The 57,671-nt window shown below is 34.5% G+C and carries 52 protein-coding genes (1 of these 52 cut by a window edge); 18 read left to right on the top strand and 34 right to left on the bottom strand.

Annotated elements, in window-relative coordinates; genetic code table 11:
* Positions 1–209 precede the first annotated feature (209 nt).
* From EG358_RS19375 to EG358_RS19310, 15 genes are all read right to left on the bottom strand, one after another.
* Positions 210–680, bottom strand: coding sequence for a hypothetical protein (locus tag EG358_RS19375; protein WP_076560452.1), 471 nt, complete (start codon positions 678–680; stop codon positions 210–212).
* 63 nt (positions 681–743) lie between these two features.
* Positions 744–1,277, bottom strand: coding sequence for a hypothetical protein (locus EG358_RS19370; protein ID WP_228421343.1), 534 nt, complete (start codon positions 1,275–1,277; stop codon positions 744–746).
* Positions 1,278–1,279: 2 nt separating this feature from the next.
* The gene (locus tag EG358_RS19365; protein ID WP_076560448.1) at positions 1,280–3,994 is read right to left on the bottom strand and encodes a hypothetical protein; all 2,715 of its coding nucleotides are present in this window, start codon (positions 3,992–3,994) and stop codon (positions 1,280–1,282) included.
* The gene (locus EG358_RS19360; RefSeq protein WP_076560446.1) at positions 3,987–4,787 is read right to left on the bottom strand and encodes a WxL protein host-binding domain-containing protein; all 801 of its coding nucleotides are present in this window, start codon (positions 4,785–4,787) and stop codon (positions 3,987–3,989) included. The genes EG358_RS19365 and EG358_RS19360 overlap by 8 nt, the downstream gene beginning before the upstream one ends.
* Before the next feature lie 94 nt (positions 4,788–4,881).
* Entirely contained in the window at positions 4,882–5,460 is a 579-nt protein-coding gene (locus tag EG358_RS19355; RefSeq protein ID WP_076560444.1) for a hypothetical protein, read from the bottom strand.
* 244 nt (positions 5,461–5,704) lie between these two features.
* A complete protein-coding gene (locus EG358_RS19350; RefSeq protein WP_076560442.1) occupies positions 5,705–6,217 on the bottom strand; it encodes a phospholipase domain-containing protein in 513 nt (170 codons plus the stop codon).
* A 250-nt stretch (positions 6,218–6,467) separates the two neighbouring features.
* On the bottom strand, positions 6,468–8,072 hold the full coding sequence (locus EG358_RS19345; protein WP_076560440.1) for a BamA/TamA family outer membrane protein: 1,605 nt from the start codon (positions 8,070–8,072) through the stop codon (positions 6,468–6,470).
* Between the two features lie 136 nt (positions 8,073–8,208).
* A complete protein-coding gene (locus EG358_RS19340; RefSeq protein WP_076560438.1) occupies positions 8,209–9,003 on the bottom strand; it encodes an SDR family oxidoreductase in 795 nt (264 codons plus the stop codon).
* Complete coding sequence (locus EG358_RS19335; RefSeq protein WP_083677032.1) at positions 9,004–9,666, bottom strand: hypothetical protein; 663 nt, start codon at positions 9,664–9,666, stop codon at positions 9,004–9,006.
* Between the two features lie 256 nt (positions 9,667–9,922).
* The gene (locus EG358_RS20105; protein WP_407919825.1) at positions 9,923–10,093 is read right to left on the bottom strand and encodes a bacteriocin-like protein; all 171 of its coding nucleotides are present in this window, start codon (positions 10,091–10,093) and stop codon (positions 9,923–9,925) included.
* A 111-nt stretch (positions 10,094–10,204) separates the two neighbouring features.
* Positions 10,205–10,699: a hypothetical protein gene (locus tag EG358_RS19330; protein WP_076560437.1), complete on the bottom strand. Its 495-nt coding sequence runs from the start codon at positions 10,697–10,699 to the stop codon at positions 10,205–10,207.
* Positions 10,700–10,704: 5 nt separating this feature from the next.
* A complete protein-coding gene (locus EG358_RS19325) occupies positions 10,705–11,928 on the bottom strand; it encodes a 3-phosphoshikimate 1-carboxyvinyltransferase (RefSeq protein ID WP_076560435.1) in 1,224 nt (407 codons plus the stop codon).
* Positions 11,929–11,938: 10 nt separating this feature from the next.
* The gene (locus EG358_RS19320; RefSeq protein WP_143748610.1) at positions 11,939–12,385 is read right to left on the bottom strand and encodes a hypothetical protein; all 447 of its coding nucleotides are present in this window, start codon (positions 12,383–12,385) and stop codon (positions 11,939–11,941) included.
* 4 nt (positions 12,386–12,389) lie between these two features.
* A complete protein-coding gene (locus tag EG358_RS19315) occupies positions 12,390–12,716 on the bottom strand; it encodes a nucleotide pyrophosphohydrolase (RefSeq protein ID WP_076560431.1) in 327 nt (108 codons plus the stop codon).
* An 84-nt stretch (positions 12,717–12,800) separates the two neighbouring features.
* The gene (locus EG358_RS19310; protein ID WP_076560429.1) at positions 12,801–14,204 is read right to left on the bottom strand and encodes a hypothetical protein; all 1,404 of its coding nucleotides are present in this window, start codon (positions 14,202–14,204) and stop codon (positions 12,801–12,803) included.
* A 273-nt stretch (positions 14,205–14,477) separates the two neighbouring features.
* Between EG358_RS19310 and EG358_RS19305 the strand changes: the two genes are divergently transcribed.
* The 7 genes from EG358_RS19305 (at position 14,478) to guaB (ending at position 20,764) form a co-directional block, all read left to right on the top strand.
* Positions 14,478–14,729 carry a type B 50S ribosomal protein L31 gene (locus EG358_RS19305; protein ID WP_076560427.1) on the top strand — a complete coding sequence of 84 codons (252 nt, stop codon included), beginning with the start codon at positions 14,478–14,480 and terminating at the stop codon, positions 14,727–14,729.
* A 183-nt stretch (positions 14,730–14,912) separates the two neighbouring features.
* Positions 14,913–16,073 (top strand): GlmU family protein, encoded by a 1,161-nt coding sequence (locus tag EG358_RS19300; RefSeq protein WP_076560425.1) that lies wholly within the window; start codon positions 14,913–14,915, stop codon positions 16,071–16,073.
* A 97-nt stretch (positions 16,074–16,170) separates the two neighbouring features.
* Entirely contained in the window at positions 16,171–16,680 is a 510-nt protein-coding gene (locus tag EG358_RS19295) for an RNA polymerase sigma factor (protein WP_076560422.1), read from the top strand.
* Positions 16,655–17,323, top strand: a complete 669-nt coding sequence (locus EG358_RS19290; protein WP_228421341.1) for a hypothetical protein — start codon at positions 16,655–16,657, stop codon at positions 17,321–17,323. Before EG358_RS19295 ends, EG358_RS19290 begins: the two co-directional genes overlap by 26 nt.
* A gap of 54 nt (positions 17,324–17,377) precedes the next feature.
* Entirely contained in the window at positions 17,378–18,643 is a 1,266-nt protein-coding gene (locus tag EG358_RS19285) for a DUF4252 domain-containing protein (protein ID WP_076560420.1), read from the top strand.
* A gap of 11 nt (positions 18,644–18,654) precedes the next feature.
* On the top strand, positions 18,655–19,155 hold the full coding sequence (locus EG358_RS19280) for a DUF4252 domain-containing protein (RefSeq protein WP_076560418.1): 501 nt from the start codon (positions 18,655–18,657) through the stop codon (positions 19,153–19,155).
* A gap of 148 nt (positions 19,156–19,303) precedes the next feature.
* The gene (gene guaB / locus EG358_RS19275) at positions 19,304–20,764 is read left to right on the top strand and encodes an IMP dehydrogenase (protein ID WP_076560415.1); all 1,461 of its coding nucleotides are present in this window, start codon (positions 19,304–19,306) and stop codon (positions 20,762–20,764) included.
* A gap of 770 nt (positions 20,765–21,534) precedes the next feature.
* Here the strand turns inward: guaB and EG358_RS19270 are convergent.
* Positions 21,535–22,605: a DUF4407 domain-containing protein gene (locus EG358_RS19270; RefSeq protein ID WP_076560412.1), complete on the bottom strand. Its 1,071-nt coding sequence runs from the start codon at positions 22,603–22,605 to the stop codon at positions 21,535–21,537.
* A 211-nt stretch (positions 22,606–22,816) separates the two neighbouring features.
* On the opposite strand from EG358_RS19270, the gene EG358_RS19265 reads away from it, so the two are divergent.
* Together EG358_RS19265 and EG358_RS19260 are read left to right on the top strand one after the other, a co-directional pair.
* Positions 22,817–24,706, top strand: a complete 1,890-nt coding sequence (locus EG358_RS19265) for a zinc-dependent metalloprotease (RefSeq protein WP_076560410.1) — start codon at positions 22,817–22,819, stop codon at positions 24,704–24,706.
* Positions 24,707–24,761: 55 nt separating this feature from the next.
* On the top strand, positions 24,762–25,211 hold the full coding sequence (locus EG358_RS19260; protein WP_123890163.1) for a lipocalin family protein: 450 nt from the start codon (positions 24,762–24,764) through the stop codon (positions 25,209–25,211).
* Here EG358_RS19260 and ruvC read toward each other — a convergent pair whose 3' ends face one another.
* The 3 genes from ruvC to EG358_RS19250 are packed head-to-tail and all read right to left on the bottom strand — an operon-like array spanning position 25,212 to position 26,334.
* Positions 25,212–25,766 carry a crossover junction endodeoxyribonuclease RuvC gene (ruvC, locus tag EG358_RS19255; RefSeq protein WP_174565093.1) on the bottom strand — a complete coding sequence of 185 codons (555 nt, stop codon included), beginning with the start codon at positions 25,764–25,766 and terminating at the stop codon, positions 25,212–25,214.
* 41 nt (positions 25,767–25,807) lie between these two features.
* Entirely contained in the window at positions 25,808–25,933 is a 126-nt protein-coding gene (locus EG358_RS19925) for a hypothetical protein (RefSeq protein WP_262512331.1), read from the bottom strand.
* Positions 25,934–25,968: 35 nt separating this feature from the next.
* A complete protein-coding gene (locus tag EG358_RS19250) occupies positions 25,969–26,334 on the bottom strand; it encodes a 2'-5' RNA ligase family protein (RefSeq protein ID WP_228421339.1) in 366 nt (121 codons plus the stop codon).
* A 90-nt stretch (positions 26,335–26,424) separates the two neighbouring features.
* Here EG358_RS19250 and EG358_RS19245 point away from each other — a divergent pair, with 90 nt between their 5' ends.
* Genes EG358_RS19245 through EG358_RS19235 form a run of 3 tightly spaced genes read left to right on the top strand, consistent with a single transcriptional unit; the run spans position 26,425 to position 28,074 of the window.
* Entirely contained in the window at positions 26,425–26,748 is a 324-nt protein-coding gene (locus tag EG358_RS19245) for a PadR family transcriptional regulator (RefSeq protein WP_076560404.1), read from the top strand.
* 4 nt (positions 26,749–26,752) lie between these two features.
* Positions 26,753–27,373 carry a hypothetical protein gene (locus tag EG358_RS19240; protein ID WP_123890161.1) on the top strand — a complete coding sequence of 207 codons (621 nt, stop codon included), beginning with the start codon at positions 26,753–26,755 and terminating at the stop codon, positions 27,371–27,373.
* Positions 27,370–28,074, top strand: coding sequence for a hypothetical protein (locus EG358_RS19235; RefSeq protein WP_076560400.1), 705 nt, complete (start codon positions 27,370–27,372; stop codon positions 28,072–28,074). Before EG358_RS19240 ends, EG358_RS19235 begins: the two co-directional genes overlap by 4 nt.
* Here the strand turns inward: EG358_RS19235 and EG358_RS19230 are convergent.
* Positions 28,071–29,156, bottom strand: a complete 1,086-nt coding sequence (locus EG358_RS19230; protein WP_076560398.1) for a serine hydrolase domain-containing protein — start codon at positions 29,154–29,156, stop codon at positions 28,071–28,073. The two genes, EG358_RS19235 and EG358_RS19230, sit on opposite strands and share 4 nt — an antisense overlap.
* A 230-nt stretch (positions 29,157–29,386) precedes the next feature.
* On the opposite strand from EG358_RS19230, the gene EG358_RS19225 reads away from it, so the two are divergent.
* Positions 29,387–30,325: a LamG-like jellyroll fold domain-containing protein gene (locus tag EG358_RS19225; RefSeq protein WP_076560396.1), complete on the top strand. Its 939-nt coding sequence runs from the start codon at positions 29,387–29,389 to the stop codon at positions 30,323–30,325.
* A gap of 59 nt (positions 30,326–30,384) precedes the next feature.
* On the opposite strand, the gene EG358_RS19220 is transcribed toward EG358_RS19225, so the two are convergent.
* From EG358_RS19220 to EG358_RS19205, 4 genes are all read right to left on the bottom strand, one after another.
* Positions 30,385–31,092 (bottom strand): Dph6-related ATP pyrophosphatase, encoded by a 708-nt coding sequence (locus tag EG358_RS19220; protein ID WP_076560394.1) that lies wholly within the window; start codon positions 31,090–31,092, stop codon positions 30,385–30,387.
* A 2-nt stretch (positions 31,093–31,094) separates the two neighbouring features.
* Positions 31,095–31,964 (bottom strand): peptidase associated/transthyretin-like domain-containing protein, encoded by an 870-nt coding sequence (locus EG358_RS19215; RefSeq protein WP_076560392.1) that lies wholly within the window; start codon positions 31,962–31,964, stop codon positions 31,095–31,097.
* Between the two features lie 83 nt (positions 31,965–32,047).
* Complete coding sequence (locus EG358_RS19210) at positions 32,048–32,245, bottom strand: hypothetical protein (RefSeq protein WP_076560390.1); 198 nt, start codon at positions 32,243–32,245, stop codon at positions 32,048–32,050.
* A 115-nt stretch (positions 32,246–32,360) separates the two neighbouring features.
* Positions 32,361–35,708 (bottom strand): methylmalonyl-CoA mutase family protein, encoded by a 3,348-nt coding sequence (locus tag EG358_RS19205; RefSeq protein WP_115596458.1) that lies wholly within the window; start codon positions 35,706–35,708, stop codon positions 32,361–32,363.
* 285 nt (positions 35,709–35,993) lie between these two features.
* Between EG358_RS19205 and EG358_RS19200 the strand changes: the two genes are divergently transcribed.
* The 4 genes from EG358_RS19200 to rpsB all read left to right on the top strand — a co-directional run bounded on the left by EG358_RS19200 (position 35,994) and on the right by rpsB (position 38,537).
* Positions 35,994–36,326: a hypothetical protein gene (locus tag EG358_RS19200; protein WP_076560385.1), complete on the top strand. Its 333-nt coding sequence runs from the start codon at positions 35,994–35,996 to the stop codon at positions 36,324–36,326.
* Positions 36,327–36,740: 414 nt separating this feature from the next.
* Positions 36,741–37,196, top strand: coding sequence for a 50S ribosomal protein L13 (rplM, locus tag EG358_RS19195; RefSeq protein WP_076560384.1), 456 nt, complete (start codon positions 36,741–36,743; stop codon positions 37,194–37,196).
* A gap of 6 nt (positions 37,197–37,202) precedes the next feature.
* Positions 37,203–37,589 (top strand): 30S ribosomal protein S9, encoded by a 387-nt coding sequence (gene rpsI, locus EG358_RS19190; protein ID WP_076560382.1) that lies wholly within the window; start codon positions 37,203–37,205, stop codon positions 37,587–37,589.
* 183 nt (positions 37,590–37,772) lie between these two features.
* A complete protein-coding gene (gene rpsB / locus EG358_RS19185; RefSeq protein WP_076560380.1) occupies positions 37,773–38,537 on the top strand; it encodes a 30S ribosomal protein S2 in 765 nt (254 codons plus the stop codon).
* 74 nt (positions 38,538–38,611) lie between these two features.
* On the opposite strand, the gene EG358_RS19180 is transcribed toward rpsB, so the two are convergent.
* From EG358_RS19180 to tsf, 10 genes are all read right to left on the bottom strand, one after another.
* Positions 38,612–39,331 (bottom strand): DUF6759 domain-containing protein, encoded by a 720-nt coding sequence (locus EG358_RS19180; RefSeq protein WP_076560378.1) that lies wholly within the window; start codon positions 39,329–39,331, stop codon positions 38,612–38,614.
* An 81-nt stretch (positions 39,332–39,412) separates the two neighbouring features.
* Positions 39,413–39,874, bottom strand: a complete 462-nt coding sequence (locus EG358_RS19175) for a DUF6759 domain-containing protein (protein WP_076560376.1) — start codon at positions 39,872–39,874, stop codon at positions 39,413–39,415.
* A 102-nt stretch (positions 39,875–39,976) separates the two neighbouring features.
* Complete coding sequence (gene trmB, locus EG358_RS19170; protein ID WP_076560374.1) at positions 39,977–40,654, bottom strand: tRNA (guanosine(46)-N7)-methyltransferase TrmB; 678 nt, start codon at positions 40,652–40,654, stop codon at positions 39,977–39,979.
* Positions 40,655–40,741: 87 nt separating this feature from the next.
* The gene (locus tag EG358_RS19165) at positions 40,742–41,521 is read right to left on the bottom strand and encodes a DUF6759 domain-containing protein (RefSeq protein WP_076560372.1); all 780 of its coding nucleotides are present in this window, start codon (positions 41,519–41,521) and stop codon (positions 40,742–40,744) included.
* A gap of 154 nt (positions 41,522–41,675) precedes the next feature.
* Positions 41,676–42,464: a hypothetical protein gene (locus EG358_RS19160; protein ID WP_083677031.1), complete on the bottom strand. Its 789-nt coding sequence runs from the start codon at positions 42,462–42,464 to the stop codon at positions 41,676–41,678.
* Positions 42,465–42,600: 136 nt separating this feature from the next.
* Complete coding sequence (locus tag EG358_RS19155; RefSeq protein ID WP_076560368.1) at positions 42,601–46,020, bottom strand: T9SS type B sorting domain-containing protein; 3,420 nt, start codon at positions 46,018–46,020, stop codon at positions 42,601–42,603.
* Between the two features lie 114 nt (positions 46,021–46,134).
* The gene (locus tag EG358_RS19150) at positions 46,135–49,008 is read right to left on the bottom strand and encodes a T9SS type B sorting domain-containing protein (protein ID WP_076560367.1); all 2,874 of its coding nucleotides are present in this window, start codon (positions 49,006–49,008) and stop codon (positions 46,135–46,137) included.
* 133 nt (positions 49,009–49,141) lie between these two features.
* Positions 49,142–52,255 carry a T9SS type B sorting domain-containing protein gene (locus EG358_RS19145; protein ID WP_076560365.1) on the bottom strand — a complete coding sequence of 1,038 codons (3,114 nt, stop codon included), beginning with the start codon at positions 52,253–52,255 and terminating at the stop codon, positions 49,142–49,144.
* 398 nt (positions 52,256–52,653) lie between these two features.
* The gene (locus EG358_RS19140; RefSeq protein ID WP_076560363.1) at positions 52,654–55,995 is read right to left on the bottom strand and encodes a T9SS type B sorting domain-containing protein; all 3,342 of its coding nucleotides are present in this window, start codon (positions 55,993–55,995) and stop codon (positions 52,654–52,656) included.
* A gap of 202 nt (positions 55,996–56,197) precedes the next feature.
* Positions 56,198–57,022 carry a translation elongation factor Ts gene (gene tsf, locus EG358_RS19135; RefSeq protein ID WP_076560361.1) on the bottom strand — a complete coding sequence of 275 codons (825 nt, stop codon included), beginning with the start codon at positions 57,020–57,022 and terminating at the stop codon, positions 56,198–56,200.
* A 144-nt stretch (positions 57,023–57,166) separates the two neighbouring features.
* Here tsf and EG358_RS19130 point away from each other — a divergent pair, with 144 nt between their 5' ends.
* Positions 57,167–57,671, top strand: the 5' portion of a protein-coding gene (locus tag EG358_RS19130) for a DUF6759 domain-containing protein (RefSeq protein ID WP_076560359.1). It continues 194 nt past the right edge of the window; the window shows 505 of its 699 coding nt (coding positions 1–505); it begins with the start codon at positions 57,167–57,169; its stop codon lies off the right edge, out of view.

Here is a 57,671-nt window from a genome sequence, read left to right as displayed (position 1 = left end):
GCGTCTGCCTTTATCCTGCTGCTTTTGCTCTTTGGTTGATTTTTTTAACCAAATTATTAATCTATTTTTACTAATGCAAACTTACCATAGAAGCGGTTACCCCGCAACAGAATGGAAAAGTTGGTGGTTTTAGCTTTGGCAAAGCAAGGCGTGAGGAGTAGTAGCGGATAGCCGGATAAAGCTCCTAAAAAAAACCTTTTCAAATTGTTCTAAAGTGCACTTATGGTGAATACGAGTCGGCTATTGTAAGTTGCAGCCGGAATTGTGACCGAAACACCGCTAAGCTGTAATTGAATGGGAATGTTTGTATACGAAGCTAATGCTGCTATTGCCGTAATCCTGAATAATTCGATATCTGTAAGTGTTACTGTTTGATAAGCTGTTCCCCCTGTTATGGTGCACAATAAACAAAGTGTGGTTCCGTCACCGGTTCTTTTAGCTTGTAATATTAAATTTGGATTCCAGGTCGGGTTTCCTTCGTAATGTACAGATACTTTGCCACTGCTTAAAAGTAATGGGATGCTTGCTGTTAATAATATTTGATTGGCCGCGCTTTCATAAGTTCCCGCATAGTTTGATCCGGCTTCTGTTATTGATGGAATAGATACTGCCCAATTAGTTCCTCCTACTGTTAAAGTTCTTTGTGCTTTCATTGCGCAGAAAGAGAGTAAGAAGAGCATAAAAGTTGCTTTAACCAAGCATATTCTACAAATAATATAATCTTTCTTCATTTCGGTTCTTATTTATTCTGTGATTGTATATACGATGACCACCGCAGTGTTTGTGCGGGCTGATAAATTACTATACGTATTTGGGGATAAACTTATGGTTAATCGATGACCGTTATTGGCTCCGTTTCCTGTAAAGGAACCACCAATTCCGCTTATTATTGTCTGTGATGTCGTATTGAGTGTGATTTGGGCTGATGGCGTACCCAATGTTCCTCCGCCAGATCCTGTAGCTGCTGCTGCTTGAATTTTTATGTCTATTCCTGGAATTACAGGACTTACAGAAGCCGTAATTTTTCTGCTTAATCCTCCTGTTGCGATTGCTGATGTATAATTAATCCATTTTGAGGTATTGATAGCGGGTGAAACAATTGGTCTGCCTGCTTCGGTGGGGGCGATAAAATTCATTGCAATCGCACCTGCGGGTTCAATATCCAACAGAGTAACAACAGGCAACGTTACGCTGGCGGTTCTATTTCCCGTAGTTTGTGAAAAAAGATGGGAAGAGATGATAAATGTGATAAGAAAAACTAATTTGTAGTTGCTCATTTTCATTTTTTCTTTTCGTTATAACTTACTTTAATTGTTTCCTGCTGATATTTTATTTCTGATGGTTGTTTGATGACATTAATAGTTATATTTTTTGTTTCGCCAGATTTTAAAGTAAATTCAAACTGGTCAATCGGTATTTTATATTTTTTATCCAACCCGTTTCTGTATACTTTTACCGTCCAATCTCCGGGACGCAGATAAGTAAAATCAAAAAAATCACCCAATACTGCCATTTTTCTGAATACCTGACTATCGCTGGAGATTTCAACAATCACATTTTCTTTTTTCTTTTTTCTGGTTGAAAGCTGTGCAAAACTCAATGTATTGTCGTGCTCTTTATATTCAATTTTTCCCTGAATCTTTGCAGCACTTGTCAATCCAAAATTGAAGAAATTTTCTTGATCAGTTAAAATTAAAGATGCAGGAACATTCCGGTCTGTGATATCATTGATATCTGTAGTTGATCTGTCAATCTCCAAAACATAATCTCCGGGATTAACATTTTTGAATACATAATTTCCACTTTTGTCGGTTACAGAAAGATGATTTCCTAAAATTAGCCGGATCCCATCAATCTTTTTTACTCCTAGATTTTTTATATTTCCTGATAAAGTAGTGTATTCTGCGATTTTCTGGGTCGGAATATTCATTCTTAAAGTATAACGCAGCGAAAAAATAAAATCTTTATTTCCCAATTCTCCACGCTGTAAATTGTATCTCGCCGAAACGCCAAGCTCATGCCCAGAAAAAATCTGTTGATTAAAAAGAAGTTCAAAAAGATTTCTATCCGTATAATAATCTTCCGGCATATAATTGTTCTGATAAAAAAGACTGAAATGTGTTTTGTCTGAAAACCTGCTCAGAATTCTTGCTCCAAAATAAAACTGATTCTGATTTTGCAGCTGATAACGAGATGTAAGTGCATAGCTGCCATAGATGTTGAATGAAGTTTTAAATTGTTCGAAACCAATATTGGCGGTATAAAAACTCGAGTTTCCGGAAATTCCGGTCAGATAGTTATCTGTTTTCCCTAATTGTCCTTCGATATTTAACTGAAAAATACCGATTTGTTGGTTAACAGAAAGCTTAAAAAAATGGTCTTTGTAATCAAATTCTTTGGGCATTAATCGGTCTTCATATCTTTGTGAGCCGCCGTATAATGTTATATTTCCTTTCTTCGAATATTTATATTGTACCCCATATTGCAAATATTTACGATATGGCGCTGCCAGAAATAGAGTGTCACGCTGAAAATTTTTAGCATCCTGAACATAATTTGCAATAAGATTTATTCTTTGTGATAATTGATATTGCAGATTACCATTAATATTATTCGTATCATTAAAGTATCCTGCATATTCTGGGCTTGCCCGCATGTACATTACGCTTCCTCTTACTCTTTCATAATTTGCAGTCGTTTGAATCATATAAGCAGTTCCGTCGGTCTTTTCTGTTTTGCTGTACGATGTCTCTCCGGAAATTTCAAGATTCTTATTCATACTAAATTTTCCTGCTAAATAAGGTAAATGTGCATTTGAATCTAATTTCATATTACTAAAATTAAAATCTTTACTTTCCGTATCAAGTATTTTATATAAATATCCTGCAGTGATTTCCGATTGTTTTCCAATTTTTAGTTTAGAATAAATATTAAATTCATCTTTAATATCCGTAAAGAATCTTGGATGGTTATAAAATCCGCCAAAACTTATTCTTTTTAGGTCGAAACGAATTTCTGCACCTCGGCCGTATCGTGCATATTCGGTTAAAAAAGAGGCGAAATAATTTTTATCTCCCAAATGAACCCATAAATTTTCGCGCTTATAATTCACAAAATATTCTTCGTACTGGGTGAAAGAATTAAAATCTACCGGATTTTTGGTAACTGCATGAAACTCTAAAATATTTTTATTTTCAAAGTCTAAACTGCCTTTTCCATAGATCTCACCTTGAAAACCTTGATCATAACGACCCCGATTTTGCATGCCGATCATAGAAATAGAGGCCGAAACGGGAAATCTGTGGTAAATATCATCCTCAACCGGTCTTGTAGAAATGATTTTTATGCTTGAATAAGCAGTTTGAATTTCCTGCGGATTTTCTTTAGAATAAACTGAAAGATTTACATTCTGATATTCATTTTTCCCTAAATCTGATGGAGTATTTTTGCTAACTATAATTTTTTTACTTTCTCCAGGAGCCAAAGCTAAAGAAGCGCCGAGATCAATCGCCGCATTTTTACTTTCTAAAATTAAATTTTCAGTAACGTTTCCGTGATTTTTTAATAAAAAAGTTGATTTAATATTCTCTCCGGCTTTTACAAATTCCGGAGAATCTAAAAGTGTAAGTGATAGTTTTCTGTTCCCTGAAACTAAAAAATCTGTAGTCTGAGTTATTTTTTCTCCTGTTTGTACTTCAGTTCCTTTCACGGACACAGAATATTTTCCTTGAGGTGTTTCTGTTGCGATCTGTAAAGGGACAATATATATTTTACTTTGATTTGGAGCAAGGGAAATTTCTCCGTTTTTTAAAATCGGGATAATAAGATGATGAGAAGTTTCAGTTTTCAGATTATAGTTTTTTACCACAGAACTGGTGTTTTCTAATGTAAAAGAAACAGAAGTAGATGTTCCCGGTTTTAAACTATCTTTTTCTTGAGAAAAAATAGAAGCTGGGAATAACAGAGTAAAATAAATAATCCATTCTTTAGTCATTTTTTACTTCTAGTTCTACATTGAGAGCAAATGCATTTTCTTCTTCGTCGGTAGCGATAAGTACAGCATTATACTTATCGGGTGGCATTTGGCTGATATCAATATGAAAATATTTTGATGTTTGGGGTAATAATCCCAACGCCTGACTTGAAAAGTTTCCGAGTTTCTCTCCGTTTTTTTTACTGTAAATTTCAATATTTGCGGTTGGCTTGCAATAGAGATTTCCCCTGTTTGCAATAGCAACCTTTAAAATTTGTTTTCCTTCTTCTTTTTCAATCTTTACTCCTTCAAATGCAAGATCGTGCTTTGCTTTTTCAGAATCAAAATCTGTAATCACCTGAATTGCATAGCGAATAATTGAGGTAATATTTACGCCCTGTTTATTATCATTTGGCTTTATTTCCTCCACAGGTTCTACCATAATTACGCTCCAGTAACTTCCCGGTTCAGAAAGATGATCAGGAACGTTTATTTCGTAGTAAACTTCTGTTTTCTGTTTGGCTTTAAGAGTGACAAGATTGGTATTCAGTTTTATCCAGTCTGTATTGGTTTTACTGTTGGTATGAGGAGCAGAATAATTAATGGTACCGTCAGATTTGTAACTGTAATCCTGAAGAAACAATTTTACGCTTTGTTGTTGATTCCCCGTATTTTCTATTTCAATTTTTCCCTTGTAAACTTTTCCGTTTTCTACCTGATAAGAGTGTGAAAGACCGTTGAGAACAACAATTCCGGCTTTTAGAAAACAGAATTGCACGATGAAAATTAGCGATAGGAAAATGCGCTTTATCATATTAATGTAAAGTTTGGTGTTTAAAACATTGATGATACAAGATCAAGAAGAAAAAGCGATTTCTTCTTGCCTGTAAAAGATGAAGTCGGACAGATTAGTTATCTGAAATAGTATAGGTAACCGTAGCAACTGTAGTTGCGGCTGTCTGTAGATCTGCATACACTGCAACTCCACCGGGGCCACTTCCTGCAGCGAGAGCATACGTAAGATTATGACCGTTATTGGCTCCGTTACCTGTATAAGCACTTCCTATTCCTGAAATAATTGTTTGATCTGTTGCACTCAGTGTCAACTGAGCAGCCGGAGTTCCCAATGTTCCTCCTCCAGAACCTGTAGCTGCCGCTGCGGTTACTTGAATATCAATTCCAGGAATAATAGCATTTACACTTACAGATACATTACGGGTTGGGTCTGCAACAGATTTGATAGAAGAATAATTTAACCAAAGTGTGGTGTTGGATGTATTTGGAATCACCGGATTTCCCGCTTCGGTAGGTGCTGTGAATCCTAAAGTAATATTTTTTGTAGCGGCTGGCTCAATATCTACCAGTGCTACTTCGGGCACACTTATGGTAATTGTGTGATTGTCTGTGTTTGTGTCTTGCGCTTTAAGATTTGCCGAAAGAGCAAAAGCTGCCAAAGACATAGCTATGCTAAATGTTGTTTTTTTCATGGTATTAGTTATTTGGAATTGTGAAGTTAATAAAATTCATTATAATATGACATATATACTCATAAAATTTTATTGTTATATATGTCATTTACAATATTTTAATAAGTCTCAAAATATTATTTTGCATAATTATTAAAAAAAAATCGTAAAATTTTATGACCACAATCACCAAAAAAAATCTTACACAGAATAACGCTATAAGATTTTTTTCGTTACTAATCTAAGACCAGATTACTAGTTATTATCAGTTTCCGGATTCTATTCTTCCAGTAAAATGCCAGCTATTACTATTTGATTTAATTTTGAGATCGTACCAGCCTTTTGTTTTGTCTAAATTGATAGTTATTTTTTCGTCTAAAGAAGCGTTGAGGGTAAAATCTTTCTTATTCCCGTCATACTGATTTTCTAAACCGATATGTAAAGTATTTTTGGATACATTCGTCAATGTGACATCTACTTCATTTTTATAGAGATTACAAAATAGAGTTACCTGTAGCTCAGGGCTTTTGCTTCCTTTAAATTTTCTCATAAAACCATTTGGACCCGTTACCTCATAATTGTATGACTTTATATCTACCAAATGCGAAATCTCACCATTTGAATTCAATTCATAAGAAAAATAAAAGTCTTTTGTATTAAATTTATTTTTATCATAAATAATTATGGGTACCGCAGTATCTTTAAAGTTGGTCATTACGATCTTGTCACCTTTAAGATTTACATCGTAATTGTATTGTAGTTGGGTTGATGGTTTCATTTCTCTTTTTCTTGAATGTCAATAGGTTATTGCATTGATTTTTTCCAAAATAGATTGAGAAATGGTGGGAGAATTAGTTTCTTTTAAAGAAAAATATTTCTAATATCAAATGTAAATCAACAGTATTACCTGCTTGTAAATTATTTGTTACAATTGAAATATTATTTCAGTAAAAATAATATTAAAAACTAATATAATGTCAATGTAATGTTAATTTATTTACGAATTAGAAAAATAATCGAAGTTATCATTAAAACCTGCTCAAAATTCCCCAGTGAATTTTTATATCGTTAAACTTAAAAGGATTTCCAAACTCGTTACCATTAGAAAGCTGAAAACTCATCAATCCAAGCGGAATAAAGAAATTGAAACCAAGACCAACGCTATATAATTTAGGTTTTACGTTAAGCGATTTGTTATTGAGCTGCCCATATTGTCCGAAGACGTCAAAAAATGCCTGATTTCCGATGAGATATCGGTATTCCATTCCTGCGTAGTAATAGAAATCGGCGGCGAGAGAGTTTTCATTAAAACCCCGGAGAGAATTCCAGCCACCAAAACGGTACAATTCGTTGGCAGAAAAATCAATTTTAGAATCCATCATTGCGCCTTCTCCTTTTATGTTGAGAAAGTGATTTCCGTTGATATGATAATTATATTCACCAAAAAAGTAAAACTGATTTTGATTGGCTTTTATATTTTCAGCCGTATAGTTGGTTGCCAGAAAATCGTATCCAACATTTAATTTAGACTTGTAAAGAAAAAGATCAATATCGGTAGGCTCGGTCATGTCAAAGAAAATACCAATCCCCTTTTTGTTGTAATCTTTCCCCTGGATATAGAGGCTGTCGAGAATTGCAGATGACTCAAAAGTTCCTCGAAGCCCGATTTTTTGCCTGCTGTTGAGATGATAATAAAACGCGGGTAAAGCTTTTACGTTGGCAAAAGTAGAATCTTGTCTGAAGATATTTACTTTCATATTTAAACCCACATTAGAGTTAAATAAATACGGAATATCAGTCTGCAGATCAAAAGTCTGACCTTTGTCGGGGTTTCTCTGCCAATAAAGATTCACGGCTTCAAAACCATTAAACATATTTTTAAAATTGACATTCAAAGTTCCGTTCAAGGTAAATTTGTCTGTCTTATCATTTCCAAAACCGATGACTCCGTCAAAAGTGTTGGTTTTTTTCTTTTCCATAAACAGATAGATCTGTGTGGAATCTTTTGTGAAAAGAGTTTGCGGTTGCCTTTCAAGCGTTATAAAAGGATGGCTTTGGAAATTTTTATTGATGGCAATCAGATTTTTGTCATCATACGTTTTTCCTTTAAATTCTTTTTCAAGATTTTTTATAAATCTTTTGGGAACTCGGGTGTATCCTTTTGCCACAAAACCGTCAATCGTACGTTTATTATTTTTATTAATATCAAGTTCTACAATCGGAATCCCGTTTTTCTGACCTTTAAACTGAGACTTGATCCGGCTGAAAGCAAATCCGTCATCAATATATTTTTTGTTGATATTTTTTTTGACTGAATCTAAATTTTTTGTGAAAAACTCTTTCTCCAGTTTGAATTTGTCGACAATAGAATCGGAGAGATTAACGTACGTTTCATTGAAGTTTTTGCCTTTGTCATAGAAAATCTCTGTGCTGTCACCTTTTATTTTAACATCTTTAAGCTCAGTAAAAAAATAATTGCTTTGCGCTAAAGAATCAAGAAATTTGACAGCAGAAACCGAGTCTTTTACCTTTTTTTTGACTTGCGTTTCTGTATCAATAAGGAAATAATGTTTCTTCTGCGCTTGTACAAAAACGCAAAACAGGATAAAAAATATGTTTAAAGTTAATTTCAACTATTAAAATGTATAAAAAAAGTTTGTCATTCCGTAGGAATCTAAGCTATTATGCTAAAATCTTTGCCTAGATTCCTACGGAATGACAAAAGTGCAGTTTTATTTTTGGGAGATTTAATTGCTTTAATAACTGAAACTAAGCCAGTTTATTATACTTCTTCATTAAATTCTCGTAAGTTCCCTGTGGTAAAATCCATTTCAAAGGAACGCCGATTTTCTGCCCGAATTTACCAAAATAATAATGAGCTTTCCATTTATTTTTAGTTAAAAGCTTGTCAATATATTCTGCAACTTCCAAAGGTTCAGTTCCGTCGCCAACATGAGAATTCATCAAAGAATATACTTTATCGAAAATAGTTGCGTATGGTTCAGAAACTTTTGTTTTCACACGATTTTCGGCAATATTGGTCTTAATATCGCCTAAATGAAGCGAACAAACATCGATATTCCAAGGGTAAACTTCATATCTCATCGCTTCCGTAACTTTATCCAAAGCAGATTTTGAAGCCGAATAAAATCCACGGAAAGGTAATCCCATCTCACTTCCGATACTGGAAACATTGATGATTTTTCCGAATTTATTTTCCCGCATTTTCGGCATTACAGCAGTCATCATCTGAACTGATCCTACAAGATTTAGATTGAATAATTTCAAAATATCTTCTTTTGTAGAATCTTCTACCGAACCCACCATTCCCATCCCTGCATTGTTAATTAAAACATCAATTTTAGTTTCTGTTTTTAAAACTTCAGCGATTGCATTTTGTACCGCATCATTGTCTGTAATATCTGTAGGAATTGATTTGAAATACTGACTTTCGGTAAATTTTCTGCTTAAACCGTAAACGTGATGACCTTTCTTCCCGAAATATTCTGCTAACACGAAACCAATTCCTGAGGAAGTTCCGGTGATGATGATTGTTTTTGACATTTAATAGTAAAAATATTTATTTGAATTAGGAATCTTGAATTTATTTTCACCGATCCTAAAACCGTTCATTTTTTTGAGTACGGTAAATTTATGAATAAACTCTTTATAATCATCTTTTGGAATGTCTGTTTTGTTGTCATCACAGCTTGAAAACTGTTCGTCAACAATTGTTTTTCCTGTTGAGAAGTTGACTTCGTAAGTGAAATTATAATCACAAGTGTCATCCAATTGATATTTTGAGCCAATCAAATAAAAATCACCATTTTGAAATCGAAAAGTATATTTTGAAGTATATGAATGTCTTGAATTTGTGAAGAAAAGCTGAGAAATGATGAGACAATTATTTTTAATTTGTATATCAAGCTTGTTATCTTCTGGATAGAAACCGTATTTGCTGTCAATAATTACGGATGAGTTTTCTTTCCATATTTTTAATTTTCCGTTGATGTTTTTGAGGATGTAAAACTTTCTTTCAAAACCTTCAGATTCTGTTGTTATGTTGGTATTAAAAACAATTACTGTTTCATCTTTTCCGTCTTTATCTAAATCTCCTTTGGTTTCCAAAATTTTTTCATAGCCTTTTGGAATCTCAAAATTTTTCAATTCCTGCGACGGAGAAATTGAAAAGAATATAATTATAAAAAAAGAACAGAGTTTTTTCATTCATCAATCATTAAGAGTTTAATCTAATATCATTTTTTAAGATCTTTCTTTAGTTTTCAAATTATAAAGCGGTTTCCTACGATTTTATAATTTACTACCGTTCATTTTTATAAAAGGTAAATTTATGTAAAAGAACCAAAAAATAAGACTTTCGATATAATAAATCTATTGAACAATGTAAAAATGGATTAACTACACTTCAAAAAAAAATCCCGAAGACATGCTTCAGGAATTTTTTAGTATTTAACAGTTTTAATTAAGGTTCTATAATAATACTTCCGCATTGGCTCCCATTAGGAGTACAATAATAACGTTGACGGGGAATGCAGCATTTATAATATCCTACCATACAATTTTGAATACACACTTCGATTCCCCCGCTAATACTTTTCAATTCTTTTCTTGAAATTTTTTTTAAGTTTTTCATAATGATTAGTTTTAAATGATTTGAATATTTGTGGCGTTTAATATCCACACTATCAAATATATAAAATTTATCAGTGCGAAATAGAATTTATATTTTTTTATTTATTAATCATTAAATACTTAAACCAATATCCTCCCTTTCGATCATTCCTGTGGTTTCCAAATCACAAATACAGCCTTTTACGGTTTTGTAATTTCCGTTGATACGGGTTTCTTTTCCGTTGCTGTCTTTGATGATAATTCCGGCAGAATAATCGTTGCCTTCGGCGTGATAAGATCTGTAAATTACATATTCGTACCCATTATTTTTGAATAAAATATTGTCAATTTCCATTCCTGCATTTTCTTTTCCACCACCTCTCATATAAGAATTGTAATGAAATTTCTTCCAGCTTTCTTTGTTTCTTTCGGCAGGAAATTCCATCTCGACTTTAGCTTTAGTTCCAAATCGATATTGAATGTATGTATTGGTTTTATCTTTTACCAAAGACATTTTTTTACCATTTTTGGTTTCAAATGAATAAATAACTTCCTCGTTAGGCAAAAGATACTGCGCCCAAAATGTCAAAGGAAATAGAAAAGCAAAAATGATTACAAGTTTTTTCATATAAATTAATTTTCAAGAATTGTATTTAAATCTTTCCAAAACATCGGATACGATTTTTCCACCACATTTTCGTCTTCAATATTTAAGTCTTTAATAAGGCAAAATGGTGCAAAACTCATTGCCATTCTGTGGTCTTGATAGGTTTTGATTGAAATGTTTTCTTCAGGATCTTTAAAACTGATTGATTTGATCGTTGCATCTGTGATTTCAGTTTCTGTTCCGAGTTTTTGCAGTTCATTGTATAATGCCAAAAGTCGATCCGTTTCTTTGACCCTCAAAGTTCCCAAACCTGAAATTTCAAAAGAAATTTTCAATGCTGCAGCAGTTACACAAAGAGTCTGGGCAATATCAGGGCAATTATTCATATCCAAAATAATCTTTTTCGGAAATATGAAATTTTCAATAGGCTGAAGGGTCAATTTGTGCTCGTCTTCTGCGAATGTGGTTTTAATCCCAAAAAACTTTTCATAAATATCTGCAATCGCAGAATCTCCCTGTGTAGATTCTTTGTAAAAACTTTTCAGATGAATTGTTTCTCTTCCCAAAGCTGCGAAAGAATAGAAATAGGAGGCCGAGCTCCAGTCGCTTTCTACTTCATAGTTGATAACCGATGAATGATTATCAATAAATGATTCTACTTTTATAGTGTTTCCTATAAAGCTGTTTTTTATTCCGAATTTGGTTAAAATATCCAAAGTCATTTCAATATATGACCTTGAAGTAACTTCACCTACCAAATTTATTTCCAAACCATTTTCCAGTTTTCCGGCGATTAAAAGAAGAGAAGTAATGAACTGGCTTGAAATATTTGCCGGAACATCTACTTTTGTTTCTGTGATTTTTCTTCCATTAATTTTTAAAGGTGGAAAGCCTTCATTTTCCAGATATTCGATTTGTACACCAAGATTTTGTAAAGCCGTAACCAAATTTTTAATTGGTCTTTCTTTCATTCTTCCGGAACCGGTAAGAATTGTAGTTTTTCCGTCTTGTATCGAATAATACGAAGTAAGGAAACGCATTGCTGTTCCTGCGTGATGAATATCTACAATCTCTGTTTCCTCAGATAATGCTTTTCTTAGCAATTGTGTATCCTGAGAATTGGAAAGGTTCCCGATTTTTATGGCTGCAAACAGACTTTCTAAAATCAACAAACGATTCGAAATACTTTTCGAACCGCTGATTTGTATGGTTTTGTTTCCTATTAATTTTGATTTTTCTAGCTTCTTCATTATTTCATTTCTATTTTAGAGATAAGCAATTACTTAAAGTTGCTTTATCTTTTAATTCATTTTTAAATTCTACAGGAAGATTTATTTTGGTAGAACACCAATATTTTTCTTCGTATTTCTTTAAATCAGAATTCCACATTATTGCTTTTGCATCATTGTAATCTGAATTATAATAATATAGATTTTCTTTATCATCAACATAACAAAGCCAATAATGGTTATCGCTGAATGTCATATTTATCGGTTGCTGATAAAGAATTTTTCCATTTTCATTCGTAATAGCAAATACTTTACATGAGTTCTCTATATTTTTTACAATAATTTTTCTTTGTGTTCTTCCCCATGAATATGTTGCATTTGTATTAATAAAACCTTCTTGAATAAAATTGTGTTTGGATTTTTCAGAAGAACAGTAGGTTAAAGAAAGAATTACAAATAAAAATAAAGTAAACTTCATGAAATTACTTAAGTTTTTCATTATTGTGATGTCTGTCTTTGTCGCGATCAGTTTTTATTTTCATTTTTTTATCGAAAGCATCCTGTAGATTGACTCCGGTTTGGTTGGCTAAACATAGCGTTACAAACAAAACGTCTGCTAATTCTTCTCCCAGATCTTTACTTTTATCACTTTCTTTTTCGCTCTGTTCACCGTATCTTCTTGCGATAATTCTGGCAACTTCGCCCACTTCTTCAGTAAGCATTGCCATATTGGTTAACTCATTGAAATATCTTACCCCAATGGTCTTTATCCATTCGTCGACCTGTTGCTGCAGATTTGTAATTTCCATTTTTTTAAGAGCCAAGTTAAAAGTTTAAAGAATTAAGTTAATTTCATTCATCATTCATCATTCATCAATTATCAATTATCAATTTTACTGATAAGCGCCTAACGTCGGGCTGGTCGTTCTGGAAACATTTACAATATCTGTAGGAACTGTGTTGGCAACCGTTACATCACCTTTATTTTTTGCAGGAGAATCGGCTTTTACTCTTAAGTTCATCTTGGCAGCGAAATAATTCATAAATCTAGGATCCTGATTTTTTATACTCTGAACGACGCTGGAACTTGTAAAATCAAATCCGGCTGCACTTATTCCTGAGTATTTCAGTAAGCTGTTTTGAATGCTGAAATTGAGCAATTGTCCCGGAACCTGATTTAAAGTTAAAGAATTATCCCGATCAGAATAAATAATACTGTTTCTGATATTGATATGAAGAGACCCCGGATCGGGTTGCCCGTTTTCTTTTTTAAATTCATTGGTGGCGTAAATTCCGTCACGGGTAAATTGACTTAAAACTTCAGAATAATTAACAATCGTAGAGTGTACAAAGTCATAAACTCCACCTTTGAAGATTCCAACGCAAGCCTCGCCGCAGTTATTCATTACTAAATTCTTTGCATTGATATTTGATCGTACCGAATAAATACCATATTCCTGAAATGTATGAATGAAAGAATTGCTTATTGTCGCATCGGTTTCTGTCATTTCCAGACCTCTTGTTCCACCAAAAAGTCGGGTATGATTCATATTCAAAACAGATGCTGCTTCCATTTTAATAGAATTCCAGTTTCTTGGGATGGTGTCATAATAGCTGTCATTTCTGTCACCACGAATAATTACCTGATTATCTGCTGTTCCGTTGATATTCAACGTTGCGCCGGATGAAACTTTCATTCCGCTGTTTTTATGGAAATATATTTTTGTTCCCGCTTGTACGTTTAAATTAACTCCAGGATCAAGCGTCAAATCTCCGTAAATAATTTTAGCTTTATTATTAGACCAAGTTGCATCAGAAGCAATAACATTTGGGTTTGAAGGAGTTTTAATGAAAAATTCAGCATCCTGAACAACAGAAAATAAAGTGACATGTTGTTGTCCGGCTCCGGTTGTAAACAAAACTCTGTCTTCGGCAATCGCTTCAGGACCTGTGGCTTGAGGTGCAATTTCTACAAAAATATAAAGACTGTCTTTCTTTCTGAGAGGAACATTCTGGAAATCGTGTCCTGTTTTTCCGTCTACATTAATTTTATATAATGATGCAGCTCCTTTTTCAAGACTGATTCTTGGGATCATCACATCTTTATCTTCATTATTAAATACTTTTACCAGATAGGTTTCTGAGCGTACCTGATGATAAACAGTATCACAGAATACGGTATCTCTCGAGAAACTCAATTCCTGAGAAGGTGCATCAAAGCTAATATCATCCTTATCACACGAAATTGCCAAAAATAACATCCAGAATGAGAAAAAGAGTAATGATTTGAATTTCATATGTAGAAATTTTTTGTTTATCTAAGGTTATATGTTATCGCTTAACCTCGTTGGTATTTGTTATCAAAGACAGCTCTGGCGATTTCATCGAAGTTAAAATTTATATACTTTTCAAATTTAACGAAAATACTTTAATTTTCTTATCTTTTAAAAATTGTTGACCAGGTATTTGTATATTATAAAAATTATTGTATTTTTGCAACCTAAAATTTAGCAGAAGAAATACCATTACTATTTCGAAAGCAAACTTTAATTTTTTTAAAAAATAGTATTATGAAAAAAGGAATTCACCCGGAAAATTATAGACTTGTTGTTTTCAAAGATATGAGTAACGACGAAGTATTCTTAGGTAAGTCAACTGCTGACACAAAAGACACTATCGAGTTTGAAGGTAGCGAGTACCCATTGATCAAAATGGAAATCTCTTCTACTTCTCACCCTTTCTACACAGGAAAAACTAAATTAGTTGATACTGCAGGTAGAGTAGACAAGTTTATGAACAAATACAAAAAATTCGCTAAGTAATTTTTTGATATTAAAATATTTAAAGTCTTCCGAAAATCGGAAGACTTTTTTATTTGTAGTTAAAAGACAGAAATTGAAAGTTAGTGGTGAGAAATTAGTTTTACTATTTGTATTTTTGCTTTGAGTAAAGATTAGATGTCTAACATCTAACTTCTAATATCTAACCTCTAATTTCTTTTTAAAATGCAACTTGTATTTTCAGATGCACAATACTGGGAAGATTTTCTTCCGCTTACTTTTACAAGACCTATTGCAGAAATGCGATGCGGAATTCTTACATTCTCCGAAAGATGGCAGAAAATCTTAGCTACTACTGAGGTTTCCTGGTTTACAGAAATGTATCTTCAGCAAAAATTCAGAGAACCTGAAAAAAAAGAAAGCCTGTTTTTGGTGCCCAACTTTTTGCCAACAGAAACAGTTATTCAGCAGATTAAAGAATTGAAGCAGGGTGAAGCTTTGGTTTATGAAGACGAGTTGGTTGCTGCGAAAATTAATATGGAAGGTTTTTCTTTACATCAGATTGAAAAAATGACTGATATTAAAGAAGAGCTTGTTTTCTATAAAAAGCCTACCGATTTATTTACTTATAATAAAGAAGCAATCGATTTTGATTTTGAATTGCTTACTAAAGGAAAAATTTCTCAGGAATTGTCTTCTACCAATGGATTTTTAGGAAATAAAGAAGATTTGTTTATCGAAGAAGGAGCCGAAATAGAATTCTCAACCATCAATACCAAAACCGGGAAAATCTATATCGGGAAAAATGCCGAAGTAATGGAAGGTTGTAATCTTCGTGGCCCGATTGCGCTTTGTGAAGGCTCTAAGTTTAATTTAGGTGCAAAAATTTACGGTGCAACCACGATTGGTCCGCATTCTAAAGTTGGCGGTGAAGTGAGTAATATTATTATTTTTGGCTATTCGAATAAAGGACATGATGGTTTTGTAGGAAATTCTGTGATTGGTGAATGGTGTAATCTAGGCGCAGATACAAACTCATCCAACCTGAAAAATAATTACGGAAATGTAAAGCTTTGGAACTACAGAACCAAAGATTTTCAGGATACAGGTCTGCAGTTCGCAGGCTTAATAATGGGAGATCATTCTAAAACAGCAATCAATACACAATTGAATACAGGAACGGTAATAGGAGTTGCATCTAATATTTTTAAAGAAGGCTTCCCGCCCAATCTGATTGAAAACTTTTCTTGGGGCGGATTTAAAGATGATGAACGATTTAAATTGGATAAAGCGTACGAAGTTGCCGAAAAAGTAATGGCAAGAAGAAAATTGCCTTTAACAGATGGTGATAAAGCGATTTTGAAACATATTTTTAATGAATATTAATTGATTATAATTGAAAACTTCAAATTTTTTTGAAGTTTTTTTCATTTTAGTGTAATATATTTCGATTTCAGATTGTCTTATTAATAGAAACAAGCTTATGACCCAAGAAACTTTTAGAGATACGGTATTTACTCTCAGAGATGAGATGTTCCGTTTTGCAAAAAGGTTTGTTATGAGCAGTGATGAAGCGGAAGATGTAGTACAAGATTTGATGATTAAATTCTGGCAGAAAAAAGATGAGCTGGAAAAGTTCGGAAATTTTAAATCTTATGCTCTGAAATCTGTGAGAAATGAATGTCTCAATCGGTTGAAGCATCACGACGTAAAGTTAGGTTTTGCTGATATGCAGCTTCATCGATCGGAATTGTACAGTATGGATGTGAATAATCTGAAAGAATATATCATAGGTTTTATCAACCAGCTTCCGGAGAAACAGAAAGCGGTGATTCACCTGAAAGATGTAGAAGAGTATGAAGTGTCTGAAATTTCCGAAATGTTGGAAATGGAAGAAAATGCAGTAAGGGTCAACCTGATGCGTGCAAGACAAAAAGTAAAAGAACAAATCTCTCAACTTATGAGCTATGAGCAACGACAAATTTCAAGATAAATATAACGAGATCTTCCAAGGCTTAAAGGAAGAAAAGATGAACTGGAATTTTGAAGATTTTCTTCAGAAAGCAGAAGGTAATGTAGTTTCAGAAAACGAGGCGCCAATAATTCCTATTCAGGGTAAAAAACCTTCGCTTCCGAAATGGTTTTGGATGGCTGCAAGTGCGGTGATACTTTTAAGTTTTGGTTTTTTATTTAATTATAATCAAAATGGTGAGGCTGCAGATCAGGCGAAATTGGTTGAAAACGAAATTCAGAAGCAGAAAACTGATTTTATTAATGAAAATCACAATCACGATTCGCAAGTTGCAGTTCATATCACTGATTCTGTTTCGGGACCAAAGCAAGATTCTATTTTTGTGGAAGACCCGATTGCTGAAAAAGATGTTTTGGATGAACTTCTGTCTAAGAAAAGCAGGATCAAAAAGCAATCAAAACCGAGATATGTTTATAATTCGGAATTAAAAAATAACACTTCGAAAGATTCCACAGGATATAAAGATTCTTATGTTATCGTTAATGGGAAACGTATCGATAACATGGAAGAAGCTATCAATATAACAAAATATTCATTCCAGGTGATGGCTAATAATGTTAATCAGGCATTAGCTCCCAAAGTAATGGACAACGTAGATTATTAACAACAGATTATGCAACTGATCAGGCTTATAATCAATTTAAATTTAACTGAACTCATGAAAAAACTATTCATTATATGTACCCTTGTGCTGTCTCATTTCTTTAATGTGTACGGACAGGAAAATAAATTAGATAAACTTTTTGATAAATATCAGGAAGTGGAAGGGGTAACTTCTATTAAAATTGCAAAACCAATGTTTGGAATGCTCAGCAATCTGAATATTGCAGATTCTGAACTCGATCAGATCAAACCTTTGCTGGCAAAAATCAACGGGCTGAAAGTATTGATTACAGAAAACTCTTCAGGTAATTCAAAAGCAAATATTAATCAGCTTAATAAAGAGATTTCAGCATTCGTGAAAAATCTGAATTACAGTGAGATTATGTCTGTAAAAAACGGGGGTAGCAGAATTAAGTTTCTTTCATCTGAAGCTGAAAAAGACGGTACTTTAGAAAATATGCTTTTAAATATAGACAGTGGAACCGGTGAAAGTATTCTTGTAATGCTTGATGGGAAACTTTCTATGGATGATGTAAATAAAATTATTAATTCCGGCGAAACTAAAACGAATACGACAAGAACTACAATTACCAACAGTTTTACTTCAGATAATTCTGCATCTTACTTGAATGGCGAAAACAGAAATGTAGGGCAATTCTCAGGAATCGATGTAAGTGCAGGTGTAAAAGTAGTTTTTACACAGGAAAATAATACAAGTGTAAAAGTTTTTGCAGATGCTGATAAACTTCAAAATGTAATTACAAAGGTAGAAAACGGTATTTTGAAAGTTTCAATTGATAATAAAGGAACAAAGAATTTGAGATTCAAAAACCTTAGCGTGAATGTCTCATCACCAAAAATGGATAGAATTAAGGCTTCTTCAGGTTCCAATTTTACAACAGTGAACGAAATCAGAGAAAAAGAGATGACTATAGATGCTTCTTCAGGATCAGGAATTGTTGCAAAATTTCAAATTTCCGGTACTTCTAACTTTGAAGCTAGTTCTGGTTCTACTGTGAAAGCGTCAATCAATTCAGATAAAGTTTTAGTAAAAAGCTCAAGCGGATCTAGCATTAAGCTGGAAGGAAATACAGAATACATATCAATCGATGCAAGCAGTGGTGCTTCTTGTAAAGCAGATCAATTAACTGCAAATATTGGTGTCGTAGAGTCTACATCGGGAAGCAATGTTTCTGTGAGCGCAAAAGATAAATTAACAGTAAAAGCTTCTTCAGCTGGATCTGTAAAATACAGAGGAAATCCTCAGATTGAATCAAACATCAGCAAATCTTCTGCAGGAAGTTTAAATCAAATCAACTAAAAACCTAGGCCATGAAAATTTTCAAAAACATTTTTTTTGTTTGTTGTACTTTATTTTTAATGCAGTCATGCGTTGTTTCAAGCAAACCAAACATCGATTTTTTCTCAAAATCAAATTATAATTCTCAAGATGCGAAGTTTGCCAGCTTTAATGTACCGCTATTTCTAGCGAAGCCCTTTATCAAAAAAGCGTTGAGAGAAGAAGGAGAAAGTGAAGCTGCAATTGCAATGGTAAAAAAAGTTTCGAAAATAAAAATGATGACTGTTGCCAATGGAAGTGAAGCAATGCTGAAAGATTATGCCAACTATCTAAAGGATAACAATTACGAAGATTGGGCAACCATAAAACATGATGGCGATAATGTAAATATCCGAGTAAAACAAAAAGGCGAGATCATCAATAATATGCTGATTACTGTAAATTCGAAAAAAGACATGGTGTTTTTGGATGTTAAAGGCAGCTTTACGGCAGACGATATTTCCCAGATGATCAATCTTGCATCAGACAAATAATTTCATATTCAACCATATTTAATTTTGTAAAGTCACTGTTTTAGTGGCTTTTTTTCGATTTATATCATGTATTATTAAGTTTTATTTAAACTATTTAAAAGCATTTTCATATTCCGGCAAAAAGTCTTAATTTTGCAAGAAAGTAAAGATGTCTATTCATAACAAAATTGTAGAGACAGCCATCACTTTCGATGACGTGCTTCTAGTCCCTGCTTATTCTGAAGTTTTACCTAATCAGGTTTCATTAAAATCAAGACTTACCGATAAAATTACGCTTAATGTTCCGATTGTTTCCGCTGCAATGGATACCGTTACAGAGGCTGATTTGGCAATTGCTTTGGCAAGAGTTGGTGGTTTGGGTTTCATTCATAAAAATATGACGATCGAAGAACAGGCCGCTCAGGTAAACAGAGTGAAGCGTTCTGAAAACGGAATGATCTCTGATCCTGTAACGCTTTCAAAAGATCATACTTTGGCTGAGGCTAAAGAAACGATGGCAAAATATAAAATCTCTGGTCTTCCGGTTGTTGATGCTGAAAATACTTTGATCGGAATCATCACCAACAGAGATGTAAAATATCAGGAAAACCTTGATATGAAAGTCGAAGAGATCATGACAAAAGAAAATCTGATCACTTCTGATAAAGATACCAATCTTGAAAAAGCAAAAGAAATTCTTCTTAAAAGCAGAATAGAAAAGCTTCCTATCGTTGATAAAAACAATAAACTGGTTGGTTTAATTACCATTAAAGATATTGATAATCAATTGGAATATCCTAATGCCAACAAAGATGAAAACGGTCGTTTGATCGTGGGAGCCGGTGTTGGTGTAGGTGAAGATACATTAGACAGGATTGCTGCTTTAGTTCAGGCCGGAGTTGATATCATCGGTATAGATTCTGCTCACGGACACTCAAAAGGAGTTTTAGATAAAATTTCTGAAATCAGAAGAGCATATCCTGATCTGGATATCGTTGGCGGGAATATCGTAACGGCTGAAGCTGCAGCAGATTTAATTAAAGCGGGTGCAAATGTTCTTAAAGTAGGTGTTGGTCCGGGTTCTATCTGTACAACAAGAGTTGTTGCAGGAGTTGGAGTTCCTCAATTATCTGCTATTTACAACGTTTACGAATATGCTCAGTCTAAAAATGTTACCGTAATTGCTGATGGAGGAATTAAACTTTCGGGAGATATTGTAAAAGCGATCGCAAGTGGAGCAGGAGCAGTAATGTTGGGCTCACTTTTAGCCGGAACGGATGAAGCTCCGGGTGAAGAAATTATCTTCCAGGGAAGAAAATTTAAAACTTACCAGGGAATGGGAAGTCTTTCTGCAATGAAGAGAGGTGGAAAAGAAAGATATTTCCAAAGTGAGGCTAAAAAATTCGTTCCGGAAGGAATTGAAGGAAGAGTTCCCAGTAAAGGATCTTTGGAAGAAGTAATTTTCCAATTGACAGGAGGTTTGAGAGCCGGAATGGGATATTGTGGGGCTAAAGATATTGAAGCTTTACAAAAAGATACCAAAATGGTAATGATTACAGGTAGCGGATTGAAAGAATCTCATCCGCATGATGTGATTATCACTCAGGAAGCTCCGAATTATTCTTTATAAATTCGAATACATATATAAAATAAAATACCTCCGAAAATTCGGAGGTATTTCTTTGAACCAAAAATTAAATTATGAGAAAAAGTGAAAGAAAATTTATGTAATTATTGAGCTTTGCTGCTCTCCAAATACAAGATTTTCATCGTTTGTGTTTTTTACAGTTTTCATTTGTGTTTTGTATTTACCCGAGAGCCTTTTTAGGCTCTGCGAATAAATACGATCTAATTTTTTTTCATCATTGAGTTTTACCTCCTAACAATTAGATTTCCATCATTTGTGTTTTCTTTTTTGTATTTACCCGAGCTTCTTTCTAGGTTGTTCGAATAAATACGGTCTAATTTTTTTTCATCATTTGAGTTTTACCTCCTAATAATTAGATTTCCATCATTTGTGTTTTCTTTTTGTATTTACCCGAGTTTCTTTCTAGGTTTTTCGAATAAATACGATCTAATTTTTTTTCATCATTTGAGTTTTTACCTCCGAACAATTAACTTTCATCATTTGTGATTTTAGAATTTCAATTGTGTTTTCGAATTGTTTAAAACTCGGTCTGAAAGCATTCAGATCTTCTCTTTACTTTTATAGTGTAAATTTAGTAACATTATAAACTCAATCATAATTATTCGTTTAGATATATGTCAATATGCTTGTAGATATTTATCTATATTGTATAAATAGCAATAATTAATTGAATTTATTGTTGTTTAAATTGAAAAAATCGCAATTGAATGCGATTTATTTGGTTGGTTTGATAAAGTTTTTTATTGAGTGCCTCAATTCTTTAATTGATCTTTAAAATCATCGATCCGAAAATCAGTTAGAGCATTTCCCTTTTCAATTTTTTCTTTAGAATAGAGACGGAAGTCATTTTCAGTTTTCTCCAAAAGATAATCGTAAGGTCCGACTGAAGAAATGAGCTTAATTAAAACCGGTGAAATCTCCAAAGTGATAAACAGTCCCATAATAAAAGCTGCAGCAGTGGCGATGATCGCTGAGTTTTTTCCAAGTTCGTCCAAAGCCTGTAATCTTGCAGCAAATCCGTTGAATTTATCTTCAAACGTTTCTGTAGATTTTCTTTCTGTTTCAAGGTTGGTGTAGACTTTAGAGATTTCTTTGTCGAGATATTCCAGTCTTGTTGCGACCTGCTTTTGATAATTTTCCAGGTCTAGTCGTCGTTGTTCTTTCAGTTCTTGTTTTCGTTTTGCATTAGAACCGAAACCTACTTTTCCGCTGGTCAAATTAGATTGTTTCCCTAAGATTTCCTTTTCAAGTTCTACCGCTGCCGAATCATAAGACTTCTGATATTGAGCAATTTTATCGGAAATTTGCTTTTTTTCAGTTTCAAAAGGGCCGCTTTGTTGCAGAATTCTACCGCTCATTTGTGTCTGAAGGTCTTTTTTATTCCTTTGAATGATCGTGTTTAGCTGTTTATTGACTTCCTTTTCAAAAATCTTTAGCTCTAAAGGTTTAGAAATAATAATTCCTAAAAATGTTGCCAGAATCAATCTTGGGATCGACATCAGAATCTGATTCCACCATGATCCTGTCTTCTTAATTGATGAAACAATATATCGATCCAGATTAAAAATCATTAAGCCCCAAAGGATTCCAAAACCAATCGAAGCCCAGATGTCATCGAAAATAGTGAACATTGCATAGGCTGCAGAAAGTGTCGCAAAAACTGCGGTGAAAAGTACAATTCCTCCGATTCCGGCAAATTTATTCCATTCACTCGGTGTTTTTCTTAAGATGTGGATGTTTCCACCAGAACAAATCAGGAGAAATTTCTGAAACCAGTTTATTCTGTGATTTGTTTGATATATAGTTGCTTGTGTATTTTTCATTATTGAAAATTTATACAAAATTAGTATTAAAAAACATACCATTGTTACAAATAGTAATATGTTTTACCAAGTAATTTAAAAATATTAACTAATGCAAAAGAATTAAGAAATACTAAAATTTAAATATTTTTTAAGTTTGTGCACGTTTATGTTTTGATATTGATAATAAATTGATAGTTTTGCAACCGAATATTAAATAAAATAAATAAAAATGAAAAAATTCTGTACCCTATTAGTATTGATGTTTTTTATTAATTCATTTTCGCAGGATTTTCATAAGGAATGCGGTTTTGATAAGGTAATGAAAAAATTGGATGACAGACATCCGGATCTAAAAAGATATAGAGAAGAGGGAGAGCAGAAGATTCTCGGGATGAATCAACAGGCCTTTCTTAATAAAGTAGGAGCCACAACTTCAAAGAATACTCTTTATACGGGACAGATTTATGAAATCCCGGTAGTCGTTCACGTTATCGAATCCCAAGATGCTGCAAATGCTAACTTAGCGGTTACAGATCAGGAAATTATCAATTGGATAGCGAGAGCAAACAGTATGTATGCGACTACTTATGGCGGTTCTTTTTATCCGGAAGGAGCAGGTGCTACAGGAGGAAATGTGATACCCTTTAAACTCGTTTTAGCAAAGAGATCACCGAGTTGTTTACCTACAACGGGTATTATACGATACAACGGAAGTACTCTTCCTGATTATGACCAAAATGGAGTAACCGATACGGGAGCTACAGACACACAAATTAAAAATGAGCTAGCACCACACTGGCCAGAAAATTCTTACTTTAACATTTATGTGGTAATTGGTTTCGATGGTGAGCAGCAATTATCGTATGGACTTATGGGGTACGCTGCGTTTCCTAGTTCGTATGACTACGATTATGAAAGCTTTATGAAAGTGGCAACGATCAAGAATCAAAATGATACTACCCTTACTCACGAATTGGGTCATGCTTTTGGGTTGTATCATACTTTCCAAGGAATTTCTTATACTAGTCAAACAACTTGTCCTGTAAATAATAATTGTGCAACAGATGGTGACAGAGTTTGTGATACTTCACCTTCAAGAAGTATGTATAGTGGTGCAACGCCCAACAATAATGCAATCGATCCGTGTACTACTGTGAACTACGATGGAACCCAGTATAATATTATGAATTATACCAATTCAAACCGTAAATTTACTTCGGGGCAACGTGACAGAGCGATTTTGATGATGATGGAATATAGAAAAGATCTTCTGAATTCTTTAGCCGGAAAAGATCCTGCATCGATTATAACATCACCTGTTTCTGTAGTGAATGCACAATGTAATCCTTCAGGCATTGCAAACCCTACCAATAACAATTTTGCAACAGGGCCTTACCGAGTAGTTTTCGGAAATATCAACAGTGTGACCAACGGATATGATTCTGATGAGGCAAATCCTGTATATTATGCAGATTATGCCAATGCTACTTGTATCAGACCAGCGTATGCTACAGAAATACCGTCTCTTACGGCAACTCCTTTAAAAATAACTTTTATGAACGGGTTTGGGCAAACTGAAAAATTCAGAGTAAAAGCGTGGATTGATTATAATAATAATGGTACATTCGAAGATGCAGAATTGGTTACAAATTATCTTTCTAATAATATAGGATCAGGACAAAGTAGCACATATACAGTCAATGTAACTCCGGCAGCATCTGCAGTACAAAATATTTATCTTCGAGTGAGAATTGGAGTAGATGCAGCTACAAGAAACTCAGTTACTTTACCGGAATTTACTTCATGCTCTGTATTACAATATGGGCAGATAGAAGATTATGCTGTTAAAATATTAGGATCATTATCCACTTCTGAAACAGAAAATAAATCTGACACTAAAATTGTTTACATAAAAGAAGAAAATAAACTTCAGCTTTTTGGTAACAGAAATCTAAAATTCGGGAATTATCAAATTTACGATATGAGTGGTAAAATGATACAAAAAGGAAAATCAGATACCAATGAAGTTCGCATCAATCAGCAATTAATTAATGGTTCGTATATCATTAATTATTCTGATGGTGGCAAACAAGATTCTAAGAAATTTTTACATAACTAAACTTAATAAAAGCCCTTTTTTAAGGGCTTTTTTATTTTACTTGAACAAATTTGATATGAAAAAAATATTCAGTATTTTGTTTTTCTGCCTTTTAATCATTAGCTGTCAGTCACAGAAAATTGAGGCTCAACACAACGAAGAAGACAAAGCAAAGTATTTCTTAGGAACGTGGAGGCTGTCTCAAAAAACATATAAGGAAGGTCTAGAAACGAAAGTTTATAATCTTCATGAATGTATGAAGCAATACGAACTTATATTTGAAGCGAAAGTTGAAAAAACAATAGTGACAAAAACATTTGCGACCGGCAAAGATTGTCAGATAAAAAGCCAATCAGAGGGTTTGGCGGTTAAGATCAGTGACGGTTCTTTTTCTTATCAAGAAGAAGATCTCAAAAGAGTAGAGCGTTTTAAAATGTACTCAAAAAATAAATTTTCAATAATATACCGCGATATTATTAACGGAAATGTGACGGAAATCGAAGACTTTTATCAACGGGAAAAATAATTATTTCAGCCGATCCGGATTCTGTCTTAAAAAACTATCCCATCCCGAATAAGACTTTGTATCTGCAATCGTTCCAGAATTAAAATGATGACAAACCGCAACCGCCAATCCGTCGGAAGCGTCTAAATATTTTGTGGGAAATTCTTTTAGGTTCAAAAGGTTCTGAAGCATTCCTGCAACCTGTTCTTTACTGGCATTCCCGTTTCCGGTGATTGCCATTTTTATTTTTTTTGGAGAATATTCTGTAATAGGAATATTCCTGTGAAGACTTGCTGCCATTGCTACGCCTTGAGCTCTTCCCAATTTCAGCATTGATTGTACGTTTTTGCCAAAGAAAGGAGCTTCAAGCGCCACCTCATCAGGGTGAAACTCGTCAATTAATGCTAATGTTTTGTCGAAAATATATTTAAGTTTAGTCTCATGGTTCGGATATTTTTTTAAAATCAATTCGTGAATGGAAATCATCTCCATTTTTCCTTTTTTTACCGATATCAAACCGAATCCCATAATGGCTGTTCCGGGATCAATTCCTAAAATTATTTTCTCTGCTGAAATCATCGTGTCAAAGATACGGCTTTCTTTATTTTAGAATCCAATTATTCTTCAGACAGTTTCTTTTGATTGATGGGAACCCACTTTCCGTCATGTCTCAATAATGTAATTTTATCAACTAATAATTTAGTTTTGTAGATTTTGTCTTTATAGATTTCCCATGCCTTCAAAAAGTTTTCATACGTAAGATCTCTGTAGCCAACAGTTACATGGGATTAAATGAATATTTTCCAAAACTAAATTTCTCTTTTACGTTTAAATAAAGTTGTTTTAAATTTTCGCTTTCTTCCGGTTTTACAAATAGAACAGGGTTCTTTGGATTAGGAAAACTTCCAAAACCGTTTAAAATAATTTCAAAAGGAGAAATGGTGGTGTCGATTTTCTGAAAGGCGATGTGAATGTCTTCTTCCAATTCTATTTCTCTTTCAAATGGAGGTAATAAAGTAATATGTGCATCATTTTTCAGTGCTTTAGAATTTCCGAAATTTAAAGCTAAATCTTCTTTAAAAACTCTCACCTCATCAATGATTTTCTGATCAGGATAAATAGCGATGAAGTACATTTTTTTCATTCAGTAAATGTAAGACTTCTTTCGATTTTTTAAAAAGTTAATATGCATAAGAAAATTATGCATAACTTTACGAGGTATTAAATCTTTAGGATGAAAAAAAATAGCCTTTACAAAGGAACGCTGCAGAATATCATTTTAAAACTGCTTTCAAAAGAGGTGAAGATGTATGGGTATCAAATCACACAGCGTGCAAAAGAATTGACGGAAGGTGAGCTCGAAATGACTGAAGGAGCACTCTATCCGCTTTTGCATAAACTCGAAGCAGATGGAATTATCAAGGCTGAAGTTCAGGAAATCAACGGTAGAAGCAGGAAATATTATTTGCTTACCGATAAAGGGAAGAAACAGCAGGCTACACAGGAAGATGAAATGAGAAGTTATTTATTTAATCTAAAAACCATTTTTGATATTTAAAATTATGATGACTAAAGAAAATCTAACAGAAATAGAAAAATATCTAAAGAGTAAGAATTTAAGTTCTGCGGTTTTCGCTGAGGTTTATGATCATTTTGTAATGCAGATCTCAGAACTGATGTATAATCAGGAAAACAGTTTCCCGGAAGCTTTTCTTCAGACAAAAGTCAATTGGCAAAACGAACTGAAAATGGTGAAAGCTGATCTATTTTCTTTCAAAAGAATTGCGGAAATTGAGAAGGGTGTTTTGCAAGGTCGATTCAGAAGAATGATGATGATCGCTTCTGGGTTTTCACTGGTTTTGGGGACGATATTTTATTTTAATGAACACGTCTATTTGTATATGCAGGGAGCTTTAATTATGACGCACTTATTATTTCTGATATATCATTTTGTATTTAGAAAGATGAGTCTTTCAGAATATCAAAAAATGGCATTTCATCCATTATTGCTGAGAAACTTATTGTTGATGTTACTTATTCTGCCTCTCACAAATATTATTTTTTCGACAACTAAAAATTTATGGGAATTCCCATTGAATCACATGTTTGTCACCTTTTCAGTCATCCTTCAAATTCAGTTACTAAATTTCAGGACTAAAAAAATAAATGTTTTAATGGTATGACGAAAGAGCAAAAAAATCAAGTAAGAAATTATCTTTTAGACAAAAAACTTCCTGTCGATTTAATGATGGAAGTCGAAGATCATTTTGTTAGCCAGATTAATGAGCTTCAGATGGAAAAAGATTTACCTTTTGATGAGGCATTCAATGCTGCAATTATTTCGTGGCATGATGACCTGAAGCTTTTTTGGGACGGTAACTGGAGTCTTGAAAATACATCAATGCTCATCAAAAAATCGACTAGACAAAAGTTATTTTCAATTTTGAAAAAATCAGTGATGCTTGCTGTTTTTAGTTATGTGGTAATGGTTTTATTTTATCTTCTAATCCCTTTTAATGTTTTCAGAATTGGCGTTGGAGTTTTAATAAGCATTATTATGATTATTCCTCTGATTATTTACATTAAAGAAAAGAAGTATTTTGATCTTCCTAAAAAATATAAAAACATTCGTCTATCGGCGTATCAGGATATGGTGATTATATTTTTTATTCTTCCGATGTCTTCATCCTGGATTTTTCGATTTATTTTGGAGTCGAATGACGGCTTTTTGGATATCGGTCAATTGGAAGGTTTTTTTGTTAACTTTTTATTCTTATTCTTTTTCCTTTTTGAAGCTGCAATTATAGTCAGTCAGCAGAAATACCTTGAAATTATCAAGAAGATCATCCCTTATCTACAGGAGAATTTTGAAGTTTCTAATTAATTTTCCAGGATATCTGCAATTTCCTTAATCTTCAGATGAGGTCTGAAAGAAGCAGATTTGCCTTTTTCTTCATCGGCAATATTAGAAAGAATGATCACAGAAGTTTTGGTTTCAGGATAATAAATATTGAGTGACGGAGCGCCTTTCACATAACCGCTGTGAAAATAGGAGACAGGTTTATTATGATTCATCATTATTCCCAATCCGTAACCCATTTTTCCGAGAATAGGATGTTGTCTTTCTGTACTTTTAGACATGAATTTTTTTAGCGTCTCAGGCTTAATTATTTTTCCGGAATATAAAGCGTTATTCCAAATGAGTAAATCGTTTATGGTTGATAAAACTCCGCCTGCCGCAATTCCGATCTCTTTATTGCCTAATCTTTTCGGCATGTTATCAACCGGTTTTTGGTTTTTTAAATTTCCTACATGTGTTTTAGCAAAATTTTCTCCTGTAAACGAAGTTCCGGTAGATGAGTTTTTCATTCCGGCTTTTTTTAATAATTCAATCATGTTTTCATCAAAAGATTTACCTGAAACGGTTTCTACTATTTTTCCTAAAGCGTTGAAACCATCATTTGAGTAATTAAATCCTGAGCCGCTTTTGAATAATAGTTTTTCTCCAAAATTATTTAGACCCGAACTGTGATTTAATAGTTGTCGAATGGTGATATTTTCATATTCTTTTTTCTGGAAATCTTTAATGTATTTTGAAGCTTTATCGTCCAAGGTCAATTTTCTTTCTTCCATCTTAAGAAGAATAAGCACTGCTGTAAATTGTTTGCTGATTGATGCGATAGAAAAAATGGTAGAATCATTGATTTTCCTTTTGTTTGCAAAATCGGCAAAGCCGTTATTTCGACGGTATAATTCAATAGTATCTTTAAAAACACCGACACTTCCGTTAAAATGATATTGATTAACAATAGAATCGATTTGAGTTTTATATAATTTTTTCTGAAATGCTACGACGGCAGAATCTGCAATTGCTTTCCTGTTAACAGGTTGCTGTATAGATTCTGTTTTCTGACAGGAAAAGAGGGTAAGAAAAAATAAGAAGTGTAGCAAATTTTTTTTCAGCATGAAGTTCGTTTTTTTTAAAAATAATAAAAAATCTTGTAAGGGTGAAATCTTTTACTAATCAAATTTGAAATTTTCTTTTCTTATTTTCAATTATTCCTTTTTTGTAAAAATCATTGGATTGTGATATTTGTATAATGATAATTTAATAATATTGATATTATTTTAAATTAAATTTACGTATATATTAATTTAATTGTTAAATTAGCGATACTAATTTATCCAATATTCCAATGAAAAACAAAATCTATCTTTTACTTTTGATGGCTTCATTCTCTGTGGCCAAATCTCAAACTCCCGAACTTTTGTATTACAAATTTGAGGGAACAGCATCTAATGTCCCGAATCTTGCAACCAGCCCACCTGCCGGAACACAAATAGGTGAAATTGTAGGCAATTTAACTCTAGGAAGTAATACAACTTGCTTAGGAAATGGTTTAGTGGGTAGCGGTTCTACAGGAACGAATTATTTTAATACCAAATGGAATCTCGCTTTAAGCGGATCTTGGACCATCCATTTGAAATTTAATAATTACGCAAGTAGTAACACTACAGTGTATTATCTTTTAGGAGATGCTATAACCGGGGGCAATTCCTTTCGTATGTTTACAAACGGTGCTCCTGGTACAGGAGGTTTGAGGTTAACTGCTAACGGAATGTCGAATGTAGATATTCCCGGGGTTTTTTCTACAACATCGTCGCTTGTAGATTTAATATTTGTTTACGATAGCAGTTTACAAAATATAAAAGCGTATTTGAATGGTGTTCTTAAAACAACAGTGGCTCAATCTTCTCCTCTGGTTTTTAACGGCGCATTATTTAAACTCGGCGCTTACGCTACCAATACGGGAATGAAAGCGGGGATGACAATGGATGAGTTTGGTCTTTTTAACAGAGCGATTACCGATATAGAGATTGCTTCTTTAAACAACTTCTGTTCTTCTTTAAGTACAAATGAAGTTAATAAAAGTGAAAACTCTAAAATCGCGGTAAAAAACGGAAATCTTATTTTAGGAAAAGGAAATTTTGGAAAGTACAGTATTTATGATTTTACAGGACGAGAAATATTGGCAGGAGATGAATCTTCTAATTCAATTAATATAAATTCATTGCAAAAAGGCGTTTATATTATCAAGTATGGAGAAAATATATCGACGCGCTTTAAATATTAAAACATTATCATTTTAAAATATTTGCCTTTCGCTCAAAGTGAAAGGCATTTTTTGTAAAACTATTTAGCAACTAAATCGCAAAACCAGAAAACATATTCTCCATTCTCATTCTCATCAGACTTTGGTTTAGGATACGTTTTTTTGACAGTTTCTCCGATTTCAAAGGCAATAGGATTTTTAAAAATAGGGCCATCAAAAGTGAACGTATGAAATTCTCCGTTTTCTCCGCAAGGGTCTACATTTTCCGGCAAGTCTTTAATGAAATCCTGGTCAATAATTCTTCCTGCAAAACTTTTATCCAAATAAGTTTCGTTGACGCAGGTAACAATTGTTTTGAAACCTAAACTTAAAAACTCGTTGATGAGATTTGTCGTATTTTGTTTCCAAAGTGGAAAAATAGATTTCATCCCGATAGATTGTAGTTGATCTTCTCTGTATTTTCTTAAATCTTCCAGAAAAATATCTCCAAATATAGAATGAGTAACGCCTTGAGACTTTATATCATTCATGGTTTTAGACATGATCTCACTGTATTCTTCCATTGAAGGTTCCTTGGGAATTTCCATTTTTATTAACGGAAATCCTAAACTTTCAGCCTGCTTTTCCAATAACGACACATGAACACCGTGCATAGAAATCCTTTGGAATTCCTTATTAATACTCGTCAAAAGAGAAGTAACCTCAAATTGCTCTTCTTGTAAAATTTTATATAAAGTAAGCGCAGAATCTTTTCCGCTGCTCCAGTTGAAAATGGCTTTTGGTTTCATTTTTATTTTGAATAGAACAAATATAAACCGTCTTTTGAAACATCTTTGTATAAAGCTTGTGCTGTTTTTCCAGAAAAATGAAATGATTTGTAATTTTCTATGCCCAATTTATATAATTCTTCTTCCTCAATTTCATTTCCATCTAAAAATATTGTAGGTTCGAGTTTTCTGGAGGAGATACCACCTGTAATAATTGCGAGCTCTCCAATTTCAGAGCTTTCAAAAGAAAACTCTTTATTCTTTAATTCATCTTTAGTAAGAATATAATCTTTATCGTTATAACCACCAAAATCAAAGTGTAAGATATTGTTGTTTTTGCGAATATGGAAATCAGGAACAATCATTTTATATGTTCCGTCTTGATCGGTTTTTACTTTGAAAATTTTTTCTACTGTAATGAAAGTAACTTCAACATTCGGTAAAGGTTTTTTTGTATCTGAGTTGATCAATTTTCCGGAAATGATAAAATCGTTATCTGATATTTTTTCTTTATCTAAATCTTTTTCTCGGGAATCGTTGTTTTCTGAGATTTGAATCAATGGTTTTTCAAAAGTTCTAGCATACGTTTGAATTCCGGTTAAACTTGCTGCAATTGCCAATCCTGCGACAAGACGAGAATATCCTTTCTTATTTTCGTAATTAGAGATCGTTTTTTCAGAACTCACAAAATGTCTATTTGATTGATGCCTGAAAATTTTGCCACAAATCTTTCCATTCGATGCATCTAAAAGCTGAGAAATTTCATCATCTGTTTTTTCAGTCAAATCCAATACCTTTTTTGAGCATAAATCACAAAATTTTCCTTCGGGAATATCATGCATATTATCCCAATTTTCTTCACAAGGGGTTTCTATTTGTATTATATTCATCATTAAAGTTTTATTTAAATCTAAATTACAAAAAAACTCAAAGAAATTTTTTGAAAATTTTCTGTAATGACAAAGCTTAAATTAAGCTATTTGCTTGGTGGTTTTCCAAAATTATTTAGATGACTAGCCTCTGTTTTTTCGCGTTCCGCAGCTTGTCTTTTTTGTAGTTCTTCAGAATTTCTATCGACATCGCTTTTTTGAGGAACCTCCATCGGATAAGATTTACACGAGACAGCAGATCCCATTAAGTAAATTGCTAAAATTGTTCTGATAAAACTTTTCATTTTTAATATTTTTCTTAAAGTAAAAGTACAAAAAACCTCAAAGAAAATTCCTTGAGGTTTGATTTATAATTTTAAACAGTTAGTAGTCAAAATTATCTGACCGAAAAGGGCCGGACTACATGTTTCTTCTGTACTTACCGCCTACTTCAAATAAAGCGTTGGTAATCTGTCCAAGAGAACAATATTTCACGGCATCCATCATCACATTAAACAAGTTTTGCTGATTGATGGCAGCGTGTTGTAATGTTTTCAAGGCTGCTTCAGACTTATCTTCATTAGATTTCTGGAAATTATGAAGGGTTTCAATCTGAACCTGCTTTTCTTCTTCAGTTGAACGGATAACTTCTCCCGGACGAACCGTTGGCGAACCGTCTTTTCCAAGGAAAGTGTTTACTCCAATGATTGGATATTCTCCGGTATGCTTCAGCCATTCGTAATGCATGGATTCTTCCTGGATTTTCGAACGTTGGTACATGGTTTCCATTGCACCAAGAACTCCACCTCTTTCTGTAATTCTGTCGAATTCTGTGTAAACAGCTTCTTCAACTAGATCTGTCAATTCTTCAATAATAAATGAACCTTGAAGCGGATTTTCGTTTTTAGCTAAACCTAATTCTTTATTGATAATCAACTGAATCGCCATTGCTCTTCTTACAGATTGCTCAGTCGGCGTAGTAATTGCCTCGTCATAAGCGTTGGTGTGAAGTGAGTTACAGTTATCGTAGATTGCATACAATGCCTGTAAAGTCGTTCTGATATCATTAAAATCAATTTCCTGAGCGTGAAGCGAACGTCCCGAAGTTTGAATGTGATATTTCAACATCTGGCTTCTTTCGTCTGCTCCGTATTTCAGTTTCATTGCTTTTGCCCAGATTCTTCTCGCCACACGGCCAATTACTGAATATTCAGGGTCGATACCGTTGGAGAAAAAGAAAGATAAGTTAGGAGCGAAATCATTGATATCCATTCCTCTTGACAAATAATATTCAACATATGTGAAACCATTTGCCAATGTAAATGCCAACTGAGAAACCGGATTGGCACCCGCTTCTGCAATGTGATATCCTGAAATAGAAACCGAGTAGAAGTTTCTTACTTTTTCAGTAATGAAATATTCCTGAACGTCACCCATCAATCTCAAGGCAAATTCAGTAGAGAAAATACACGTATTCTGAGCCTGATCTTCTTTTAAAATATCAGCCTGAACGGTTCCACGAACGGTTGCAATCGTTTTAGCCTTAATTTCAGCATAAGCTTCTGCGGGAATTACTTCATCTCCTGTGATTCCCAATAATTTTAATCCTAAACCATTGTTTGATGGTGGTAATTCGCCGTTATATTTTGGTCTTTCTAAACCTCTGTCATCAAATTTTTCTTTAAGCTTAGCCTCAACCTGAGCCTCAAGCTTATGTTCAGCAATATATTTTTCAACATTTTGGTCGATCGCAGCATTCATAAAGAATGCCAACAACATCGGAGCTGGTCCGTTGATCGTCATTGAAACTGAAGTCATTGCATTCACCAAATCAAATCCGGAATACAATTTTTTCGCATCATCTAATGTTGCAATAGAAACTCCCGCATTTCCGATTTTACCATAAATATCCGGTGGTAGAGCAGGATCTTGTCCGTATAAAGTTACAGAGTCAAACGCTGTTGATAAACGTTTTGCATCCATTTCCGCAGAAACGTAGTGGAATCTTCTGTTGGTTCTTTCAGGGCCTCCTTCTCCCGCAAACATTCTTGTTGGATCTTCTCCTGTTCTTTTGAAAGGATAAATTCCTGCTGTATAAGGGAATCCTCCCGGAAGATTTTCCTGACCTTTCCATTTGATCAAATCACCCCAATCTGTATATTTTGGAAGAGAAATTTTTGGAATTTTTAAATGTGATAAAGATTCTGTTGAAGTTTCAACTTTAATTTCTTTTCCTCTTACAAAATACGAGTAAAACTCAGCTTTGAAAGCCTCTTTCGTATCATCCCAATTTTTCAGGAAATCGATATTCTCTTGTTGAAGATCTTTTTCAGCTTTTTGATATTCTGTATCTAAAGTTTCATTAGAAAGGAATTTTTTAACGCCTTCTATATGATACATTTTTCTTGCTAACTCAGCTTGTTTTTCAACATTAGCGTCATAAATTCTATTATTTTCAACGATTTCTGATAAATAACGAACTCTTTTGGGAGGAATTATCGTGATGTCTTCAGAAACTTCTTGTTCAACGAAACCTTGCAAGTTTAAATCAGAATATTTCTCGTTAACTTTTTCAATTAATCTATTGTATAAATCAGTTGTTCCGTGATCGTTGAATTGAGATGCTTTTGTTGCATAAACAGGCATATCATCCAACGGACTTTCCCACAATAAATGGTTTCTTTGGAACTGTTTTCTTACGGCTTGAAGTGCGTCTAACGCACCACGTTTATCAGATTTATTTAAAGCAACCAAATCTGCATAATCCAACATATCGATTTTTTCTAACTGAGTGGAAGCTCCATATTCAGGAGTCATTACGTACATTGAAACGTCCGCGAAATCTGAAACCTCTGAACCTGACTGACCGATACCAGAAGTTTCCAGGATAATCACATCTGGATGAGCTAATTTCAAGACATTTAATGCTGAATGAATAAACGGAGAAACAGAAACGTTGTTTTCTCTTGTCGCCATCGAACGCATATAAACTCTCGGATCATTAATCGCATTCATACGAATTCTGTCACCTAAAAGCGCGCCTCCTGTCTTCTTTTTCGAAGGGTCAATAGAGATAATGGCAATTTTTTTACCAGGATTTGAACGTAAGAAACGTCTTACCAATTCGTCTGTCAAGGAAGATTTTCCGGCTCCACCTGTACCTGTGATACCGATGATCGGAATATTTAAATCTTTTGATTTTTCGTCAATGGCTTTTACCAAATCTGGTTTTTCTTCTGAAAAGTTTTCGACCGCAGAAATGATTTTAGCAATGCTTGTAGAATTTTCAAAACTGATTGAATCTAAATCTTCAGCTTTAACATCTTTTCCAGTTGGAAAATCTGATCTTTTCACTAAATCATCGATCATTCCTTGAAGTCCAAGTTCACGACCGTCGTCCGGAGAATAAATTCTGTCGATTCCGTAAGCCATAATATCTTCGATTTCTTCTGGCAGGATTACACCGCCACCGCCACCAAAAATCTTGATTTGCGGAGAGTTTTTCTCTCTTAAAAGGTCATAGATATATTTAAAATATTCGTTGTGACCGCCTTGATAAGATGTTAATGCAATCGCGTTGGCATCTTCCTGAATGGCTGTGTTTACAACTTCTTCTGCTGATTTGTCGTGACCAAGGTGAATAACTTCGCATCCTGTTCCCTGAATTACACGACGCATGATATTGATCGCCGCATCATGCCCGTCGAATAACGAAGCCGCGGTTACAATTCTTACTTTGTTTGTTGGAGTATATTTTTGGGTTTCCATAAAAATCTAGAAAATTTCTGAATTCCAAATATAACAATAAATTAAAAACCATTATTCCAAGGTTAAGATGTTGATATTTAATTAGTTGACTTATTTTCTGTTAGCTGGTTTTCTCCTGCTTAACAAACATTCGTTCTGTTGTTTAGGGATTGATAAGCTCTTATTAATTTTAGAAATTTGATACAAGTGTTTTATTTTACATCAATTAAAAATTATAATCTGCGCTGATAAGTTTAAAAATGATTGCAAAATTTAATTCTTTATTTTTGCACTATATATTATAGTATGAAAAGAGCGTTGATTTATTTTGTGTTGGGAACCGGAATTATTTTTCTGATTAACTATTTGTTTATGTATGTTCAGGATCTTGGTTTAGAACTTTATTATGCTATTGCTTTTGGTCTTGCATGGGGATTGGCTTATTTTTTAGATGATGCTAAATTTTCTCTTTTCCAAAAAATGGGATTATCTTTTGGAGCAATGGCGTTTTTGGTCGCCGTGGGTGCTCTTATTTTTAGTTTAGAACTGGCAATTCCTTCTATCATTAAGTTTTCTACTGTTTTTGTGGCTTATTATCTATTTGCAAGTTTCAGAGGAAGTAAGTCGTTGCGCAATTAATCTTGAAATTATAAAGCGGTCTACTGTAAAGGCTTGTTTAAGGTTCATCAAAATTATTTCCCCGACCCTAAAGGGAGTAATTTTAATGAAATTTTCAAGAGGTCTTCTCTCCCTTTATGGTTAGGTAAAAGAAAAATGCCTTGAGAATTTTATTTTTAAAGAATTTATTTCACCTATTTTTAAAAAAAAACAAAGATTAAAGAGGAATAGGCATTATGGATTTTTTCAATTTATTTAAGTTAATCTTTCTTTCACTTTATGTGCAATGATGTTTTCGAATCTTTATATAATAGTTAACTTATTAATTGTCATTGTTTTTACTTTAGTTTAAAATATATTTTCAGATTAGAAAAATATTTGTACCTTTGCACACCCTTTTAGGGGTAAATTATGTTTAATCTTTAACTAAAACGTGTGAATACATTAAGTTACAAAACTGTTTCAGCGAACAAAGCTACTGCGAATAAAGAATGGGTTGTGGTAGACGCTGAAGGACAGCCGTTAGGAAGACTAGCTTCTACGGTTGCAAAGATTTTGAGAGGTAAGCACAAAGCAAACTTTACACCTCACGTAGATTGTGGTGATAATGTTATTGTTTTGAATGCTGGGAAAGTTACTCTTTCAGGAAATAAGTGGAACGATAAGACTTACATCTGGCATACAGGTTATCCTGGTGGACAGAAGTCTATGACAGCTCTTGAACTTCAGAAAAAAGACTCTTTAAAAGTATTGGAAAAATCTGTAAAAGGTATGCTTCCAAAAACTAGATTAGGATCTGCATTGCTTAAAAACCTTTATTTATATGAAGGAACTGAGCACAAGCATGAAGCTCAACAGCCTAAAACAATTAATGTTAACGAATTTAAATAATTAATTATGTCTATAGTTCACAAAATCGGAAGAAGAAAAACTTCTGTAGCGAGAGTTTATGTAAGACCAGGTTCTGGAGTTATTACAGTAAACGGTAAAGAGGCTGCAACTTATTTCTCTACAGACGTGATGGTTTATAAACTAAACCAGCCGTTCATCCTTTCTGAAACTGTTGGTCAGTACGACGTTACCGTAAATGTTTTCGGTGGTGGTAATACAGGTCAGGCAGAAGCTATCAGATTAGGTATTTCTAGAGCACTTTGCGAGATCAATGCTGAATTCAGATTAGCATTGAAGCCTGCAGGTTTACTTACGAGAGACGCAAGAATGGTAGAAAGAAAGAAACCAGGTCAGAAAAAAGCAAGAAAGAGATTCCAGTTCTCAAAACGTTAATTTTCAGACTTCAGATCGAAGGTATCAGATTTCAGAATTTTTTCAATCTGTTCTCTTATATCTGAAAACTATTTATCAAAACAAAAAAATTGCCCGTTACGTTTAGCATCCAAACACTTCTCCCATCTAAAGAAGTTGTTGATTGTTTAAGAAACGGAAAGTAAACTAACAAAAACAGAAAACATGGCAAAAGCAAATGTAAAAGACCTTCTAGAGGCTGGTGTACACTTCGGTCACATGACTAGAAAGTGGAATCCAAATATGGCTCCGTACATTTTTATGGAGAAAAACGGTATTCACATTGTAGACTTACATAAAACAGCAGTTAAGTTGGATGAAGCGTGCAGCGCTTTAGAAAAATTAACTTCTGCAGGTAAAAAAGTTCTTTTCGTAGCTACTAAGAAGCAAGCGAAAGAGGTGGTTGCTAAGCACGCTGCTGAACTTAATATGCCTTATATTACAGAAAGATGGCCGGGTGGTATGTTAACAAACTTTGTTACTATCAGAAAGGCGGTAAAGAAAATGAACCATATCGACAAAATGAAAAAAGACGGTACGTTCGAAACTTTATCTAAAAAAGAAAGATTACAAGTTGACAGACAAAGAGCTAATTTAGAGAAAAACTTAGGTTCTATCTCTGACATGGTGCGTCTTCCTTCTGCAATCTTCGTTGTAGATATCATGAGAGAACACATCGCTGTAACTGAAGCTAAGAAATTAGGTATTCCAGTTTTCGGTATTGTTGATACAAACTCTGACCCAAGAAAAGTAGACTTCGTTATCCCAGGAAACGATGATGCTTCAAAATCTATCGATATGATCTTAAACGTAGTTTCAGATTCTATCAAAGAAGGTCAGTCTCAGAGAAAAGCTGATAAAGAAAAATCTAAAGAAGAAGGTGAAGTAGTTTCTGCTGATAAAGATGCAGATTTCGATTCTGCTGAATAATCTGAAGATTATCTTTAAAATAATAAAAACCGCTGAAGTGATTCGGCGGTTTTTGCTTTTTATGTGTAAGAATATTATTTTTTCTTCTTCTTTTTAGGAGAAATGATTTGCTTTGTTTTTGTTTTTTCTGAATTTTTCTCTGATTTGTTTTCTGCGATAAAAACTTTTGTATCGCTTGCTTTAAATCCGGGATTTTGTAAAACTATAACCAGACTTTTGCTAATATCTTTCGAACTCCGATATTTTACATCACATACATTTCCCGAGAATGTATAAGAATCTTTATTTAAAACAATAAAATTTTCACCTTTTGCAGGAACTGCAAGATTGTAAAATTGCTTTCCGGATATTTCTAAAACCAAATCACAATCAGAATTATTTTTAAGTAAAACAATGGCTTCGTTGTGATTAATATCTTCATTAAACATATTATTCAAAAGCTTTTTAGTTTTTTCTTTATGCTCTTCAGAGCTTTCAGACATCAGCTTTTTAAAAACTGCCTGATTGGCTTCTGTATTTTTTTTATTGCTTAAAGGATCAGGTAAATCTATGAAAACAGGTCGTGCCTCCATAGGTTTTGCATTTTTTGCGCCTTTCGTCCATGCAGCATTTTTCAATGCAATGATGCGCTGTTTTAGAATTCTGTTTTTAGGATCTTCGGGATGTGCTTTCCCAAGATATTCTTCAATCTCATCGATATTTGTGCTTTTAATAATATCGCCTTTACCAGTATTGCTGGCACAGGATAAAAAAATGAGACCGAAGAAGAAAAAAGTAAATGTTTTTTTCTTCATCAAATTGTGTTTTTAAATTATTTCTGAATGCTATTCAGAAATTTCATTCTTACAAAGATAAACAATTAAGGCATAAGTTGTTTAGTTTGATAATTTTATGCTAAATGAACCTGCAATGTATTTTGTTTTCTGATATACTGAATTGCAAAGCATCCCCGACAGGTTGTAATTCTGATTTTTCGGTACCATTGCCGATCCGGTTTTATTAGCGGCAATAGGAATTTTTTTGAAGTAGTTATTACCACTGATTGTTAAGACCATATTACAATTCGACTTATTTTCCACAGAAACAGATACGTTTGGGCTGTTTGACGAATCATTCAATAGACTGTTTAAAACATCTGTCGTTTCCGGTTTATACGTTTTTATTAACGCTTGATATTCTCTTTCAGTTTGGGCAGCAGGGTTTATTTTTGTTCCTGTATTCGAAGTTGAAGCATGTGGTTGAGGTTTTCTTACGGGTTGTTTAACCGTATGATTATTGCTGCCGCAACTGTTAAGAAACAGCGTAATAAAAAGAGAGACGATAAGAAATGTTTTCATGTTACTATTTAGATTTCAATTTAGGCTTTATATTAAACTCAGAATTTCCTGCTTTATTGCCATAAAAAAAGCTGCAAAATTATTTACAGCTTAAAAACAGATTTAATTAATCCTGAATTTTATATAGGTAATTGTTTTTCCTTTTGCTGAAAACAATTCTTCATAATATGTTCTGATATCTCTTAAGTGAGGCGTATTCGGATCATATTCTAAAGCTCCGTAGATGTCGTGATGTGCAGAAATGATTTCGTAGCCAGCACCTTGAAGATAACCCAAAGTATAACCGTGCAAAAATTCTGAATCGGTTTTTAAATGTACAATTCCACCCGGCTTTAAAAATTTTTTATATCTTTCAAGGAAATCAGGATGCGTCAATCTGTGTTTGGTTCGCTTATATTTAATCTGCGGATCAGGGAAAGTAATCCAGATTTCATCAACTTCGTTTTCCGCAAAATAATATTCTACCAATTCGATTTGCGATCTTAGAAAACCAACATTGTGCATTCCGTTTTCTACGGCTTCTTTGGCTCCAAACCAGAATCTTGCTCCTTTTATATCAATTCCGATAAAGTTTTTATCAGTGAAAGTTTTTGCAAGACCTACCGTATATTCACCTTTTCCACAACCTAATTCTAAAACGATGGGTTGATCGTTTTTAAAGAAATCTTTTCTCCAGTTTCCTTTCAGTTCAAAACCATTGAGAGCTTTTTCTCTTGTAGGTTGTACAACGTTTGGTAATGTTTTATTTTCTGCGAATCTTCTTAATTTATTTTTGCCCATGAATTATATATGAAATGCCGCAAAATTACGAAAATTATGCAGCATTTAAATTTTTAAATCGAAACGAAAAATAAGAGATTCGGGAACCTATTTTGATGAGCTTCCGAGAGCCACCATTAATGGTTTTTGAATAGTTTTCTGTGATGCATACTGTGCGCCGCAAACAATACTTGAGAATAGATAATCTCCTTTTTGTACCACAATAGAATTGTCGCCATGAGCCGGAACAGGAAGTCTGTATTTTGTATTCCCAACGCCTTCTATTCGTACGATAATGTTACAGTCAGATTTATTCTCAATCATCACGATGCATTCTTTTGAGTTCGGATCGTTATCAAATAAAGAGTTCAGGATTTTTACTGTTTTATTTTTATGTTCAACAGGATTTTCTCCCATCAGCATATTAAATTCTGAAGCTTCTGTATCTGCAATTACTTTGGTGTTTTTTGCAGCAGCAGAAGCGGTTACATATACATTTTGTGCTGTACTTGGCGTATAAACAACAGCAGACTGACCCACTTGTAATTGCTTTTGGTATTTTAAGATTTGTTTTTGTTTAATCATCGCATTCATCTCCTCAAAAGAAACTTTTGTAGATGGCCCTCTTCTCAGCCTCGCCAGATTTTCCTGCATTTCCCGTACTTTTTTATCACCCGGCGGAGCGTTTTTGATATAATCTTTCATGAAATCCATCACTCTAGGTTTCAGAACAGATCTTCGTGGGTCATCAGGATGTGCGTCTCTCAGGAAGGCATTGATTTCATATATATTCTTACTTTTAAGAATATTGCTGTAGTCTTTGCCTTGCCTCTGCGCAGAAAATGATACAAATAGTAAAGTGGTGAAAAGTAAAACTAACTTTTTCATTGAATAATATATTTGGTGATGCGGTCTAAACTAACTTTCTGAAAATTATTTAAACCCTTGGTGAAGTATTGATTTCATTAAAATTAAACAAATTTCAAAAGATAATATTGTTTAAAGTGTCAAGATTTAATTTTTTAACTAAAAAAACGAATCATTATTTAACAACCTCCTGAAGATGAGAATTTTTTAATCTTCTTTGATAAATAGGAAGATATTTTTCGATAGGTAATTTTACAGCATCAAAATTTCCGCTTTGTATATACACTTCGATATTTTCGGAAGTATAGACAAATTGTAAAAAGTTGTCGATAAGGTTTTCAGGAATCTTCAGTCGTGTGAAATAATCTTTACCCAAATAATTTTTGATGTTGGTTACCGAGCTGTTCATTCTTTCATAAGCAACCAAACGCTGTTTTTTCTTACGATCACCAGAAAGAATATCAAATATGCTTTCTAAGCTGAAGGTAAGGCCGCCGTCTCTAAAGCCAGCCACAGGAAGTTCGGGCGATGTGCCGTCACCTTTTGGCTCGGGAAGACCAATTACTTTTTTCAGGGCAAGCGCCTTATCTTCTTTACGGATAGAATTTACATCATATCTCAAATTTCCGGTAGGCCGGAATCTGCTGATCACTACTTCCTGAATGTCGTAATACGCAACTTTTAATTCAACCAGATTTTTAGAATCAAACATTTGTGGCGTAAGCTTTACATCTTTTCTTTCTGTAATAATTGATGTAAAGCGAATGATATCTCCGGGATCTGCTTTTATATTAAATTCTCCACTATACGAGGTAAGCACAGTTTTGAGCGTTGTAAGGTTGGTGACATAAACCTGATTAAGATAAAGCACAGAATTGTCTCGTAAAAACACTTCACCGGAAAAATTCTGTGCATTAATTTTACTTATAAAAACCAACAATATAATTAAAAAGAGTTTCTTCATATGTCGTGCAAAATTACATAAGAAATAGGTCAGTTTTTACGTGAGATTTATCAATATGTGGTTAAAATTATATTAAACTTTATACCAAACTGTTAATGTATGTTATAGAAAATAATTTTAGATTAAAAATTAATGATTATTTATCCCAAAGACTGTTGTTTCGGTGTTTCACCAATAACCAGCTCGAAAATTTCACGGTCGTTACATTACCAAGTTCTGTCCAGCTTATAAAATACCAATACGTTGCGGTAGAAACCGGTCTTCCTTTCATGTTGCCGTCCCATGTAAATTTATTCGAAGGCGTTCCACGGAAAACTTCGGCACCGTATCTGTCAAAAATTCTAAATTCAAGATTCTCTTTGTTCATCAACGCTGAATAATCTATTTCGTCATTTCTGCCGTCGCCATTTGGGGTTATTGTATTAATTAAATTAATGATTACAAAGTCTTTTTTCACAATGTCGCAATTCTGCGAATCTCTTACATAGATCGTGTAAGTTCCTCGTCCTACATTAGTAAATATATTTGAGGTCTGCCAAATGAAGCCGTCAAGCGAATATTCATAAGCGGGTGTACCGCCACTTACACCGATTGTCACTGTAGAACCGTTGATTTCGATTGATGTAATCACCGGTAAAGTAGATTCTGAAACGTTTACAAATTGTCTGTAAACACAACCGTCAAAAGTAAGCTCAACCCAATAATTTCCTGCCGGAACATTAGAAATTTCAGGTGTTGTAGCGCCTGTACTCCAAAGATAAGCATCAAATCCCGGCCCGGCATCTAAGTTTGTTTTAGTTTTAGGACAAACTACTTTATCTACTAATACATCCGACTTTTTCGGAACTTTAAGGTTGATTCTTATTGTTGCTACATCCGGACAGAAACCACTTTTCTCAAATCTTAAGTAATATGTATGAGATCCGGTAAGGGTTACTGCTGAGCTGATTGGCGAAACATCGTTCTGTGCATCGGCAAGAGTTGCATGATAACTAACGGTAACAAACGGATCTAAAGTAAACTGATTGACGAAAAATGATAAATTCATCGGTTTTATTCCATCTAAATCATCATCACAAAAAGTAGTAGTGAGCGTATTTTTAAGTAAAGTCAGTTTTGTGCCAACCGTAAAATTGATCTGCTGAATTACTGGTGCGCATCCATCCGGAGATTCTACTCTAATAAAAATAGTCGTATTGGTGTTGTAGCTCCAGTTGTTTGGAAGCGTATTGGCATTTCCTACATTGGCATCTGCGAGCTGAGCATAATATCTTACATTGGTAAAATAAGCCGGATTATTCAGTATTAACTGTGTAATGTCAGAAAGAACAACATTTACAGTTCCGTCCAGATTTTCATCACACTGATTTCCCATATTTGCCGGAGTGACGACTGCCAAAGGAAACAGATTTAGAGTAATCTGTGCAATGTTTTTACATCCTGTAGGGTTTTTTGCAACAGCATAAACAATGGTTCCGTTAGGTGCAGAATAGGTATTTGGAACAGTAATTAATGCTGCTAAGTTTTCGTTTTGTGCATCAAATAAAGTAGGATAATAAGTAATCGTTACCGGAGTATTTGTAGTAACAATGGCCGATGTAAGGTTAAAAGTTCCGTTGCCGTTGATATTACAGGCGTTTAACGTTGCATTGTTTACAGTTACAGGTTGAATATTAAGGGTTACCGTAACGGTTTCGCAATCTGTAAAGTTCGGGTCGTTTCCGCAGAAAGTATACACAAAAGTATCTGTTCCTGCAGCTGCAGGATTGGTCGACGTGTAGGTAATAACTCCAGTGGCAGCATTAATGGTTGCTGTTCCTAACGTTGGCGCCGTGGTAATAGCAACAGTCGAGGCTACCGGAGTCTGCGTAGAAGTAGTGAAGGTAGGAGTAATAACTTTTGTGTCGCAAATGTTGTACGTCACAGCAGTTTGTTTCATACAATTTAAAACTTTAAAAGGTGCTGTAACAAGTGGGGCACAGGTTCCCATAGTTACGGAACAAGTGTAATTTCCTGATCCGGTAGGCGTATAAGTAGACGATGTAGCTCCCGGAATAAGTACTCCGCCAACATACCATTGATAAGAATCATAGATAATAGGATCTACGGTGAGTATAATTCCCGGCACACAGTCTCCGCCGGATTTTAAGATCACTGGCTGTGTTGAGAATCCTGCGAAGAATCCACCATATCCTACAGCGTCGCTTCCTGCGGTAATTCCTGCAGTAATTGCCTTTGTAGAATTAACGGTAATTGTTCCTGTAGTGTTGGGGATGCCATACGTTACCCAATTGGTTGTACCGGTCATATCAAACGGTCCTGTGCCTGCGGGCGGCGGGTTTCCGTTTACCAAAACGGTAGCTCCTTTTTCGGTAATAAGATTTAATTTTGTTGGAATAGCAAGAATTCCTGTAGGATTGTTGTTGGTATGTACAAAGTTTTCATTAATTAATCCTATTTCATCAATCTGTTTCGGCAGGTAACAATTGAGCCCCGGAATAAAATTAAAACCACCTGTTGCTACTTCATTTCCTGTGGTGGCGGCACCGGCAAGCATTTGATAAACGTAAGCGTTTTTGCTTGTTACGATATACAGGTTGTAATGTCCGGTTCCCTGAAGCTGATATTTTGTATCCGGTATCACAAAATATTGTCCGGTATTCAGGTTGGCAATAGGTATCAATTCATTATTTACATATACAGCCGTATTGTCTTGAGTGGCAATTACTAATGCACCTTCCATGTTACTGCCAATATTCCCGTTACCTTTTACAAGAGCAAATGTGCTCCCAAGCTGGCTGACCGGTATCGACTGATCCATTAAAATATCTGAGCTGTTAGGATTATTTCCGGAATATTGTCCGTTGAAATTTCCGTTGGTGATGTTTACAGGTTTGGTGGCGACAATTTTAGCGCCTATAAAGCCGTCAGAATTTCCGGCAATATCTCCAATACCGTCAATAATATATGATTGCCCTTTGTTTAATGTGAAAGTAAGTGTAGGGTTGGTTGCACCTGTTGTACCGTTCGAAAACTGTACTGTATTTTTGTAGCCGGATACAGTAACTGTTGTATTGTCTTCAGTTGCCAAAACACTCGTCATAAAATTAAGAATAACGTTATTCACTGTAATAGGAGCGGTGGCTGCGTGAAAAGTCGTTCCCGTGGAAGCAATTCCTTTTGAGGTAATAATTTCGGCATGATTAAAAACCGAAAATCTCAGGTTGGCGTAGAAAGGAAAATCGGCCTTTACATACAGCCCTTTTGATGTGGGTGTAAAAAGATCTGTCTGCTGAGTCGTAATGATATAATCTCGCAAGACATCAAATTTCTGGGGATTGTTTTTGCTGATAGTGACGGTGCCAATAATGATATTGTTATTGTATATGGTAACCGCAAACGGAGTTGTACGGTTTGTTGAAAGATAAAGTTTTTGATATGGGTTTGGGTTTCCGGTACGATCTACCATAGGCGCAAACCAGTGTTCTCTATCCAATTGAGCAAGTGAAGTAGAGAATATATAAAAAATAAGGAAAAAAGATAGAATTTTCTTCATTTTGAACTTGAGTTTAGCACAAATTTAATAATAAAATGCGTTAATTGTTTTAAAAATAAACAAAAACCACGATTTGATATCGTGGTTTTTTGATAATATTAAATTAAAAATTAATTATTCTCTGTTTTTCACTAAAATCCAGCCTGAGAATTTGATTGGAGTTTTTGTTTTTGTTTCGTTCCAGGTAATGCTAAACCAATAATTTCCTGTAGAAACTTTTTTAGTTTTATTGATGGTCCCGTCCCATATATAACCGGTGTCTTTGTTTCCTTCGAAGATTTTTATGCCATAACGATCAAAGATACCTAATACCAAATTTGGTTTATTGGCAAGGGCAGAATAATCTAAAACATCATTAATTCCGTCTGAGTTTGGAGTAATTACATTAATGATATTAGGAATTGTAATCGTTACTTCAATCGGTACACAGCTGAATGTATCTCTTACATATACTTTAACATCACCTCTAGGAAGATCTGTAAATACGTTTGAAGACTGCCAATTGATATTGTTAATTGAATATTCGTAAGGGGCAACACCTCCTGTAACGTATACTGTAATGTTTGTCGTAGAAACTTCAATGTTTGTAATAACTGGCTGCTCAGAAGCATATACTTTTACAGCTTGTTTGGTAATACAGTCTCCTGTTTTCAGTTTTACCCAATATGTTCCTACTCCTACGTCGCTGATCGTTTGGGTAGTATCTCCTGTGCTCCATTCGTATCCGTCAAATCCTGGTCCTGCATCCAGTACTGTTTTGTCTTCTATACAAATTACTTTATCTACCAATACTGCAGATTCTACAGGTGGCAAAACGACCAAGGTTATTTTGGCAACACGGTAGCATCCGTTTGCATTGCTTACTCTTACATATGCCACACCGTTTGGTGCAATATAATTATCTGGAGTCAAGATCTCATTCGTCTGATTGTTGGCATCAGTTAACGATGGATAATATTTTTTTGTAGCCCCAAGTTGGGTCGTTACAGTAGCGTCTGTAAGATCAAATAATCCTGTTGCGATATTGTCTTCAAGGAAGCAGGTTCTTAATGTTGCATCATTTACGACCGGGCTTTCTGCTACGGTAAGCGTAAGGGTAATCTGCTCACAGTCTACGAATTCGGGATCGTTTCCGCAGAATTTATAAACAATTGTATCTGTACCTACAAAGCCGTTGTTTGGAGTATATCCAATAACACCCGTTGTAGGATTGATGATTGCTGTACCATTAGCAGGCGGTGTAATGATCTGAACACTACTTGGAGAAAATGTTTGACCGGATGTAGTAAATTGTGGAACGATATTTAAATATCCCTCACACACTGTTTTGGTTTGAGCAGTTTCCTGAAGACAAGTAAATACTTTAAATACAGGAGTGATTGCCGGCAAACACGATCCTACAGTAATTCTTACCGTATAGTTTCCTGCAATTGTTGGTGTATAAATATTACCGTTGGCTCCCGGAATTGCAACATCGTTTCTGAACCATTGATAGGTATCGTAACTGTCGTCAACTTCTAAAACAAGACCAGGTATACATTCTCCTGTTTGTTTTGCAATAAGCGGAATAGATGAGAATCCTGCAAAATATCCTCCATATCCTGCTGAGCTATATCCTCCATTAGCTCCTGCGGTAACTGCTTTATTAGACTGAACTGCAACATTTCCAGATATTCCGGAAATAGCATACGTTACCCAGTTTGTATTACCTGTCAAAGTAAACGGACCCTGTGCAGCAGTCGGAGTAATTGGTGCACCACCATTTACCGTATAAGTAACAGTAGCTCCTGCTTCAGTTATAATATTTAGTTTAAATAAGAAAGTACTTGTAGGCTGTCCGCTTGTTGTAGCAGTGGTCGGCATTTCAGAAATTTTACCAATTTCATCAATTTTTCTAGGAAGAAAACAGTTCAAAGGTGGAATATAGTTGTATCCTCCGTTGTTTCTTGCGTTTGCCTGGTTTCCTGCTACCAATTGATAGAGGTATACATTTTTTGTGGTTCTTACATAAACATTGTAATGCGAGTTACCCTGATTAATGTATGCATTATCTAATATTCTGTAGAAATCTCCTTCATTGATGGTCGCAACAGGTGTGGCGCCATTGTTTAAGTAAATTTCGGTATTGTTTTCGGTTGCTATAATAATACCGCCTTCCATATTGTATCCGGTATTTAAAGTAGCTAAGGTTCTGATCATTCCAAATTCCTTCCCTAAACGATTTGTGGGAACGGATTGATCTAAAATTAAATCAGATCCGTCTGTTCCTGTTCCGTTGGCGTAGAATCCGTTTGAATTTCCATTTGTTACAGAAATTGGTTTATTGGATGTTATTTTGGATCCAATAAAACCTGTTAAGTTGGCGGGAGCATTTGCTTCACCAGCTAACACATACGACTGGCCTTTGTTTAAAGTGAAAGTAGTCGTTAAAGGTGGAGTCAAATTATTGATGAATTGTATGTTTGCGTCATACCCGGAAACTGTTACCGTAGTACCATCTTCCGTTGCCATAATTCCAGTTGTGAAATTATAAGACGTGGCTGTTGTATTTGTTATTGGTGCAGCGGCAGCATAAAATGTTGTTCCGATCCCTGCCTTTCCTTTAGATGTTAAAATCTCGCCATGAGAACCGTTGTATATTCTTAAGGTTAAAAAATAGGGTTTGTCTCCTTTTGTGTAGATCCCTTTATTGATAACCGCAGATGCATCAGAATCATTGGTTAGCTCAATTATATTACTGGATGCAGGAGGAATTTGAAATACCTTGGGATTTCCTTTCTGAATATTAACAGTTCCTATTGCAGTTCCGTTACTATAGATTGTAACATCAAATGGAGTTGTAGAGTCTGTTGAAAAATATAGCCCATGATTGTAGGTCGTATTTGAGCTGTCAAAGTATGGTGCTATCCAGTGCTCTGTATCTCTCTGGGCAAATAGTATATTGATGCTAAAAATCATCAATAAAAAGGTGAGTAAAAGTTTTCTCATAATGTAGAATTAGGATTTGTACAAAAATAATAGAATATTTTAAAAGTATTGTGAAAATAAGTCAAAAAGTGTCAAAAATAAGTAATAAAAAGCCACAACCTTTACGTTGTGGCTTGGTATTAAGTTTTATATTTTATTCTCTGTTCTTAACTAAAATCCAACCCGTGTATTTAATTGGGGTTTTTGCTTCGTTTGGCTCATTCCAGTTGATGTGATACCAATAAGTTCCTGTTAAGATCTTTTTATTTGAATGGGTTCCGTCCCATCTGTAATTGTTAGACTTGTCGCCTGTGAAGATCTTGTTGCCATATCTGTCATAAATTACGAAAGTAAGATTATCTTTATAAGCTAATTCTCTGTAGTCTATGTAGTCGTTTACGTTGTCTCCATTAGGTGTTATTGCATTTACTAAATTTGGTACAGTAACTTCCACAGAAACAGGGGTACAGTTGAAAGAATCTTTTACATAGAATGTATGCTGACCTCTTGTAAGATTGGTAAATACATTAGAATCCTGCCAATTGGTTACTCCGTCTACAGAATACTGGTACGGTGCTATTCCTCCACTTACCATTACTGTCGCTGTATTGTTAGCTATTTCAATTGAAGTAATCACAGGGTCTTGTGCTTTCTTTACACTTACAAACTGCTTCACAGAACATCCTGCATCCTGAAGGATTACCCAATAATCACCTACTGCAACTTCTGTTATAGACTGTGTAGTTGCGCCGGTGCTCCAACGATAAGATTGATAGCCTGGACCTGGATCCAGCGTTGTTCTGTCATCAATACAGATATATTTATCAACCAAGATCGGAGACCTTTTCGGAGGTGTCACTTTCAGATTGATTTTAGCGATCGCATAACAGCCATTTGAGTTGAAAACTCTTGCATATACAGAGCCGTTTCCTGATAGATAAGCATCAACGCCTATAATTTCGTTTGTTCCGTTGCTTGCATCCGTAGATGTAGGGTAGAATTTTTTTGTAACCGGTGTTTCAGCCGTTACATTGGCACTTACAAGATTAAATCTTGCTTGAGTCTCATTATTTTCTAAGAAACATTCTGTTAAAGTAGCTTCTTTAACAACCGGAGTAGGGAAGAAGTCTAAAGTGATTTTAGCATTTCCGACACAACCTTCAGCGGTTAAAACTCTTACGTATACTGATCCCAATCCTGAGAAATAGTTGGTAGGATTAGTAATCTGATTTGTATTTGCATCTAAATCTGCAAGGGTAGGGTAGAATTTTTTTGTTGTTGGGATCGCGTTGTCGGTTACGTTGGCAGTCGTTAAATCAAAAAATCCGTTTCCTGCATATTGACAAGCTCTGATTGTTCTGTCGGTCAATACAAAAGGAACGACATTTAAGTTTAAAGTAACCTGTTCGCAATCTATAAATTCAGTGGCGTTACCGCAGAATTTATAAACAATTTTATCTGGTCCTAAATATCCAGGATTTGGAATATAAGTAATTACTCCTGTAGCCGGATTAAGCGTTGCTGTTCCTTTTGTGGGTTGTGTGATGATTACCACGGTTCCCGGTACTGGCGTCTGGGTTGAGTTCGTAAAGGTCGGAACAATTGCTTTAGTACCACAGATATTTATGTTTTGAGTCGTTTGCTGCAGACATGCAAATACCTTATAAATTGGTGTTGTCACCGGAGGGCAAGTTCCCATAGTTACCTTTACAGTATAGTTTCCGGCAGCTGTAGGTGTTATCGTATGAGAAGTGGCTCCTGTAATTGGCGCATTGTTCAAATACCATTGATAGGTCTCGTAACTGTCGTCAACTTCTAGGATGATTCCCGGAATACACTCGCCAATCTGTTTAGCAATGATAGGTATTGAAGAAAACCCTGCAAAATATCCTCCATAACCAGAAGTGCTATATCCTCCATTGATACCTGCTGTAACCGCTTTGTTCGATAGAATTGTTAGATTTCCGGATACCAGTTCTATCCCATAAGTTACCCATGCAGTACTTCCGTTGAGAGGAAACGGACCTTGTGCAGCTGTAGGAGTTATTGGAGCGCCACCATTGGTGGTATACGTAACAGTAGCACCTGCTTCTGTGATTATGTTCAGTTTTATATTTTGTGATGCCAATGGAACGACACTTGTACCACCAGTTCCTGTAGGCATTTCGTCAATTTTGGGCAATTCATCAATTTTTCTTGGTAAAAAACAATTTAATGGCGGAATATAATTGAATCCACCCGTTTCATTTTGATTTAAAATAGAAACCAATTGATACAAATACACATTTTTTGAGGTGGTAACAAGCATATTAAAGTGCTCTGAAGTTCCTTGCGCTACATAATCATTACCTGATATTCTGTACATTTGGCCTTGGTTGAGCGTTGCAACTGAGGTTCCTGAGCCATTAAGAAATACCTGCGTGTTATTTTCTGTAGCTACAATGATACCTCCTTCCAAATCTGCAGAAGAAGATCGGGTTCTTACCATAGCAAAAGTACTTCCCAATCTTTCTACCGGTACCGACTGGTCTAATATAATATCAGATCCGCCGCTGGTAACACTTCCAAAATTACCATTCACATTTCCGTTGGTTAATGTAATGGGTTTATTGGCTACGATCTTTGCTCCTATGAAGTTGTTGATGTTTTGTCCATTGGCTCCTGCCAAACCCGCATACACAAACGAGTCTCCTTTATTTAATGTGACAGTATTGGTTGTTGTGGTCGGGGCTCCACCTATAAAAGTAACAGCAGTATTCCAGGTAGCTGTAACTACTGTATTGTCTTCGGTTGCCAAAACTCCTGCAGTAAAATTGCTTGAAGTAGCCGTAGATGGTGTAGCCACTACAAAAAATTCTTTACCCGTTCCGGCTTTTCCTTTGCTGGTAAGGATCTCTCCGTGTGTTGTACCACTTACGAGTCTTAGTGTACAAAAAAATGGTTTAGCACCCTTCAGGTAAAGACCTCTGTCGATAATATTAAATGCATTTGCTGCGGTATTTACCGAGATATTTGCTGAAGGAATCGTAAGTATTTTTGGATCTCCTTTACTTATGGTAACAACTCCTACCACATTGCCGGGTGCTGTTGAACTTTTGCTGGTGACAGTAACATCAAAAGGTGTTACTGAATCTGTTGATAGATAAACCGCTTGTGTCGTTGAAGAGGATGCATAGAAAGGCGCAATCCAGTGCTCCGTATCTCTCTGTGCAAACAAAGAAGTAGATGTTATAAATATCAATACGAGACTTAATAGAAATCTTTTCATAAATATGGAATTAGGATTCCTACAAAATTAAAATAATATTTAATATATTATTAATAAATTATTATAAAAATTAATATATTATTCTTTGTTATTTATTAAAAATAATTCTAAATAATAAACTTATAATGATTTTACATGTCTTGATTATAAAAAAAAGAGAGGCTATTCCTAGCACTCTCTTTAGATGAAAATAAAATAAATCACTTATTTATAATATTTTTTTTATTAAAATTCAGCGGTCACTTTCCGTAGTTTTATGAAATAAATCTAATTATTTAGATTTGGAAATATGTTAGACTGCTCCTGCAGAAACTGCAGATTCTTTATTAGATTATTTTGATCAGCATCTGTCAATTTTTGTATGTGGAGTTTTATAACGTCATCCACAAATCAAATATCTATTCCCGATTCTTTATTAATAACCATCCCGAATGAGAAACGGGTAATTTTGTGTCAGGCTCAATCCATTTTATAATATACCAATAGGTTCCTGTGAAGAGGCTTCTTCCACCAGATTTTCCGTCCCATTTGTAATTTTTGCCTGAAGATTTGTAAACTGCTGCTCCGTATCGGTCAACAACTTCGATGCTGACTTGGTCTTTTATCTGTAAATCGGAGTAATCTAAAACATCATTTCTTCCGTCTCCGTTTGGCGTGATGGTATTTATTAAATTTAAAATTAAAAAATCTTTAATAACAGGTTGACAACCATCTTTTCCAATGACATACGCTTTGTGAGGGCCTCTGGATAAGCCGGTAAATACATTGGAGCTTTGATAATCAGAACCATTTAATGAATATTGATAAGGCACTGTGCCTCCGGTAACATTAATTGTCGCACTTGTTCCTGTGACAACGACGCTTGTAATAGTGGGAGCCTGTGCTGCTGTTACAGTTACGGTTTGTCTGTAGATGCAGCCATTAAAACCCAAATCTACATAGTAAGTTCCTGTGCCAACTGTAATGCTAGAAGTAGTAGCTCCTGTGCTCCATAAATAAGACGTAAAGCCATCTCCGGCGTTCAAAAGTGCTTTGTTACTTGAGCATATTACCTGATCTTTCAAGACATCAGATTTTTTTGGAGACCTTAAACTGATCTTTAAAGTTGCCGTATTTGGACATCCGTTACCACTTATGAATCTGATATAAAATGTTGCAGGTGCAGTAATTATTTGGTTGGCAGCTATTGTATTGTTTCCTGATTGAGCATCTGCTAATGTAGAATGAAACGTAAGTGTTACAGAAGGATCTGTAGTAAACTGGTTTTTATAATCATTAAGGTTGATATTTTCTGAACCGTTTAAGTCGTTATCACAAACATCAGTGGTAACATTTGAAGTCAATAATGTGATTTTGTTAGCGATTTTAAAATCGATTTGCCCGAAAGATGATGGGCAAATAATGCTTGATCCGTCTACTCTTACATAAACGGTAGTATTTGCGGTGTAAGTCCAGTTTACAGGCAGCGTGTTGTTGTTTCCAGCGTTGGCATCGGTTTGATTTAAATAATATCTTATCGTAAAATTCCCTGAGTTGGTTACAATTTGTGGACTCACGTTGTTGAAGTTTACATTGATAATCCCATCAAAATTATCATCACAAAGTACAGCATTGTAGTTTGCGGTGTTAATGTTCGGTGATGCATTCACAGATAATGTAATTTGTGCCGTTTTTGTGCATCCGTATGCTGAGGTTACATTAGCATAAATAATTCCTGCAGGTCCTGTATAAGTTGCAGGTGTAGCAATTTGACCTGTTAAATTTTGGTTTGTATAATAGGTAACGGTATTTCCTGTATTTGAAGAGATATTTGCTGTTGTCAGATCGTAAGTTCCATTTCCTGTAATGTTGCTGCAAGATGTTAATGATGCATTGTTTACCTGAAGAACATCAGTATTAATGATAATTTTAAAATATTCAAAAGCGAAGGGATTTCCATTTCCCTGAATATAATAAATAAACTGGTCTGTTGTATTTACAGTCGTCGCATTAGGTGTGTAGGTAATTTGTCCTGTGGTTGGGTTTACTGTCGCAGTTCCGTTAGTTGGCTGAGATATAATTGCAGTTAATGAAGGAACAATGGTTTGTGCAGAGCTGGTGAATACCGGAGTAATCACTTTTGTGTTACAAGATCCTATTGTATAAGTTGTTGTTGAGATTGGTGGACAAACGGTGTAATTATATACCGAAGTCAATTTTGTTTCGCAATTATTTTTAGTGACTGAGCAAGTATAAGCTCCTGCTCCGTACAATTCAGGATTAATGGAAAAAGTAGTTGCTCCGGAAATAGCAACTCCATTTAAATACCATTGGTAAGAATCGTAATTATTATCAACCTGCAAAAGAATTCCGGCGTAGCAGTCACCTGTTTTTGTAATTGCCGGCACCGATGAGAACCCTGCAAAATATCCTCCGTAACCTACGGCGCCACTTCCTGCAGCAATTCCTGCCGTCATTGCTTTTGTAGAATTTAACGTTACATTTCCTGTAACATTCTGAATAGAGTAGCTTACCCAATTTGGGTTTCCGGTAACAGGATAAGGACCATTTGCTGCTGCAATGTTATTTCCGTTTAAAGTTACCGTTGATCCGGTTTGAGTGATGATATTTAATCTTGTAGCAAAGGTTTGACCTCCAATTCTGTTGATAAATCCTATTTCATCAATTTTATTTGGCATAAAACAGCTCAGTGGCGGGATAAAATTCATTCCTCCGGAAGCATATTCATTTCCGTTGGTTGCTCCGGAAAGTAGTTGGTAAACATATACATTTTTAGTTGCAGAAATACTCATGTTGTAATGACCATTTCCCTGATTTTGATATATTCCACTCGGAACTAAGTAATATTGTCCTTCATTAAGAGTCGTTGTAGCTCCGCTTCCGTTAAATGTAATTTGCGTATTGTTTTCCGTAGCAATAATCAAAGCGGTTTCCATTTGTGAAGTTACCGTTCCGTTTCCTTTTACAACAACGAAATCTTTACCTAAACGATCAACAGGAATGGCCTGATCCATCAAAATATCATTGTTGGTAAGGTTTTGAGTAGTATAAGCTGCATTAAAGTTTCCGTTCGTCACCGAAATTGCTTTTGTTGCAACAATCTTTGCGCCTACTAATCCTATTTTATTTGCATTTGACCACGAGCTTACAACATCCAAAATGTAAGATTTACCTTTATTAAGCGTAAAAGTTCTTGTAGGTGAAGATATGCCGTCTGAAAAAGTAATATTCGGATTGTAACCGGAAATTGTAACAACAGTGTTGTCTTCAGTGGCAGTAACTCCAATGGTTGCATTCATGTGGTCTTCAGATCCTGAAATAGGAGCTACACCCGCAAAAAATGTTGTCCCTAAACCTGCAGCTCCTTTTGAAGTAAGAATTTCAGCATGATTTGGCATCGCAAATCTGTAATTGGCAAAGAATTTTTTTGAACCTTTTACATTCAATCCCATGTTATTCGGTACAAACAACTGGTTTTGTGATGAAGCAATTAAAAAACTATTAGGAATAATTACCTGCGCAGGATTGTTTTTACTTACCTGAACAGTTGTATAAAGGGTGTTGTTGTTGAAGATCTGTACCGGGAAAGGTGTTGCTACATCGGTTGATAAATATAAATATCCTTCAAGGCCACCAGTTCCTGCTTTTGCAGACATCGGAGCAAACCAATGTTCCGTATCTAGCTGAGCATTGAATAATAAACAAAAAAAAGTGCAGATAATTAGTAAATATTTTTTCATTCTTAAGCTTAAGGGGCGACAAAAATAGGTATTAATAATCATATTTTTACGGCAGTTTTTTTACCTTTCTTCAATATCCTGTAAAATGTTGAAAACTTAAAATTAGCGTCATATATTGTTAATATTGTAATGTGAAATATAGGCACAAAAAAATCCCGATGAAAAATTCATCGGGATTAATATTTTAAAATTTGAAAAGCTATTATAAGCTAACTCTTACAAATCCTGTTACTTTAAGATCTCCGTTTACAGATTTTACGTAATCAGCAACTGAAATTGAGCTGTCTTTGATGAAATCTTGGTGTACCAAAGTATTGTCTTTGTAGAATCTCTGCATTTTACCTTTCAAGATGTTATCGATAATGTTTGCAGGCTTACCTTCTTCAGTAAGTTTGTGTCTTTCGATTTCCAATTCTTTATCAATAGTTTCCTGAGAAACAGAAGTTTCGTCAAGAGCGATTGGATTCATAGCAGCAGCTTGCATAGAAACAGATTTAGCAGCCTCGTCAGCTCCGTCTACTTTTGCAGAAAGAGAAGTAATTGCAGCGATTTTGTTTCCAGCGTGGATGTAAGCTCCCAAGAAAGGTCCTGTAATTCTTTCGAATGCACCGATCTCGATTTTCTCACCGATAACTCCAGTTTGCTCGATCAATTTATCAGCAACAGTCAATCCGTGGAAATCTGTAGCCAATAATTCTTCTTTAGTAGCAGCGAAAATAGCCATTTCAGCTAATTCGTAAGCTAGCTCGATGAACGCTTCGTTTTTAGCAACAAAGTCAGTTTCGCAGTTTAAAGAAATAATAACACCCAATGTGTTATCTTCGTTTACTCTAGCGATTACTGCACCTTCAGAAGAATCTCTGTCAGCTCTGTTAGCAGCAACTTTCTGTCCTTTTTTTCTAAGGATATCAACTGCTTTTTCGAAGTCTCCTTCTGCTTCAACTAAAGCTTTTTTGCAGTCCATCATACCTGCACCTGTTTGGTTTCTTAATTTTGCTACGTCTGCAGCAGCTGGTGAATAAGACATAATATTTGTTATTTTTTTATTTAAAATTGTAATTAACTTTAATAGTTTATTTTTGAGCAGTGCAAAGATAATGATTTTAATGATAAACTAAAAAATGACTTTTAACGTTATAGTATTTATTTAATAAATTTTTAAAGATTTTACATGAAAAAATTATTTCTAATCATATTCCTTTCCGTTTTCAGCCTCGGCATTGCTCAAAAGAAGAAAAAAGCCAAAACTAAAGTCGTTGCAGAAAAAGAAACGGTTATTATTTACACCATTGAAGAAGCAGAATCTACCGCAGAAGCAAGAATTATAGCAGGGTTTATTAAGCAAAATCCCGGACACGAAAAAAATGATAAGCTAAAAAGAAGACTTATCGATATTATTATGGCCGATAATTCTGCAGAAGCAAAGCCTACCATAAAACCATTAAGCAAAAATAAAATTGAAAAAATTGTAAGCAATAATGAGCTTAATAAAAATAAAGATTTAGTTTCCAATACCAAAACTACAACACCTGCACGTACGGTGAATTATGCATCGGTAGGAAGCTCGGGTAAAAAATCGGGACCTAGTGAAGATGCCAAGAAAACAGCTTCTTACTTGACTCATCTTTTCAATAATGATCCCAACGATAATGAAGCGTACATTAATATTAAAAATA

Origin of the sequence: Chryseobacterium indoltheticum, assembly GCF_003815915.1 — a bacterium.
Taxonomy (GTDB): Bacteria; Bacteroidota; Bacteroidia; order Flavobacteriales; family Weeksellaceae; genus Chryseobacterium; species Chryseobacterium indoltheticum.
The sequence above is the reverse complement of the archived record's forward strand: the minus strand, read 5'-3'. Positions and strand labels throughout refer to the sequence as shown.

Coding starts and splice junctions, on each gene's coding strand:
- EG358_RS19145 (WP_076560365.1), bottom strand. CDS start 52,255: ATGAAAAGATTTCTATTAAGTCTCGTATTGATATTTATAACATCTACT.
- EG358_RS19260 (WP_123890163.1), top strand. CDS start 24,762: ATGAAAAAAATATTCAGTATTTTGTTTTTCTGCCTTTTAATCATTAGC.
- EG358_RS19270 (WP_076560412.1), bottom strand. CDS start 22,605: ATGAAAAATACACAAGCAACTATATATCAAACAAATCACAGAATAAAC.
- EG358_RS19285 (WP_076560420.1), top strand. CDS start 17,378: ATGAAAAAACTATTCATTATATGTACCCTTGTGCTGTCTCATTTCTTT.
- EG358_RS19325 (WP_076560435.1), bottom strand. CDS start 11,928: ATGAAGAAGCTAGAAAAATCAAAATTAATAGGAAACAAAACCATACAA.
- EG358_RS19355 (WP_076560444.1), bottom strand. CDS start 5,460: ATGAAAAAAACAACATTTAGCATAGCTATGTCTTTGGCAGCTTTTGCT.
- EG358_RS19305 (WP_076560427.1), top strand. CDS start 14,478: ATGAAAAAAGGAATTCACCCGGAAAATTATAGACTTGTTGTTTTCAAA.
- EG358_RS19290 (WP_228421341.1), top strand. CDS start 16,655: ATGAGCAACGACAAATTTCAAGATAAATATAACGAGATCTTCCAAGGC.
- trmB (WP_076560374.1), bottom strand. CDS start 40,654: ATGGGCAAAAATAAATTAAGAAGATTCGCAGAAAATAAAACATTACCA.
- rpsI (WP_076560382.1), top strand. CDS start 37,203: ATGTCTATAGTTCACAAAATCGGAAGAAGAAAAACTTCTGTAGCGAGA.
- EG358_RS19205 (WP_115596458.1), bottom strand. CDS start 35,708: ATGGAAACCCAAAAATATACTCCAACAAACAAAGTAAGAATTGTAACC.
- EG358_RS19370 (WP_228421343.1), bottom strand. CDS start 1,277: ATGAGCAACTACAAATTAGTTTTTCTTATCACATTTATCATCTCTTCC.
- EG358_RS19320 (WP_143748610.1), bottom strand. CDS start 12,385: ATGAAGTTTACTTTATTTTTATTTGTAATTCTTTCTTTAACCTACTGT.
- EG358_RS19210 (WP_076560390.1), bottom strand. CDS start 32,245: ATGAAAAGTTTTATCAGAACAATTTTAGCAATTTACTTAATGGGATCT.
- EG358_RS19300 (WP_076560425.1), top strand. CDS start 14,913: ATGCAACTTGTATTTTCAGATGCACAATACTGGGAAGATTTTCTTCCG.
- EG358_RS19220 (WP_076560394.1), bottom strand. CDS start 31,092: ATGAAACCAAAAGCCATTTTCAACTGGAGCAGCGGAAAAGATTCTGCG.
- EG358_RS19175 (WP_076560376.1), bottom strand. CDS start 39,874: ATGAAAACATTTCTTATCGTCTCTCTTTTTATTACGCTGTTTCTTAAC.
- EG358_RS19375 (WP_076560452.1), bottom strand. CDS start 680: ATGCTCTTCTTACTCTCTTTCTGCGCAATGAAAGCACAAAGAACTTTA.
- EG358_RS19245 (WP_076560404.1), top strand. CDS start 26,425: ATGAAAAAAAATAGCCTTTACAAAGGAACGCTGCAGAATATCATTTTA.
- EG358_RS19140 (WP_076560363.1), bottom strand. CDS start 55,995: ATGAAAAAATATTTACTAATTATCTGCACTTTTTTTTGTTTATTATTC.
- EG358_RS19235 (WP_076560400.1), top strand. CDS start 27,370: ATGACGAAAGAGCAAAAAAATCAAGTAAGAAATTATCTTTTAGACAAA.
- EG358_RS19330 (WP_076560437.1), bottom strand. CDS start 10,699: ATGAAAAAACTTGTAATCATTTTTGCTTTTCTATTTCCTTTGACATTT.
- EG358_RS19225 (WP_076560396.1), top strand. CDS start 29,387: ATGAAAAACAAAATCTATCTTTTACTTTTGATGGCTTCATTCTCTGTG.
- rpsB (WP_076560380.1), top strand. CDS start 37,773: ATGGCAAAAGCAAATGTAAAAGACCTTCTAGAGGCTGGTGTACACTTC.
- guaB (WP_076560415.1), top strand. CDS start 19,304: ATGTCTATTCATAACAAAATTGTAGAGACAGCCATCACTTTCGATGAC.
- EG358_RS19150 (WP_076560367.1), bottom strand. CDS start 49,008: ATGAGAAAACTTTTACTCACCTTTTTATTGATGATTTTTAGCATCAAT.
- EG358_RS19310 (WP_076560429.1), bottom strand. CDS start 14,204: ATGAAATTCAAATCATTACTCTTTTTCTCATTCTGGATGTTATTTTTG.
- EG358_RS19160 (WP_083677031.1), bottom strand. CDS start 42,464: ATGAAGAAACTCTTTTTAATTATATTGTTGGTTTTTATAAGTAAAATT.
- EG358_RS19295 (WP_076560422.1), top strand. CDS start 16,171: ATGACCCAAGAAACTTTTAGAGATACGGTATTTACTCTCAGAGATGAG.
- EG358_RS19350 (WP_076560442.1), bottom strand. CDS start 6,217: ATGAAACCATCAACCCAACTACAATACAATTACGATGTAAATCTTAAA.
- EG358_RS19315 (WP_076560431.1), bottom strand. CDS start 12,716: ATGGAAATTACAAATCTGCAGCAACAGGTCGACGAATGGATAAAGACC.
- EG358_RS19240 (WP_123890161.1), top strand. CDS start 26,753: ATGATGACTAAAGAAAATCTAACAGAAATAGAAAAATATCTAAAGAGT.
- EG358_RS19215 (WP_076560392.1), bottom strand. CDS start 31,964: ATGATGAATATAATACAAATAGAAACCCCTTGTGAAGAAAATTGGGAT.
- EG358_RS19360 (WP_076560446.1), bottom strand. CDS start 4,787: ATGATAAAGCGCATTTTCCTATCGCTAATTTTCATCGTGCAATTCTGT.
- EG358_RS19250 (WP_228421339.1), bottom strand. CDS start 26,334: ATGAAAAAAATGTACTTCATCGCTATTTATCCTGATCAGAAAATCATT.
- EG358_RS19180 (WP_076560378.1), bottom strand. CDS start 39,331: ATGAAGAAAAAAACATTTACTTTTTTCTTCTTCGGTCTCATTTTTTTA.
- tsf (WP_076560361.1), bottom strand. CDS start 57,022: ATGTCTTATTCACCAGCTGCTGCAGACGTAGCAAAATTAAGAAACCAA.
- EG358_RS19155 (WP_076560368.1), bottom strand. CDS start 46,020: ATGAAGAAAATTCTATCTTTTTTCCTTATTTTTTATATATTCTCTACT.
- EG358_RS19365 (WP_076560448.1), bottom strand. CDS start 3,994: ATGACTAAAGAATGGATTATTTATTTTACTCTGTTATTCCCAGCTTCT.
- EG358_RS19265 (WP_076560410.1), top strand. CDS start 22,817: ATGAAAAAATTCTGTACCCTATTAGTATTGATGTTTTTTATTAATTCA.
- EG358_RS19280 (WP_076560418.1), top strand. CDS start 18,655: ATGAAAATTTTCAAAAACATTTTTTTTGTTTGTTGTACTTTATTTTTA.
- EG358_RS19230 (WP_076560398.1), bottom strand. CDS start 29,156: ATGCTGAAAAAAAATTTGCTACACTTCTTATTTTTTCTTACCCTCTTT.
- EG358_RS19165 (WP_076560372.1), bottom strand. CDS start 41,521: ATGAAAAAGTTAGTTTTACTTTTCACCACTTTACTATTTGTATCATTT.
- EG358_RS19200 (WP_076560385.1), top strand. CDS start 35,994: ATGAAAAGAGCGTTGATTTATTTTGTGTTGGGAACCGGAATTATTTTT.
- EG358_RS20105 (WP_407919825.1), bottom strand. CDS start 10,093: ATGAAAAACTTAAAAAAAATTTCAAGAAAAGAATTGAAAAGTATTAGC.
- EG358_RS19340 (WP_076560438.1), bottom strand. CDS start 9,003: ATGTCAAAAACAATCATCATCACCGGAACTTCCTCAGGAATTGGTTTC.
- EG358_RS19335 (WP_083677032.1), bottom strand. CDS start 9,666: ATGAAAAAACTCTGTTCTTTTTTTATAATTATATTCTTTTCAATTTCT.